At 63.0% G+C, this 57671-nt stretch carries 46 protein-coding genes and 1 tRNA gene (1 of these 47 running past the window's edge); 22 read left to right on the forward strand and 25 right to left on the reverse strand.

Translation table 11 applies throughout. The features are described from left to right. Positions 1 to 111 precede the first annotated feature (111 nt). The 4 genes from alaS to GE027_RS13930 all read right to left on the reverse strand — a co-directional run bounded on the left by alaS (position 112) and on the right by GE027_RS13930 (position 7079). Complete coding sequence (gene alaS / locus GE027_RS13915; RefSeq protein ID WP_153557814.1) at positions 112 to 2940, reverse strand: alanine--tRNA ligase; 2829 nt, start codon at positions 2938 to 2940, stop codon at positions 112 to 114. Between the two features lie 85 nt (positions 2941 to 3025). Continuing rightward, entirely contained in the window at positions 3026 to 4579 is a 1554-nt protein-coding gene (locus GE027_RS13920) for a trypsin-like peptidase domain-containing protein (protein WP_153557815.1), read from the reverse strand. A 36-nt stretch (positions 4580 to 4615) separates the two neighbouring features. Further along, positions 4616 to 5974 (reverse strand): Gfo/Idh/MocA family oxidoreductase, encoded by a 1359-nt coding sequence (locus GE027_RS13925; protein WP_153557816.1) that lies wholly within the window; start codon positions 5972 to 5974, stop codon positions 4616 to 4618. Between the two features lie 157 nt (positions 5975 to 6131). Continuing rightward, positions 6132 to 7079 (reverse strand): fructosamine kinase family protein, encoded by a 948-nt coding sequence (locus GE027_RS13930; RefSeq protein ID WP_162006732.1) that lies wholly within the window; start codon positions 7077 to 7079, stop codon positions 6132 to 6134. 73 nt (positions 7080 to 7152) lie between these two features. Between GE027_RS13930 and hisF the strand changes: the two genes are divergently transcribed. Genes hisF through GE027_RS13945 form a run of 3 tightly spaced genes read left to right on the forward strand, consistent with a single transcriptional unit; the run spans position 7153 to position 10493 of the window. Next, positions 7153 to 7920, forward strand: coding sequence for an imidazole glycerol phosphate synthase subunit HisF (gene hisF / locus GE027_RS13935; RefSeq protein WP_153557818.1), 768 nt, complete (start codon positions 7153 to 7155; stop codon positions 7918 to 7920). Between the two features lie 27 nt (positions 7921 to 7947). Continuing rightward, positions 7948 to 9150 (forward strand): type IV pilus twitching motility protein PilT, encoded by a 1203-nt coding sequence (locus GE027_RS13940; protein ID WP_153557819.1) that lies wholly within the window; start codon positions 7948 to 7950, stop codon positions 9148 to 9150. Beyond that, complete coding sequence (locus tag GE027_RS13945) at positions 9150 to 10493, forward strand: ATPase, T2SS/T4P/T4SS family (RefSeq protein WP_153557820.1); 1344 nt, start codon at positions 9150 to 9152, stop codon at positions 10491 to 10493. Before GE027_RS13940 ends, GE027_RS13945 begins: the two co-directional genes overlap by 1 nt. A gap of 6 nt (positions 10494 to 10499) precedes the next feature. Here the strand turns inward: GE027_RS13945 and GE027_RS13950 are convergent, their stop codons facing one another. From GE027_RS13950 to GE027_RS13960, 3 genes are read right to left on the reverse strand one after another with little or no spacing between them, the layout of a single operon-like run. Continuing rightward, a complete protein-coding gene (locus GE027_RS13950; protein ID WP_153557821.1) occupies positions 10500 to 10793 on the reverse strand; it encodes a hypothetical protein in 294 nt (97 codons plus the stop codon). 24 nt (positions 10794 to 10817) lie between these two features. Then, a complete protein-coding gene (locus GE027_RS13955) occupies positions 10818 to 11207 on the reverse strand; it encodes a type II toxin-antitoxin system death-on-curing family toxin (RefSeq protein WP_153557822.1) in 390 nt (129 codons plus the stop codon). Beyond that, positions 11207 to 11401: a ribbon-helix-helix protein, CopG family gene (locus GE027_RS13960; RefSeq protein WP_153557823.1), complete on the reverse strand. Its 195-nt coding sequence runs from the start codon at positions 11399 to 11401 to the stop codon at positions 11207 to 11209. The genes GE027_RS13955 and GE027_RS13960 overlap by 1 nt, the downstream gene beginning before the upstream one ends. Before the next feature lie 246 nt (positions 11402 to 11647). On the opposite strand from GE027_RS13960, the gene GE027_RS13965 reads away from it, so the two are divergent. Next, entirely contained in the window at positions 11648 to 13270 is a 1623-nt protein-coding gene (locus GE027_RS13965; RefSeq protein ID WP_162006733.1) for a prenyltransferase/squalene oxidase repeat-containing protein, read from the forward strand. Between the two features lie 399 nt (positions 13271 to 13669). Then, entirely contained in the window at positions 13670 to 14626 is a 957-nt protein-coding gene (locus tag GE027_RS13970) for a DUF1559 domain-containing protein (RefSeq protein ID WP_153557825.1), read from the forward strand. A 168-nt stretch (positions 14627 to 14794) separates the two neighbouring features. On the opposite strand, the gene carA is transcribed toward GE027_RS13970, so the two are convergent. The 3 genes from carA to GE027_RS13985 all read right to left on the reverse strand — a co-directional run bounded on the left by carA (position 14795) and on the right by GE027_RS13985 (position 17056). Next, entirely contained in the window at positions 14795 to 15958 is a 1164-nt protein-coding gene (carA, locus tag GE027_RS13975; RefSeq protein WP_153557826.1) for a glutamine-hydrolyzing carbamoyl-phosphate synthase small subunit, read from the reverse strand. 296 nt (positions 15959 to 16254) lie between these two features. After that, positions 16255 to 16548, reverse strand: a complete 294-nt coding sequence (locus GE027_RS13980) for a hypothetical protein (protein WP_153557827.1) — start codon at positions 16546 to 16548, stop codon at positions 16255 to 16257. A gap of 142 nt (positions 16549 to 16690) precedes the next feature. Then, positions 16691 to 17056, reverse strand: coding sequence for a hypothetical protein (locus GE027_RS13985; RefSeq protein WP_153557828.1), 366 nt, complete (start codon positions 17054 to 17056; stop codon positions 16691 to 16693). A gap of 455 nt (positions 17057 to 17511) precedes the next feature. Between GE027_RS13985 and GE027_RS13990 the strand changes: the two genes are divergently transcribed. Continuing rightward, a complete protein-coding gene (locus GE027_RS13990) occupies positions 17512 to 20043 on the forward strand; it encodes a DNA gyrase subunit B (protein WP_202617418.1) in 2532 nt (843 codons plus the stop codon). A gap of 492 nt (positions 20044 to 20535) precedes the next feature. Here the strand turns inward: GE027_RS13990 and GE027_RS13995 are convergent, their stop codons facing one another. From GE027_RS13995 to ychF, 5 genes are all read right to left on the reverse strand, one after another. Further along, complete coding sequence (locus GE027_RS13995) at positions 20536 to 21798, reverse strand: aminotransferase class I/II-fold pyridoxal phosphate-dependent enzyme (RefSeq protein ID WP_237607538.1); 1263 nt, start codon at positions 21796 to 21798, stop codon at positions 20536 to 20538. Positions 21799 to 21807: 9 nt separating this feature from the next. Beyond that, complete coding sequence (locus GE027_RS14000) at positions 21808 to 22437, reverse strand: anthranilate synthase component II (protein ID WP_153557830.1); 630 nt, start codon at positions 22435 to 22437, stop codon at positions 21808 to 21810. Continuing rightward, positions 22434 to 23867: an anthranilate synthase component I family protein gene (locus GE027_RS14005; protein WP_153557831.1), complete on the reverse strand. Its 1434-nt coding sequence runs from the start codon at positions 23865 to 23867 to the stop codon at positions 22434 to 22436. The genes GE027_RS14000 and GE027_RS14005 overlap by 4 nt, the downstream gene beginning before the upstream one ends. Positions 23868 to 24400: 533 nt before the next feature. Continuing rightward, complete coding sequence (gene trpS, locus GE027_RS14010) at positions 24401 to 25417, reverse strand: tryptophan--tRNA ligase (protein ID WP_202617419.1); 1017 nt, start codon at positions 25415 to 25417, stop codon at positions 24401 to 24403. A 73-nt stretch (positions 25418 to 25490) separates the two neighbouring features. Next, positions 25491 to 26582, reverse strand: a complete 1092-nt coding sequence (gene ychF / locus GE027_RS14015) for a redox-regulated ATPase YchF (protein WP_153557833.1) — start codon at positions 26580 to 26582, stop codon at positions 25491 to 25493. A 273-nt stretch (positions 26583 to 26855) separates the two neighbouring features. On the opposite strand from ychF, the gene GE027_RS14020 reads away from it, so the two are divergent. The 3 genes from GE027_RS14020 to gluQRS all read left to right on the forward strand — a co-directional run bounded on the left by GE027_RS14020 (position 26856) and on the right by gluQRS (position 31039). After that, a complete protein-coding gene (locus GE027_RS14020; protein WP_153557834.1) occupies positions 26856 to 28568 on the forward strand; it encodes a divalent metal cation transporter in 1713 nt (570 codons plus the stop codon). A 124-nt stretch (positions 28569 to 28692) separates the two neighbouring features. Then, positions 28693 to 30096: an asparagine--tRNA ligase gene (gene asnS, locus GE027_RS14025; protein ID WP_153557835.1), complete on the forward strand. Its 1404-nt coding sequence runs from the start codon at positions 28693 to 28695 to the stop codon at positions 30094 to 30096. After that, positions 30083 to 31039, forward strand: coding sequence for a tRNA glutamyl-Q(34) synthetase GluQRS (gene gluQRS, locus GE027_RS14030; protein WP_153557836.1), 957 nt, complete (start codon positions 30083 to 30085; stop codon positions 31037 to 31039). Before asnS ends, gluQRS begins: the two co-directional genes overlap by 14 nt. A gap of 100 nt (positions 31040 to 31139) precedes the next feature. Here the strand turns inward: gluQRS and GE027_RS14035 are convergent, their stop codons facing one another. Further along, positions 31140 to 32051, reverse strand: a complete 912-nt coding sequence (locus GE027_RS14035; protein WP_153557837.1) for a dihydrodipicolinate synthase family protein — start codon at positions 32049 to 32051, stop codon at positions 31140 to 31142. 157 nt (positions 32052 to 32208) lie between these two features. On the opposite strand from GE027_RS14035, the gene GE027_RS14040 reads away from it, so the two are divergent. Then, positions 32209 to 33462 (forward strand): NAD(P)/FAD-dependent oxidoreductase, encoded by a 1254-nt coding sequence (locus tag GE027_RS14040; protein WP_153557838.1) that lies wholly within the window; start codon positions 32209 to 32211, stop codon positions 33460 to 33462. 88 nt (positions 33463 to 33550) lie between these two features. Further along, complete coding sequence (locus GE027_RS14045; RefSeq protein WP_153557839.1) at positions 33551 to 35440, forward strand: Xaa-Pro dipeptidyl-peptidase; 1890 nt, start codon at positions 33551 to 33553, stop codon at positions 35438 to 35440. A gap of 1099 nt (positions 35441 to 36539) precedes the next feature. Here the strand turns inward: GE027_RS14045 and GE027_RS14050 are convergent. Further along, a complete protein-coding gene (locus GE027_RS14050) occupies positions 36540 to 37682 on the reverse strand; it encodes a tRNA-queuosine alpha-mannosyltransferase domain-containing protein (RefSeq protein WP_162006734.1) in 1143 nt (380 codons plus the stop codon). Between the two features lie 97 nt (positions 37683 to 37779). Beyond that, entirely contained in the window at positions 37780 to 39087 is a 1308-nt protein-coding gene (locus GE027_RS14055) for a 3-keto-disaccharide hydrolase (protein ID WP_153557841.1), read from the reverse strand. Positions 39088 to 39367: 280 nt separating this feature from the next. Between GE027_RS14055 and GE027_RS14060 the strand changes: the two genes are divergently transcribed. From GE027_RS14060 to GE027_RS14075, 4 genes are all read left to right on the forward strand, one after another. Continuing rightward, positions 39368 to 39441, forward strand: a tRNA-Thr gene (locus tag GE027_RS14060). Positions 39442 to 39503: 62 nt separating this feature from the next. Then, positions 39504 to 40829 carry a DNA-directed RNA polymerase subunit alpha C-terminal domain-containing protein gene (locus tag GE027_RS14065; RefSeq protein WP_153557842.1) on the forward strand — a complete coding sequence of 442 codons (1326 nt, stop codon included), beginning with the start codon at positions 39504 to 39506 and terminating at the stop codon, positions 40827 to 40829. Beyond that, positions 40822 to 42006: a tRNA guanosine(34) transglycosylase Tgt gene (tgt, locus tag GE027_RS14070; RefSeq protein WP_390621599.1), complete on the forward strand. Its 1185-nt coding sequence runs from the start codon at positions 40822 to 40824 to the stop codon at positions 42004 to 42006. Before GE027_RS14065 ends, tgt begins: the two co-directional genes overlap by 8 nt. 125 nt (positions 42007 to 42131) lie before the next feature. After that, a complete protein-coding gene (locus GE027_RS14075; protein ID WP_153557843.1) occupies positions 42132 to 44381 on the forward strand; it encodes an NfeD family protein in 2250 nt (749 codons plus the stop codon). 434 nt (positions 44382 to 44815) lie between these two features. Here the strand turns inward: GE027_RS14075 and GE027_RS14080 are convergent, their stop codons facing one another. After that, a complete protein-coding gene (locus GE027_RS14080; protein WP_237607539.1) occupies positions 44816 to 45769 on the reverse strand; it encodes an aldo/keto reductase in 954 nt (317 codons plus the stop codon). Between the two features lie 225 nt (positions 45770 to 45994). Here GE027_RS14080 and GE027_RS14085 point away from each other — a divergent pair, with 225 nt between their 5' ends. Together GE027_RS14085 and GE027_RS14090 are read left to right on the forward strand one after the other, a co-directional pair. Then, a complete protein-coding gene (locus GE027_RS14085) occupies positions 45995 to 46741 on the forward strand; it encodes a class I SAM-dependent methyltransferase (RefSeq protein WP_153557844.1) in 747 nt (248 codons plus the stop codon). Between the two features lie 132 nt (positions 46742 to 46873). Next, positions 46874 to 47698, forward strand: coding sequence for a heme-dependent oxidative N-demethylase family protein (locus tag GE027_RS14090; protein WP_153557845.1), 825 nt, complete (start codon positions 46874 to 46876; stop codon positions 47696 to 47698). Between the two features lie 63 nt (positions 47699 to 47761). Here the strand turns inward: GE027_RS14090 and GE027_RS14095 are convergent, their stop codons facing one another. The 4 genes from GE027_RS14095 to GE027_RS14110 form a co-directional block, all read right to left on the reverse strand. Beyond that, positions 47762 to 48187 (reverse strand): VanZ family protein, encoded by a 426-nt coding sequence (locus GE027_RS14095; RefSeq protein WP_153557846.1) that lies wholly within the window; start codon positions 48185 to 48187, stop codon positions 47762 to 47764. A gap of 92 nt (positions 48188 to 48279) precedes the next feature. Continuing rightward, entirely contained in the window at positions 48280 to 49095 is an 816-nt protein-coding gene (locus GE027_RS14100) for a sugar phosphate isomerase/epimerase family protein (RefSeq protein WP_153557847.1), read from the reverse strand. A 3-nt stretch (positions 49096 to 49098) separates the two neighbouring features. After that, positions 49099 to 49854: a metallophosphoesterase family protein gene (locus tag GE027_RS14105; protein ID WP_153557848.1), complete on the reverse strand. Its 756-nt coding sequence runs from the start codon at positions 49852 to 49854 to the stop codon at positions 49099 to 49101. 5 nt (positions 49855 to 49859) lie between these two features. Continuing rightward, the gene (locus tag GE027_RS14110) at positions 49860 to 50618 is read right to left on the reverse strand and encodes a metallophosphoesterase family protein (protein ID WP_153557868.1); all 759 of its coding nucleotides are present in this window, start codon (positions 50616 to 50618) and stop codon (positions 49860 to 49862) included. 138 nt (positions 50619 to 50756) lie between these two features. Between GE027_RS14110 and tsaB the strand changes: the two genes are divergently transcribed. Next, the gene (tsaB, locus tag GE027_RS14115; protein ID WP_153557849.1) at positions 50757 to 51434 is read left to right on the forward strand and encodes a tRNA (adenosine(37)-N6)-threonylcarbamoyltransferase complex dimerization subunit type 1 TsaB; all 678 of its coding nucleotides are present in this window, start codon (positions 50757 to 50759) and stop codon (positions 51432 to 51434) included. Between the two features lie 245 nt (positions 51435 to 51679). On the opposite strand, the gene aroC is transcribed toward tsaB, so the two are convergent. Both aroC and GE027_RS14125 read right to left on the reverse strand, forming a co-directional pair. Next, complete coding sequence (gene aroC / locus GE027_RS14120; RefSeq protein ID WP_153557869.1) at positions 51680 to 52933, reverse strand: chorismate synthase; 1254 nt, start codon at positions 52931 to 52933, stop codon at positions 51680 to 51682. A 326-nt stretch (positions 52934 to 53259) separates the two neighbouring features. After that, positions 53260 to 53502: a hypothetical protein gene (locus tag GE027_RS14125; RefSeq protein ID WP_237607540.1), complete on the reverse strand. Its 243-nt coding sequence runs from the start codon at positions 53500 to 53502 to the stop codon at positions 53260 to 53262. A gap of 107 nt (positions 53503 to 53609) precedes the next feature. On the opposite strand from GE027_RS14125, the gene GE027_RS14130 reads away from it, so the two are divergent. From GE027_RS14130 to GE027_RS14145, 4 genes are all read left to right on the forward strand, one after another. Further along, entirely contained in the window at positions 53610 to 54839 is a 1230-nt protein-coding gene (locus tag GE027_RS14130; RefSeq protein WP_237607541.1) for an aminotransferase class V-fold PLP-dependent enzyme, read from the forward strand. Further along, entirely contained in the window at positions 54836 to 55363 is a 528-nt protein-coding gene (gene coaD, locus GE027_RS14135; protein WP_153557851.1) for a pantetheine-phosphate adenylyltransferase, read from the forward strand. The genes GE027_RS14130 and coaD overlap by 4 nt, the downstream gene beginning before the upstream one ends. 213 nt (positions 55364 to 55576) lie before the next feature. Further along, on the forward strand, positions 55577 to 56308 hold the full coding sequence (locus tag GE027_RS14140) for an alpha/beta hydrolase (protein ID WP_153557852.1): 732 nt from the start codon (positions 55577 to 55579) through the stop codon (positions 56306 to 56308). Next, on the forward strand, positions 56305 to 57671 hold the 5' portion of the coding sequence (locus GE027_RS14145) for an ATP-dependent RNA helicase (protein ID WP_202617420.1). The gene runs 1243 nt beyond the window's last position; only the first 1367 of its 2610 coding nucleotides appear in the window; the start codon lies at positions 56305 to 56307; its stop codon lies beyond the right edge, outside the window. Before GE027_RS14140 ends, GE027_RS14145 begins: the two co-directional genes overlap by 4 nt.

The raw sequence follows: 57671 nt of genomic DNA on the forward strand, positions 1-57671 counted from the left end.
GATTCTTCTCATACATAGATTCCGCCGGAGTCAGGAGATTTGAGATTTGCTGACTCCGGCTCGGTGCTGCTACGGTCCGCACTCTGGCGGTCTTCAGCTACGGGCGGCCGTTTACGCCAGGGACTGGCGCATGGCGGCCTGGGCGGCTTCCAGCGCCGCGGGCAGTTTCTCAGGGTCGCGGCCGCCGGCTTGGGCCAGATCGGGGCGGCCTCCGCCGCCTCCGCCGACCACTTTGGCCGCGTCGCCGACCCAGGCTCCGGCTTTCAGCCCGCGTTCGACCAACGCTTTGCTCAGACCACCGACCAACAGCACCTTGTCGCCCTGGACGGCGGCCAAGAGGACGGCGGCCGGTTGCGGGCTGGCCTTGCGGATCTGGTCGATCCAGCCCCGCATCTGATTCGGGTTCGCTCCGGGCGTCTCACGCACCACCAGGATCGCGTCGCCCACCGTTTCGGCTTGCTCGAGCAGATCGCTGGCGGTGATTTTTTCACCCTGGGCCGCCTGCCGAAGCTCTTCGAGCAAACGTTCGCGTTCGGCGACCAGGTTTTCCAGTCGCACGGGGATCTCGGCCGGGGCCACGTTCAGGTGCCGCGCGAGATCGCGGACCGCACCTCGCACCTCGGCATAGTTTGCCTCGCTGAGGTCCGCACCGTTGCCGGCGCTGATCTCCATGGGTTCCCGTTTGCTTTCCCGGCCCGCTTGCAGGTCTTTCTTCAGCGTCCGCACTTCTTCCATCAACTTGACCGTGCGGTCGACGGCTTTGTCGCGCGAGCAGCCGAAGATCTTGGTGACCTGGGCCAGCGTATCGATGGTTTCCTGGCGGTGCTGGGCGGCCCGCTGGCCGGTCAGGGCGACGACGCGGCGGGTGCCGGCCGAGACGCTTTCTTCCGCGACGACGGTAAAGGCTTGAATCTCGTCGGTTTGGGACAGGTGGGTGCCGCCGCACAGTTCGCGGCTGAACTCGCCGATCGAAACCATCCGCACCGGATCCGGATACTTTTCGCCGAACAACATCATCGCGCCGGCTTGGCGAGCTTCGACCAGGGGCAGCGTCTGCCAGCGAATCGGCTCGCTGGCCGAAATCCGCTGATTGACGTCGCGTTCGATCCGAACCAGAGTGTCCTCGCCGAGCGGTTCCTGGTTGGTGAAGTCGAACCGCAACCAATCTGCGTCGACTTTGCTGCCCTGCTGCTGGGCGTGTTGGCCGAGGTTCTGCTGCAGCACGTGGTGCAGGATGTGGGTGGCGGAGTGGGCGCGAGCGACGGCCGTGCGTCGCGTCGCGTCGACTTCGGCCTTGGCGGTCCCGCTTTCGCGCATCTCGCCTCGTTTCAGGCGGCCCAGGTGGACCAACAATCCGGCGTGTTTCTGGGTGTCGACGACTTCGAATTCAAACTGGTCGTTGGAGATCCGGCCCTGGTCACCGACCTGGCCGCCGGATTCGCCGTAGAAGGGCGAGCGATCGAGGACCACGCGCAGCAGCCCTTCGGCGTGGGAGGTAACGTGGCTGAGCAGTTGGCCGTCGTCCTCCTTGCCGCTGCCGTCGCCGGTGATGATGCCCTTGATGGTCACTTCCGTGGCCGTCTGGTCGTAACCGACGAATGGGGTTTCCCGGAGGGCCTCTTTCAGGGTTTCCAGCGGTCCGGTTTGAAACAGGATCTTCTGACCGGTATTGCTGATGTCGGCGTGTTCGTCCATGGCCCGCTGGTACCCGGCCCAGTCGAACGTGTAGTTCTGTTCGGCGGCCAGGGTCTGCAGCAGTTCCGGCGGAACGCCGTAGGTTTGGTACAGATCAGCCGCCTGGCCTCCATCGACCATCCCGCGGTTGTCCGATTCCATGGTTTCGAACATCCGGCCGATGCGATCCAGGCCGGCGTCGATGGTGCCGAAGAACGTTTCTTCTTCGCGGCGGATAACGCCCTGAACCCGCTGGGAAGTCTCCTTCAATTCCGGGTACTGGCGGGCCATCGCATCGGTGACCGCATCGACCAATTGATACAGGAACGGATCGCGGAGGCCCATTTGGTGGCCGTCCAGCACGGCGCGACGGATCAGCCGGCGGATCACGTATTTCGCCCCGTTGGCGCCGGGGTACACGTTTTCGTGAACGGCGAACGTGCTGGCCCGAACGTGATCGGTAATCCGTCGCAGGCGTCGGCCGTTGTCGCCCGCGTATTCGTAGGGCACGCCCACGACTTCGGCCGCCGCGTGAACGATCGGCAACAGGTTGTCGATGTGGAAGTTGGTCGGGACGCCCTGCAGGACGCTGGCCGTTCGCTCCAGCCCCATCCCGGTATCGATGTTCTTGCTGGGCAGCGGGCGGAGATTGTCCGGCGGATCGCCGACGCGGTTGAACTGGGTGAAGACCAGGTTCCAGATTTCGACGCTGCTGCCGTTTTCCAGTTGGTAGTAGATTTCGCTGCAGGGACCGCAGACGCCATCGGGACCCTGGCTCGGGGCGCTGGCGGGCCAGAAGTTCTCGTCTTCTTCCATCCGCGCGATGCGATTGGGCGGCACACCGATCTCGTTGTTCCAGATCCCGTAGGCTTCGTCGTCGTCCTTATAGACCGTCACGCTCAGGCGATCCGGGGCCAGCCCCAGCCATTTTTTGTCGGTCAGGAATTCCCAGGCCCAGTGGATGGCTTCGCGTTTGAAGTAGTCACCGAAGCTGAAATTGCCCAGCATTTCGAAGAACGTATGGTGGAACGCCGTGCGGCCGACGTTGTCGATGTCGCCGGTCCGCAGGCATTTCTGACAGGTCGTGGCCCGCGTGAAATCCAGCTTGACCTTGCCCAGGAAGTGATCCTTGAAGGGATTCATGCCTGCCGGGGTGAACAGGACCGACGGGTCCCAGGTCGGCACCAGCACGTCGCTGTTTTGGCGGGTGCAGCCCTTGGATTCAAAGAACGCAAGGTACTTTTCACGCAGTTCGTCAGTCTTCATCGCTAGCAGTCGAATCGAATGTTCGGAAGTGGGAATTCAGCCCGGATGATACCGCGAAGACGGCGGTTTCGATAAGGTGGCAGGACTACTGGGCTGCTACGATCACGCGGCGGGGGCGTCCGTCGCTGCCGACAATCTGAATCGGTACGTCGCCTTGGGCTTCGCCAGCCAATCGATAAAAGGCGTCCGGACGCGAGACCGGCTGGCCATCAAAACGGCGGACGAACTGGCCGGGACGCAGTCCGGCACGCCAAGCGGCCGTATCCGGATCGACTCGCAGAATCGCTAAATCGGCTTGCATCGGACGCTGGGAAAACATCAACTGGCTGGGCGGCAGGGCCGAGGCCCAGTCGATTCTTGCCCCGCGCCAAGTCGGTTCGGCGACCTGGCTGAAGCCGGGCTTGGCCAAGTGCAGCTGCTTTTTGCCCAGCCGCACGCGGACCGTTTGCGGTTGGCCCCCCTGAATTTGCCGTTGGCCTTCTTGAATTTGCGGCCCCGAGCGGGAAACCAGCAGTTCGACCTGGCTGTCGGCCGGGCGACGACTCAGCTCGCGAAACAGCTCGATCGCCCCGTCCGTGGGCACTCGATCGACGGCCAGGATGACGTCGCCGGCGACCAACCCCGCTTTGTCCGCCGCCAAACCGGGCACGACGCGCGATAGCCGTGCGCCGCGGCCGCCGGGATTGTCTCGCGGTTCGACGCCCAGAAACCCGAACGCGGGCTGGCGGCCTTCGCGCAGCCGCTGGATCGTCTGACGCGTCGGGGCGTCCAGGGCAATCGCGTACCCGGCGGCTTGCTCGTACCCCGCGACCGCGGCCAGGGAGGTGGTCAGCCCGACCATCCGGCCCTGCAGGTCGACGAGGGCTCCGCCGCTGGTTCCCAGGTTCAGTCTGGCGTCGGTTTGGATCAGGGTGCCGAATTCGGCCAACGACTGCCGGGCGGCGGCGCCGCCGCCGGCGGCATCGTCCGGCGAAGAGGGACCCGTCGGCCGAGCGGCTCGCTGCAGATTCGAAACGATCCCCCAGCTGGCGCTCGCGCGGCCATCGCGGGCGATCGCATACGGGTTGCCCAGCGAAATGACCAGACTGCCCTGCCGCAGCGAACTCGCTTCGCCCAAGGGCATCGCGGGCAACCCCTGGGCTTCGATCTTCAGGACCGCCAGATCCGTCCAGGGATCCCCGGCCAGGACCGTTGCCGCAGTGCGAACCACCTCCGCCTCGGCGTGTTGGCCCCGCCACCAAACGTGGTAGTCGTGCTGGCGAGGATCATCCAGGGCGTGGTAGCAGGTCAGGATCAAGCCATCGGCCGAGAGGATGACACCGGAAGCGAAATGGGCCGGGACGTACTGTGGGGCGGTGGGATCGAGGGCCGGTTGCTCGAGCGTGGGGACATTGAAAGAAAAATCGACCGCCGCAGCATCGGAATCCGCTTTGGCCACCCGCGAGATCGCTACGACCGAAGGAGCGGCTCGGCGAATCGCATCGCTGAGCACCGTTTCCATCGAAACGGCCAAAGCGGCTGCGCTGGGTGCGGCGGTGGCCGGTTTTTCGGCCGCGGGCTGCTGGCCTCCGGCCGGGGTGGGACCGAAGCCAGAAAACGCCACCAGGATCGAGAGCGCTAGGAACGATAGACGCGTCACAAGATAAATCCCGCGCGGGAGAAAGGAGTCGCTCGGCTAGCCGTTGATCTCGTAGCCTTCGCGGTAGGGTCGCGAGAGCATCGAGTTGGCTTGTTCGTCGCCGACGATCTGTTCGTTGCCGTCATCCCATTTCAGGGTGCGGCCGCCGAGTCGCGCCGAGATACCGGCCAGGTGGCAGATGTTCAACATCCGCATGTGGCTGTGGACATCGCTGATCGGTTCCTGTTGGGTTTTGTGGCAGTGCAGGAAGTTCGCCCAGTGCGCGGCACGAGCGTTTTCCTCCATCGGCAGGCCCTTGTAAACCTTCGACAGCGCGTCTTCGGGCAGCGGATTATCCTTCAAGGCGTCGACCGGGGCACCGACCAATTTGCCACGGTTGACGAAGATGCGTCCCTTGTCGCCTTCGATCAGGACGCCGTTGTCGGTGTCGTTGCGGATCACCATTTTGGTGTTGCCCGGGAACGCCACGTCGAACTTGAACGCGGTGGCCGTGTTGTAGCGATCGTTCTGTTTGGGGTTGCCGTTCTGGTCGAATTCGACCGGATGATCGGCCGTGCCGCCGATCGACGTCGGACCTTCTTTTTGGCCGTTCAGTTCCAGCGCCCACTTGGCGATGTCGACGTGGTGGGCGCCCCAGTCGGTCAACTTGCCACCGCTGTACTCATACCACCAGCGGAATTCGTAGTGGCAGTTGGTTTTCTTGCCTTCCTTGCGGTAGTCCACTTTGGGTGCCGGCCCCAGCCATCGATCCCAGTCCAGGTTCTCGGGGACTTCGGCCACGGGAATCGCACCGCTGGCCGGGGCGCCACCGATCGCGGCCTGGACGCTGTGGATGCGTCCCAGGCGACCTTCGTTGACAATCGCCATGGCTTTGACGAACAGGTGGAAGGTGCTCCGCTGCTGCGTGCCGACCTGGATGATGCGTCCGGTTTCTTCCTGAACCTTGCGGATCTGTTTGCCTTCGTCGATCGTCAGGGTCAGCGGTTTTTCGCAGTACACGTCCTTGCCGGCTCGCATCGCTTCGATCAGCGGTTTGGTGTGCCAGTGGTCGGGCGTGGCGATGTGCAGGATTTTGATGTCATCGCGGTCCAGGATCTTCTGGTAATCGATGTAAACGTCGGCCTTGCCCTTGCTCAACTGATCGTTGGCCTGACGCAACCGACCTTCGTCGGGATCCGCGATGGCCACCACGTCGACCCATTTGGCGGCCGAACGCATGTTGCCGCGGCCCATGCCGCCGGCGCCGATCAACCCGATCGGAAGGCGATCATTCTTGGACCGGCTCTCGTCGGCCAGCGTTTTCTGTTGAGAGAAGAAATAGGGCACGCTGGCGGCAGCGCCGATGCCGGCGGATGTCTTCAAAAAGTCCCGACGATTGCGATTCGGGCTGGCCATAAGGTTCTCTCCAAAGTTGAGCTGGATTAAGCGGAAGACAATTCAAGGATGCTCATTGTATACCGTCCCGCGGTCGTAATGGTTTGGTGGTTGCCCGTAGCCGAAGTCGCCAGACTTTGGGAGGGATGTCGCGCGGTCCAGATTCTGGCGAATTCAGCTACGGGCGGATCCGCTCGGCCAGCTGCTCGCACTGCTGGGCGTAGCTGCCGCCGAACAGGTTCAAGTGGTTCAGCAGGTGGTACAGCTGGTACAGGTCGGTGCGCTGCTGCCAGCGGCCGGCCAGCGGGAACGCTTCGTCGTACGCTTGATAAAACGATTCGCCGCAGCCGCCGAACAGCCGCAGCATCCCGAATTCGGCTTCCCGGTCCGCTCGATAGATCGCCGGATCGACCAGCACCGGTTCGCCGGCCTCGTCCTGCAAGTAATTACCGCTCCAGAGGTCACCGTGAATCAGCGCGGGCCGGTCCGAGCAGCCCTCCAGCAGGGACGGCACGTCGGCCAGGATCCGCTCCAGCGACGCCTCGAGTCGCGGCGAAGCCAACCGTCGCTCGGCGGCCATCCGCAGCTGCGGCTCGAGTCGCTGGTCGCGAAAGAACGTTGGCCAGTCGCCGCTGGGCGAATTCTTTTGCGGCGTTCCGCCCAGATGGTTGTCCGCCGACCAGCCGAACGTCGGTTCGTCGCACCGGGCCCGGTGCAGGTCTGCCAACCGGCGGCCGAAGCGACGGAAGAAATCGTCACCGCCGCCGGCCGGGCGGACGTCGATGAATTCACAGACCAGGAAGGCTCGCTGGTTTTCCTCGTCCAGGCCCACCGCCAGCAGTTCCGGCACGCGAATCGTCTCGGTAGCCGCCAGGGCGGCCAGCCCCTCGGCTTCGCCGCGCAGCATCGCCAGGCGGTCGCCGCGGTCGGCTTTGACGAACACCCGCCCGCCATTGTCCAGTTGCCAAGCGGCCGTGTCCGAGATACAGCCGCCGCTGACCGGTTGGCTGCACACCAGGCTGCGGCCATCCAGCCCAGCTCCATCGCGGCCGGCCGCGGCCAGGACGGCCCCGGGGTTCAATCCCGTCACGGTGTCGCGTCGCTTGCCTGCGTCGTACTGTGTCACCTCGTCACTCCTGCGGCGGTTCGTTAAGCTCAGGCGGACCACCAGAATTCCTGTTTCCTGCGGACCGAAACCGATGCTTGCCAAGCGTGTCATCCCCTGTTTGGACGTTGCCAAGGGGCGTGTTGTCAAAGGCACGAATTTTGTCAATCTACGCGATGCGGGCGACCCGGTCGAAGTGGCGCGGCGCTACGAGGCCGAAGGGGCCGACGAGCTGGTGTTTCTGGACATCACGGCCAGCCACGAACAGCGGGACATCATGATCGACGTGGTTCGGCGAACGGCCGAACAGGTCTTCATGCCGCTGACCGTCGGCGGCGGGATCCGCACCATCGAAGACGTCCGGGCGCTGTTGTCGGCGGGCTGCGACAAAGTGTCCATCAACTCCACCGCCTGCACCGATCCGGAGTTCGTGCGGCGGGCGGCCGAGCGGTTTGGCAGCCAGTGCATCGTCGTCAACATCGACCCCAAACGCGTGCAGCGTGACGGTCGTGAGGTCTGGGAGGTTCATATCAATGGGGGCCGCAAACCGACCGGCTTGGAGGCCGTGCCGTGGGCTCGGGAGGTGGAAGCTTTGGGGGCTGGTGAGATTGTGCTGACTAGTATGGATGCCGATGGCACCTGCGACGGCTACGACCTGGAAATCACTTCGGCCGTCAGCGATGCGGTGTCGATCCCCGTGGTGGCCAGTGGCGGTGCGGGCAAACCGGAGCATTTGGCGGAGGCGATTCTCGAGGGAAAAGCCGATGCGGCTTTGGCGGCCAGCATCTTTCACTTCGGACACTTTACAATTGATCAGACCAAACGAATCATGCAGTCGGCCGGGGTTCCGGTGCGGCTGTAGCCTTTTCTCGATCGGAGTTGCCCCGTTATGGCCCATGCCGCGAACGCTCCCCAACAGCCCTCGCCCACGACCCAAGGGGGTGCCGCAGCCGTTGTCCGGCGTTTGAAGGAGAGCTTGCTGGATAAGCGCGAGCCGCTGGAGATCGACAAGATCTTTCGAGCGCTCGTCAAACTCGAAGGCTCCGACCTGCACCTCAAGGTCGGTCGTCCGCCGATGGTCCGCGTCCGCGGCGAACTGAAACCGCTGAACCGCCCGCCCATCGACAACCAGGAGATGATCGATCTGTTGGTGCCGATGATGGACGAACGCAACCTGTTGATCTTCGAACAGGAAGGCGGCGCGGACTTTGCCTACGTGTGCGAGGTGGACGGCGAAAACTGGCGGTTTCGCGTCAACCTGCTGAAGCAGCTGGGCAAAATCGGTATGGTGGCCCGCCGGATCAGCAACTTCATCCCCGACTTCAAAGGCCTGTATCTGCCGCCCAGCGTCGAATCGCTGTGCCACTTCGAACAGGGCATGATCCTGCTGGCCGGCGTGACCGGATCGGGCAAAAGTACCACGATCGGGTCGATGCTCAATTACATCAACTCGCTGTACCGCAAGCACATCCTGACGCTGGAGGATCCGATCGAATTTGTCTACACCGAAGACAAATGCTTGATCAACCAGCGGGAGATCGGACAGGACGTGGTCGACTTTGGCGTCGGCATGAAGCATGCGGTGCGTGAAGACCCGGACATTATTCTCGTCGGCGAGCTGCGTGACGAAGAAACCTTTATGACGGCCATCCACGCCGCGGAAACCGGTCACCTGGTGTTCGGCACGATTCACGCAGCCAGCGCCTCGACCACGATCGGCCGTATTTTGGACCTCTTCCCCGAAGAGATGCACGGCGCGATCCGCTCGGCCATCGCCTTCAATATGAAGGGCATCATCGCCCAAAAATTGCTCAAAAGCATCAAACCCGGCGTGCCCCGGGTGCCGACCTGCGAAATCATGACCTTTTCGCCCATGATCCGTAAATTAGTGCTCGAAGGTCACGATAACAAACTGCCCGACGCCATCCGCATCGGGGCTGAGGATGGGATGCAGGATTTCACGATGAGCCTCAAGCAGTTGATCGACGACGAATTGATCGATCGACCCACCGCCTTCGCCGTGGCGCCGAACAAGGACGCGCTGAAAATGGCGCTCAAGGGCATCGACGTTAAAGCACCAGGGATTATTTGATGGCGAAGAAGAACGAACAAGAGGAAGAACAACTGTGGCAGACCGTGCCGCCGGTCGAATTCTCGGTCGTCATCGGCAATCGCGAACAACAACAAGCCCTGGAGATCCTGGCCCGGCAGGCGCCCGGTTACTCGGTCGCCGGCGGTCAGATCGCCCATGCGCTCAGCGTTCGCGCCAACCACATCCTGATGGATTTCACCCAAGCCTTCGTCGCGATGCGCTACCAGATCGATGGCAACTGGGAACAACTGCCCAACCTGCCCCGCGATGCCGGCGATGCGATGCTGTACTCGCTGAAGCAGGTCTGTGGGCTGAACCCTGCCGATCGACGCAGCGCCCAGCAAGGAAAATGCGCGACGAAGGTCAAAAAGGCCAAGTACTTCATCACCGTCCAGTCCCAGGGAACGGCCAATGGCGAACGCGTCCTGGTGCGGCTGGAACCGGAAAAGACGCCCTTCGAAACGCTGACCGATCTGGGCATGCGCGATCGGATGAAGGAGCAGTACAAGCAGGCTTTGGACAGCACCGGCGGGATGGTCCTGGTCAGCGCTCCCAAAGGCACCGGGTTGACCACCAGTTGGCAGGTCACGCTGGAAGCGGCCGACCGGCTGATGCGCGACTTCCAGTCGGTCGAACACGATGCGCGGCGGGAACCCGAGACGATCAACGTCAGCAGTAATTATTACGGAGCGGCCGACGGACCGAGTGCGGCGGAATTAATTCGCAGCATGATCCTGAAAGAGCCCGATGTGTTCGTCCTGCCAGAAATCCCCGATGGCGACTCGTTGGCCACGATCCTCAAACAGGTGACCGCCAACGACAAACATCTGATCACCCGGACGGTCGCCGGCGATGCGGTGGAAGCCATCGTGTCGCTGATCGCTAAATATTCGAACAGCGCCAAGGAAATCGCCAGCAGCGTCACCGCGGTCCTGAACCAACGACTGGCCCGGCGGTTGTGCGAGAATTGCCGCCAACCGTTCCAGCCCACGCCGCAGTTGCTGCAGCAGTTGGGCATCCCGCAAGGCCGCGTCGCCGTGCTGTACCAGCCCTTCGTGCCGCCGCCGATCGAGCAGCAGGTGGACGAGAAAGGCAACCCCGCGCCGATCACGCCCTGTCATGTGTGCGGCGGCCGCAGTTATCTGGGCCGCGTGGGAATTTTTGAACTGCTGCAGCCCGGACCGAAGTTCCGAGCCGCGCTATTGAAGACCCGAGACGTCAACAAGCTGCGACAGGTCGCCCGAGCCGAAGGGCATCGTGGGCTGCAAAGCGAAGCGATCCTCACCGTCGCCCGCGGGATCACCAGCCTGGAAGAGTTAAAACGCGTCTTCGCGTCGAAGTAAACCGCCCTATGCGCCTTCGGATTCCACGACTTGAAACCATTCGGCAACTTGGGCGACATCATCATCCCAAGTATGCCGTGCGCCATCGGGTTGACGAAGCCACAATACTGGGTCTGATATCAATCCGGGCAACACCGTCCATATCTCGCCGGCAGGGTGAATCTCACCGCTTGGCTCACCGGTGTGATCTCGGCAGACTAACTCTCTGCGAAGCATCACACGTTGCCCAGCGACAAGGCCGCATTTGTATTGCGAGAAAAGGTTGTCCTCGTCGGCAGCGTGTAATTTCCAGTCAGACATAGGCAACCGGTGAAGAAGTTTTAATTACGTTCCGACCTGCGTCGTATGCTTAACTACCCATGCGGTAAACCGACGGCGTTCAATTTCGCCTGCCGCAAGCCGTAGAATAATCGACTCGGAATCATCTACATTAGCATTGAGTTCGAATCCGTTTAGCATGAGAAATGTTTCCATCGCTGCGTGACCGATCCGTTTGTTGCCGTCGACAAAGGGATGGTTCATCACCAATGAGAAGCACAAGGCCGATGCTTTTTCGGCGAGTGTCGGATAGAGCTCTTCGCCACCGAAGGACAATTGCGGCTGAGCGAGCGCCGACTCAGCCAATCCCAGGTCACGGATGCCATCGGCGCCACCGGATTGCTCGACAAGCCAACGATGCAGCAAGATCAGTTCCCCGAGCGTTAGGAATCGCATCACGCCAATCGCCTGTATAACTCAGCATTCTTCTTGAGGACACGGGTGGCGGCGTGCTCGAAATCATTTTCCGGCTTTGCGATCAAATCATTGATTGCGGCCTTGGCAAGATCGTGTACCGAGACGTTAAGTCTGCGGGCGATCTCCTGAAGACGCTGCGTCTGTTGTTCATCAAGGTCGAGCTTGAGTGTCATTTGCTATCGAATCTCCATTTAAACGGACGGCCCTGCGCCGTGCTCCGTCGCACGGCATTGTTCTGTCTTATCGGATGTAGCGTTCCACATTCATTGCAGAGCGAAAAACGCCTGAATCAATTTTAGCCGATGGGAACCGTGCACGTCGCTCTTTGCGCCTGGCGGGTTTGGGCGAGCTATATTCGGGAAGGAGTTTCGGAGCGTTTGCTTGGGCTCCGCAAGGCCCGCATATTACTTACCAGCGTGATGACCGTTTCAGACCCTTCCAGCGATACGACTCCGCCTTTCGACGCGCCGCCGGTGCAGGTCGATGCGGACATGCGGCAGGATGACCTGTGTGCGGACTCCGCCGCGGCCCCGCCGGTCCAGCCGGATTCGTCCGTGGCCTTGCGATGGCATTTCAAACGCTTTGCAGCCAATACCTGGGCGGGCTTGCGCGCCGATCATGTTCGCTTGCCGGCTTGGTTGGTCAGTACGATCCTGCACACGATTCTCTTGATCGTGCTGGCTCTGCTTTCGGTGCCGCACGCCCCCGGCGGACGGACGACGTTGTTGGTGCAAACAAGTCCGCCGGCCGATGAGACGGCTGCGGATCTGGAACACTTGCAGCAGCCCGACCCGCTCGAGCCCGACGACAGTTTGGCGGCCGAGCAGCCCAGCGAGATTCCGGTTGCCAGCCCTGCCCCGCCGCAGGTTTCGGTGCGTTCGCCGCTGGAGCCTCAAGTCTCCCAACGGAATGCGGTCGAAGCCGCCGCGGCCGCGATGGCCCAGCAGCAACAACACGTCTCGGCTCAGCCGCTGCCGACCGGTGGCGGTCTTGGCGGACGCACGCCCGAAGGACGTCGCGAGTGGGGGCTGCGCCGCGGTGCCACGCCGGAAAGCGAAGCCGCCGTCGAGCGAGCGCTTGAGTGGTTGATCGCCCATCAACGCAAAGACGGCAGTTGGTCGTTCGATTTGAGCGGTGCCCCGTGCGACGGTCGCTGTGCGAATCCACGCGAGAATCCCGACCGCCTGCCCGCTCCGCCCACGGCCGCCACCGGACTAGCCCTGTTGGCCTTCCTGGGCGCCGGTTACACCCACGAATCGGGACCGTATCGCGAACAGATCGATCGGGCGCTGTACTACCTGCGCGGACAGATGCGGCCGACCGAGTTCGGATCCGACCTGCAGCTGGGCAGTATGTACGGACACGGCATCGCCACGCTGGCGGTGGTCGAAGCCGCTTCGATGACCGGCGACCCGGAGCTGCGACACATGGCCGAGGAACTGGTGGGGTTCATCGTTGCCGCCCGCCATCCCAGCGGCAGCTGGGGATACACGCCCGGAGCGCCGGGCGACATCACCCTGACCGCCTGGCAAGTCAAGGCGCTCAAAGGCGCCGATCGGCTGAACATCTCGATGCCCTCGGACATCTTCGCCCGCAGCAAGGCCTATATCGATTCGCTCTCGCCCGACGCGGGCGTGCATTTTGGGTATCGCGAGCCGTCCGAAGCCAAGACGCCCACCGCGATCGGCTTGGCCATGCAAATCTATCTCGGCCGCTCGCCGCTGGACCGCGCCCAGCAAGACGGGATGGAGCAATTGCTCCGGTGGGGGCCCACGCACAGGAACGTCTATCACGACTACTACGCCAGTCTGGCCCTGCACCACGCCAGCCATCCGCGTTGGAAGGAGTGGCATCCGCAGGTTCGCGATCATCTGGTCCAGACCCAAGCCCGGCAGGGGCACGAAGAGGGCAGCTGGAACTTTCGCGACCACTACGGCGACGTCGGTGGCCGGCTGTACACGACGGCCATGTGCGCGATGATCCTGGAGGTCTACTACCGCTACCTGCCGCTGTACGCCGAGAACAGTGAGTTCCCGTTGTAGATCTGAGATTTGAGATTCGCTGACTCCGGCGGAATCTATGTATGGCGTGCAGAGCTCGGGGGGCAGCAGCCACAGCAGTGGCGACATGCGGTAGCCCCAGGCGCGAGCCTGGGGTGCTGCCCCCACACCCGCGCGCCAGTCCCGGAGGGACGACACGAATTCCGGTGCCAGACATCCTGTCGCCCTTCCAGGGCTTTGGTTCGTGGTGTTTACGTTTCCCCGGGCTCGCGCTTTGGGGCTACCACATGCCATCGCTCCGCGATTCGGGAACGTCCGTTCCCATACATAGAATCCGTCGGAGTCAGGAGATTCCAGATTCGCGATGCGAACCTTGAAAGAAGCGTTATACTGACCGGAGCACCCTCCTCTAGCCGCTTCCTTCTCACCCGGGCAATGGTCATGCGTCGTGCTGTGACTCGCGGATTTACACTGGTGGAATTGCTGGTCGTGATCGCCATCATCGGCGTGCTGATCGGGCTGTTGCTGCCGGCGGTGCAAGCGGTGCGCGAGGCGGCGCGACGGATCCAGTGCCAGAACCATCTCAAACAGATCGGATTGGCTTGCCACAATTACCAGTCCACCTTCGGTCAACTGCCCGGTTACGGCGGCGAGCAGCGGCCGGAACTGGTTTACTTCCAGGACAACAGGGTCAACGATCGCTTGACCGGTGCGAATTGGCTGATTCAAGCGATGCTGTTCATGGAACAGACGCAGCTGGGCGAATCGCTGATCCGCGCTCAACAGGAACCGGACGGAGCGTTGACGGCGGAGCGGTTGCAGGCGATTCAGACGCCGGTCGAAGCGTTTTATTGTCCGTCGCGGCGAGCGGCCCAAGCCTATCCGCTGTTGGACCGGTACCACGCCCAGTACGGGCCCACCGGGGCGCGTACCGATTACGCGATTTGCGGTGGCAGCGGGCATGTGCCCGACGACGGCAGTAGTCTGAGCCAGCGGATCGTGCGGATCGACCAGGCCGGCGTGTGGCAGATGGGGCGGCGTACCCGGCCGGCTTCGCTGACCGACGGGCTCAGCCAAACCTATCTGGCCGGTGAGAAATCCATGGATCCGCTGCAGTACACCTCCGGCGAGTGCCAGGGCGACCAGGTGCCTCTGGCCGGAGATCCTCGCAGCAACGACACGCCCAGCACGTATTTGCGATACGCCGTTCGGCAGGCTCGGCAGGACAGTGCCCGCCGCAATGATTGCCTGGTCTGCCACGATTTCGGCAGCGCCCACCGCGGCGGCTGGAACGTCGTCATGGCCGACGGTTCGGTCCGCTCGCAGAGCTTTACGATGGATCTGAGCCTGCACCAAGCGTTGGCTTCGATCCAGGGTGGCGAGGTGGTCGAGCGATAGTAGCTCGGCTGTCCTCAGCCGAGACCTGCGGCATTCACCGCTCGGACAGCCGTGCCATCGTCGTAGCTGGAGCCATTAAGCACATCGCAATGTGTGTTTTGGCATTACTCTCCCGCTGCGCGGGAGGGTGTTGTCATGGGGGGCACCCAAAGATTCATGCCAGCGTGCTTAGGCTTGGCTGGTCTGACGCATTTGTTTCTGGAACTGCTCGAACAGGTAGTGGCTGTCGTGCGGTCCGGAAGCGGCTTCGGGATGGTACTGGACGCTGAACGCGCCGGTCTCTTTGTGTCGCACGCCGGCAATCGTGTTGTCGTTCAGATTGCGGTGGGTGATCTCCAGGCAATCCGGCAGCGACTCTTCCTCGACGGCAAAGCCGTGGTTCTGGGTGGTGATTTCGACTTTGCTGGTGGCCAGTTCCTGGACCGGTTGGTTGACGCCGCGGTGACCGAATTTCAATTTGAAGGTCTTGGCGCCGCAGGCCAAGGCCAGCAATTGGTGGCCCATGCAGATGCCGAACACGGGCACCTGGGGCAACAGTTCCGCGATCGTCTTGTGAGCGTACTCCAGCGGTTCCGGGTCGCCGGGCCCATTGGAAAGGAACACGCCCGAGGGGTTCTGCTGCATAATTTCCTCGGCCGACGCCGTGCCGGGCAGGATCGTCACGCGGTTGCCTCGGGCGCGGATGTGCCGCGGAATGTTCCACTTCATGCCAAAGTCCAAGCACACCACGTGGGGTGCGTCGTCGCCGGCCGGTGGGTCTTCCAGGTGCACGGCGGTCCATTCGTCCAGCCCCTGCTCCCAGACGCTGTGCTGGGCCGGCATGACTTCGCGGACCAGATCGCGGCCGACCAGTCCGGGACTGTTCTTGGCTTTCTCGATCAGGCTCTCGTCGTCCAGGTCCACGGTCGACAACACGCCGCGCATGGCGCCCTCGGTGCGGATGCGGCGGACCAGCGCCCGGGTATCGATTCCCGCGATGGCCAACACGTTGTGACTGACCAGGTAGTCGCTGAGGCTGCCCTCGCTGCGGTAATTGCTGGCGATCCGACTGCTCTCGCGGACCACAAAGCCGCTGAGGGCTGGCTTCTGGTGTTCGATATCCGCTTCGTTGACCCCGTAATTGCCGATTTCCGGATAGGTCATCGTGACGATCTGCCCGCAGTAGCTGGGGTCGGTCAGGATTTCCTGATACCCGGTCATCGCCGTATTGAAGACCACTTCGCCGGATACTTCACCGCCGGCTCCGACCGATTTGCCGGTATACACGGTGCCATCTTCCAACGCCAACTTCGCTACCGGGGCATCGGCGTGAGGATTGTTCGACTCGGGCATGACGTTCTCTCTGCGGGGCGTGCGCTGTCCACCAATTCATGGTTTGAAAGCAAGCTAACACGCGGGCCCCGGAAACGACAAGGACCGAGGTGGCGAGAATTTATCGGTGGCACAAAGTAGCTCGGCTGCGTGCAGCCGAGGATCCGCTTGTTCACGGCTGAGACAGCCGTGCTGCTTTCACAGGCTGGAAGCCTATGCCACTGCTTTCACAGGCTGGAAGCCTATGCCACTGCTTTCACAGGCTGGAAGCCTATGCCACTGCTTTCACAGGCTGGAAGCCTATGCCACAGGTCACGCTAGGATTCGGGGCGAGGCTCCGCTTCGCCACTGTCGTCGACGATGCCCACAGCGTCGTCGATCGAGGCTGCGTCGGCGGGCAATTCGTTCGGATCACCCTGCTCGGCGGCCACGATGGCTTCCTCTTCATGGACCGCTTCGGCGTCGTCCTCCAGAGCCTCCGCTTCGGCCTCATCAGCCATCAATGCTTCTCGTTGGGCTTTTTTCCGCTGTTGCGATTCGATCAGGGCGGCGATCGGTACGGCGAGGATGCAGCCCAGGATGAACAGGAGCCAGGCGATGGTGTACACCATGGAGATCAGCTTGCAGGAATCGAGTAGGAAGCGGGGCGAATCGGGGCGAATCGGGGCGAATCGGGGCGAATCGGGGCGAATCGGGGGCCGGGGCGAATCGGGGCCTTCCCCCGACTTTAGTTGCCTGTGGGGGCCGTGGCAATCAAAAGTTGTCCGTGGCCGAGTCGGTTCCGGCGGCGGCCTCGCTGCGGCGGCCGCTGTACAGTTCCAGCAATTGGCCGTGCGTCTGGACAGCTCGCAGCAGCGTCCAAATCTGGTCGGCGTCGAAGCGGACCGGACCCTGCTGGCACAGCCGATCCAGTTCCTCGGACATCGCGGCGTACTGGTCGGTGGCGGCGTCGAGGCGAAAGGAGACCGACCGCCAGAGCCGCCGGAGAGTCGCCGAATCGTGCAGCGTGGCCGGGTCGTCCACTTCGTTCAGGATCAGCAAACACAGCCGCGCGACCTCCGCTGGAGCAAGCGTCGGGTCGAGGTGAGCGATGTTAGCAGCCAGTTGCTCGCAGGACATGCTGGATCCTGGTTCCCGTTCGGGGGGCGGAGGGTGGGCTTACCCGTCGGGGCGAATCAATCGCGTCGGGGGGCCTGTCAAGTCGAAGGACCGTCAAGTCGAAGGACCGTCAAGTCGAAGGACCGTCAAGTCGAAGGACCGTCAAGTCGAAGGACCGTCAAGTCGAAGGACCGGGGGCCGATGAACCGCTCAAACGCCCCCGACTAGGGCAAGCTTAGGTTGCGTTCGGGGCGATCGCAAATCGCGTTTTCGGCCGGCCCCCTGGTGGGCGGTCACAGCCATGCGGATTGGCAATCGTAAGTCGAAGCGGATATGCAACTTGCAGCCCGCCTGTGAAGGCCTACTGGGCATCGCATCGGGGGCCGTGAAATGCTATGATGAGGGCCTTCCATAACGATCCCATCAGCGCCGCCACCGCCGGTGTCGCCGCCACAGCAGGTCATCGAAAAACAGCCATGAGCGACGTTCCTTCTTCCGAGTCTGAATCCAACGAATCCACCGTCCCCCACGAGCGGATTGCGGCCAACGCTGAATACACTTCGAAGGACCTGCAGCACCTGTCGGACCTGGAGCACGTCCGCGAACGGCCGGGGATGTACATCGGTGACACGACCGGGCGAGGCTTGCACCACTTGGTGTACGAAGTGGTGGACAACTCGATCGATGAAGCGATGGCGGAATTCGCGAGCGCCGTGTCGGTGACGGTCCACAGCGACGGTTCGGTCACGGTCGAAGACGACGGCCGCGGGATCCCGGTAACGGTGCATGAACAGTTATCCGAGGAGATGGACCGTGAGGTAACCACGCTCGAAGGCGTGATGACGGTGCTGAAGTTCGGCGGCAAATTCCAAAAAGGGGCCTACCAGACGTCGGGCGGGCTGCACGGCGTGGGCGTGACGGTCGTGAATTTCCTGTCGCAGTGGTGTGAGGTCGAAGTCAGTCGAGACGGCTGGACCTGGACGCAGGTCTACGAGCGAGGCATCCCCCAAGGGCCGGTCACCAAGGGCCGCGCCACCAAAAAGAACGGCACCAAGACGACTTTCAAAGCCGACGGCCAGATCTTCAGCACCACCAAGTACTCGTTCGACACGCTGTACAAACGCCTGCAGGAATTGGCCTTCCTGAATTCGGGCGTGCACATCAAATTCCTGGACGAACGCAATGGCGAGGGCGGGGATTTCAAGTACGAACGCGGCATTTTGGAGTTCGTCGAACACCTCAACCGTGCCAGCGACGTGTTGCACAGCGACGTGATCCACTTCACCGGTGCTCGCGACGGTGTCGAGTACGAGATCGCCATGCAGTACAACACCGATTTCACCGAAACGGTGCAGTCCTACGTCAACAATATCCACACCATCGAAGGCGGTACCCACGTTTCCGGTTTTCGTTCCGCCCTGACCCGGACGTTGAACAATTACGGCAAGAAGGAAAACCTGTTCAAAAACACCACGCCCACCGGCGACGATTTCCGCGAAGGCCTGACGGCCGTGATCAGCGTCCGCGTACCGCATCCGCAGTTCGAAGGCCAGACCAAGACCAAGCTCGGTAACGGCGAAGTCGAAGGCATCGTCAGTGGGGGCGTCGGTGAACAGTTGACCAAGTACCTGGAGGAAAACCCCCGGGCGGCCAAAAGCATCGTTCGCAAAGGCCTGTTGGCCGCCGAAGCGCGCGAGGCGGCTCGCAAAGCCAAGGATATGCTCCGCAAACGCAAGGACGCCCTGGGCGGCGGTGGGTTGCCCGGCAAGCTGCGGGACTGCATCAGCAAGAACATGGAGGAGTGCGAGGTCTACCTGGTCGAAGGTGACTCCGCCGGCGGTTCGGCCGAAGGCGGACGCATGCGTGAGTACCAAGCGATCCTGCCGCTCCGCGGTAAGATCATCAACGCCTACAAGAGCCGCGAAGACAAGGTGCTGGCCAACGAGGAAGTCCAGTCGATGATTCAGGCCATCGGTACCGGGATCGGAGCCGATCAGGACCTCTCGCGACGCCGGTACAACAAGATCATCATCATGACCGACGCGGACGTCGACGGCAGTCACATCCGCACGTTGCTGCTGTGTTTCTTCTACCGCCAGATGTACCAGTTGGTCGCCGGCGGGCACGTGTACGTGGCCCAACCGCCGCTGTTCCGGGTCACCCGTGGCAAGGAACGGTACTACATCCAGACCGAAGAAGAAATGAAAGCCCAGTTGCTCGAGCGAGGTTTGTCCGACAGCGCGTTGGAAGCCGACGACGGTCGCCGCATCGAGGGCGACCAGATGCGCAAGCTGTGCACGACGCTGGCGGGAATGGAGGACGCGATCACGGCCATGGAACGCCGCGGAATCAGCCTCAAGGCCCACGCCCTGCGGCTCGATCCCACGACCCACCGCCTGCCGCCGTTCCATCTGTTGGTCGGCACCGAGGAGCACTGGTTTCAGTCGCCGGAAAAGGTGGAAGAGTTTTTGAGCGCCAACAACCTGTCGCTGGACAGTGAAGCCGAAGAAGAGGAAGAAACCGACGGCGAGCAGCCGGCGGCCGAAACGTTGAATGCGGACGAGACGCCCAGCCCCTCGGTCTACCTGTTGGAGCTGCACGAGATCCGCACCGTCAACGCGGGGCTGAAAGATCTGCAGGAAGTCGGTGTGGGGGTCGACGATTTGATCCCCCAGGAACGAACCGGCAGCACCACGCCGCGGTTTGAACTGGTGCGAGGCGAAGACGTCCGGCGACCGCTGGAAGATTTGCGCGAGCTGTTGCCGCAGGTCCGAGCCGCCGGTGAAAAAGGCCTGCAGCTGACCCGCTTTAAGGGGCTGGGCGAAATGAACGCCGAAGAGCTCCGCGAGACGACGCTGGATCCCTCGAATCGCACGCTGGTGCAGGTCAACCTGGCCGACGCCGGGGCCGCCGATGAAATGTTCCGCCTGCTGATGGGCGACAAAGTCGAGCCCCGCCGCGACTTCATCGAAAAGCACGCCCTGGAAGTCCGGAATCTGGACGTGTAAGACGCCGTAGCCGAAGTCGCCAGACTTTGGGGGCGAGATTGCAAATTGCAAATTGAGATTTGCGGACTCCGGCGGAATCTATGTAGGACTCGGAGCATTAGAAGGCAATGATTTCTCCCCTCTCCCCCGCGGCGCCGCGAGCGTCAGCGAGTGAAGCAGTGGTGGGAGAGGGGCCGGGGGTGAGGGGGCTCGGGTGCAACGGAATGGCTGTTTGCGCACGCCTTTCCGATTCCCGCACCGCAGCGAAAGACGGAGGCGGTGCTGCTCTGCTGGTCCCCCTCACCCCCAACCCCTCTCCCCCGAAGCCTGACTCGCTTAGGCTCGCCAGGCTTCGGGGGAGAGGGGAGTAAACGATTCTTCTCATACACAGAATCCGCCGGAGTCAGGAAATTTGCAATTTGCAATTTGCAATCTCCTCCCCCCAAAACAAACCGCAGGCCAACGAGCACGCTCCAAACTCGCCACTCGCCACTTAAACTCTGGCGAGTTCAGCTACAGCTCTTTGATCGCCGCCAGCAAGCGGTCGACTTGCTCGTCGCTGTGCGCTGCCGAGAGGCTGACGCGCAGCCGGGAGGTGCCTTCGGGGACCGTCGGCGGGCGGATTGCCGGAACGTAGAAACCCTGCTGCCATAGCTGCTCCGCCGCCCGAACCGCGGCGCCGGTGCTGCGCAGGCGAATCGGTACGATCGGTACGCCGGCCGCCAAGCCGTCCAGATCGCCCGTGAATTTGCCCATCGACGCCAGCCCGCGGCGCAGCCGCCGAGCCAATTGCTGGACGCGCTGCCGCCGCTCGGGCTGCTCCCGGACGCTGTGCAGTGCCGAGAGCGCCGCAAGGATCGTCGCCGGGGCGGCGGCCGTGCTGTAGATCAACGGCCGGGCGTGGTTGATCAGATAATCGATGACGACCTGCGGACCGACCACAAAACCGCCCTGCGATCCGAGCGCTTTGCTGAGCGTCCCGATGCGAATCGGCACCTGATCCTTGACTCCCAACGCCTCGCTCGCGCCGCTGCCATCGCGGCCCAGCACTCCCGTGCCGTGGGCCTCGTCAACGATCAGCGTGGCATCGTGCTGCCGGGCGATGTGCGCCAAACGATCCAGCGGCGCGATGTCACCGTCCATGCTGAACACGCTGTCGGTGACGATCCATGCCCGGCGGAAGCGGTGGCGGTGGTGATTCAGCAGGGTGTCGACGATGTCCGCATCGCCGTGCGGATAAACAAACCGCTCCGCTTTGCTCAGCCGGCATCCGTCGATCAGGCTGGCGTGGTTCAGCGAATCGCTGAGGATCAGATCTCCGCGGCCGGCAAGCGCCGAGACACATCCGCTGCAGGCCGCATAGCCCGAGGGGAACAACGCCGCGGCCTCGGTTTGTTCCAGTTCCGCCAGTTGTCGGGCCAGCCGATGATGCAGCGCCGTATAGCCGCACACCAAGGCGCTCGCACCGCTGCCCCGCTGGACGAGCGGCGCCGGCCCGTTCGCCTCACCTGGCACCGCGTTCGCCTCACCCGGCACCGCGTCCGCCTCATCCGGCCCGTCCGCCTCATCCGGCAACGCGTTCGGCAAATTCAGCGGTTGACCGGCCAGGCCCAGGTAATCATTGGACCCGAAGTTCACGTGCGGGGCATCGACGCCGCCGGGCCACAGCGGGCCGCTGGCGGGAACCGGACGAAGGCGACGGCGGAGGCCGTGGTCATCCAGGTCGTCCAGTCGTTGCTGCATCCATCGGAAGCGCGGATCGTTTCCAGGCGTCAACGCTCTGGCTCACTGCGTACGAACGATGTCGACGAACCGGCGAGCGAGGTCGATCCCGCACTCGGTGCCGAACGATTCGGGGTGGAACTGCACGCCGTAGACTCGCTGCGAACGATGCTCGACGGCCATGATCTCACGACCGTTCTCGATCAGGACCTTTTCGTCTTCGGCCGTCTCGGCGGTCACGATTAATTCTTCCGGAAACGGTCCTTCGGGATCGATCATGATCGAGTGGTAACGCATCACCGGGGTATCGTCGGGAATCCCTTCCAGGACGCCCGAATCCCGCAGGATGTGCAGTCGCGTGGTTTTGCCGTGCATCGGATACGCGGCGCGTTTCAATTTGGCTCCGTAGGCCAACGCGATGCCTTGGAATCCCAGGCAGACGCCCAGGATGGGAAATCCCTTGGGGCCGAAGCGAAGGATTGCATCGGAGCAGTGGCCGAAGTAGTCGCGGTCGTCCGGCGTGCCGGGACCAGGGCTGATGATCAGCCCGTCGTAGTGGCCGCCGTCCAGGTCCGCGATAAAGGGTTCGTCGTTGCGGCGTACCGTGACCGAGACGTCCGGCAATTGACCGAACAGGTGATGCAGGTTGAACGTGAACGAATCGAAGTTGTCGACCAACAGTAGCCGCGTCATTTGCTCAACTCCTGCAGGGTTTGTTTCATGGCCGCCAGCTTGCGTTCCAGTTCGGTGTACTCTCGCTCGGCCACCGAATCCAGCACCACGCCGCTGCAGGTTTGCGAGAAGCACTGGTCGCCGTTGCAGAACAGGCTGCGGATCGGCAGGCAGAACGCGCTGTCGCCGTTAAAGCTGAAGCGTCCGACCGCTCCGCCGTAGGGACCGCGGGGCTGGTTCTCGTTGCGGTTGATGATCTTCATGGTTTCGATCTTCGGGGCTCCGGAAACCACGCCGCCGGGCAGGATCGCGGCCAGCAGATCGTAAGCCGTTTGTCCTTCGGCCAATTCGCCCACGACATCGCTGACGATGTGCTGGACGTGGCTGAACCGGATCAGGTACATCAAACTGGCGATTCGTACCGTGCCGATCCGACAGACCCGCGAAAGGTCGTTGCGATGCAGGTCGACCAGCATGTTGTGTTCGGCGATTTCCTTGGGATCGGTTAACAAGGCTCGGGCCAGTCGCCGGTCTTCCAGCGGATCACTGCTGCGGCCGGTGGTTCCCGCCGTAGGCGTCGTCAAGACGGCCTTGTCGGTATTGGCGATCAACACTTCCGGGCTGGCCCCCATCAGTTCCACTTTGCCGAACACGACGTAGAACATGTAGGGGCTGGGATTGATCTGCCGCAGTTTGTCGTACACCGCGATCTTGTCGCCGCGGATCTCGTACAGCGATTTAAATCCGACTTCGGCTTGGAACGTGTTGCCCGCTCGGACTTCCTCCAGCGTGTTCTCGATCGCTTCGGTGTGCTGTTGGCGATCCTCGCTGTGCCCCAGGAACTGGACGCTGTCCAGTTGAGTGGGAATCGTCAGGGCGTCCAGGTCAGCCAGCGCGGGCTGGAAACTCTCGCGGCGATCTTCGTGATAGGTGTAGTAGTGGCAGATGCCTGTTTCGTTGTCCAGAATCAGCCCGTCGGTGTACAAGCCGAGGTGGAAGGTGGGGTAATCGGGATGCTCCTCCAGCGAGATGGCCGGTTCGAAGTAGTTCACCGCCTCGTAACAGAAGTAGCCCACCAGTCCGCCCTGATGGGTGCGTCCCAGCCGCTGCATCGGAACCTGTCTCTGCAGGTATTCGTACGGGTTGTCGACCTCCAGCACCACCTGGCCATCGTTGTCCCGGCCGGTGATCCGCCGGACATCGGCGGCCGCACCGCGAATCGTCAACTGATTGCCCCTCGCGATGAACTCCACCACCGGGTCGAAGCCGATCGTGAAGTAGCGATCCTGATGCCGGGGCAATTCCAGGGATTCGAAAAAGTAGCACGCCCGCGACCGCTGTTTGAGCGCATAGAACAGCTTATAGAAGTCGATATCGACACCGACTTCCCACTCAAGCGGCTTGCGTTTGAGCCAGGACAGGTTCAGCGGAGCGTCGGCGGAGGAATTCACGGTTGGTTTTTGGTTGTCGGTTTTAGGTTTTTAATTGTTGGTTTTCCGTAGCTGAACTCGCCAGAGTTTGGAAAGGGCAAGTGGCAAGTGGCGAGTTTGGGGCGTGCTCGTTGTCCTGCGGTTTGTTTTGGGGGAGGAGATTGCAAATTGCAAATTTCCTGACTCTAACGGATTCTATGTAGGGCTCGGAGCGGTGGAAGGCAATGTTTTCTCCCCTCTCCCCCGCTGCGCCGCGAGCGTCAGCGAGTGAAGCAGTGGTGGGAGAGGGGCCGGGGGTGAGGGGGCTCGGGTGCAACGGAATGACTGTTTGCGTACGGTTTTTAATCTGCGCCCCGCCTCAAGACACGGCAATAGTGGTGCTGCTCTGCTGGTCCCCCTCACCCCCAACCCCTCTCCCCCGAAGCCTGACTCGCTTAGGCTCGCCAGGCTCCGGGGGAGAGGGGCGAAAACGATTCTTCCCCTACATAGATTCCGCCGGAATCAGCGAATCTCGAATCTCAAATCTCAAATTTCCTTCGCATCCTAGTTGCTCCTCACATGGCCGGAAAGCCAGCGAATTTGCGGACGCCTCGCAGGGTATCGGCGGCGATGTCGCGGGCTCGGGCGGACATTTCTCGCACTTGGGCTTCCACGCCATCGGCGTCGGCCACCAGCTCCTCGCGACGGCTGCGGAAGCGGCCGGTCAATTCGACCAGGCTGTCGGCTACGGCGCCTTTGAGTTCCGAATACTTGAGTTGTCCGCCGCGGTAGTCCGCTTCCAGTTGCTCGGCGACCGTGTCCGCTTGGCAGGCTCGCAGGATCGTAAACAGGTTCGCCACGCCGGGGCTCATGTACTGGTCTTCGGCCAGCTCGCCGGTGTCGGTGACGGCCGTCTTGACCTTTTTGCGGATGCTGGCTTCCTCTTCGAACAACCCGATGTAGTGCTTGGCTCCCGCACTCTTGCTCATTTTCGAATCGGGTTGAGCCAGGGACATGATCCGCGGCGTCTGGGTGTATAGGGCTTTGGGTTCGGGAAAGAAATCCGTGTCGAAGCGTTGATTGAAGCGGCGGCCGATGCTGCGCGACAGCTCCAGGTGTTGTTCCTGGTCCTTGCCCACCGGCACGGCGGCCGCTCGGTAGGCCAGGATGTCGGCGGCCTGCAGGACCGGATACAGGAACAGTCCGGCAGAAATAAATTCGTCGGCCGTTTCACGCTGCAGTTTGGCGGATTTGTCTTTGAACTGTGTCATTCGCGACAGTTCGCCGTAGGCGCACTGCGAGCTGAGGATCCAGCACAATTCACAGTGTTCGGGGACCAGCGACTGGACGAACAGGGTGCTTTTCTCGGGATCGACCCCGCAGGCCAACAGGTCGATGACCATGTTGCGCGTGTTCGCCCGCAGTTCGTCCGGGTCGTAGGGCATCGTGATCGCGTGCATGTCGACCACGCCGTAGACGCAGGAATGTTTCTCCTGCAGCTGGACCCAGTTCGCCACCGCGCCGAAATAGTTTCCGATGTGCAGGGCGGCCGTCGGTTGGATACAAGACAGTACGTCCGGCAGAGCAGTCACAGAGGGTTCTCCGGTTGGGGGGCGGTAACGAGGCCGCGGTTGAAGGGGACGATGGAACGAAACGGGGGTGGGGCTAGACGCTGAAGCGGAAGTGGCAGATGTCGCCATCTTGGATGACGTAGGCTTTTCCTTCCACGCGCAGCTTGCCCGCGTCGCGGATCTCCTTCTCGCTCTGGTGCTCTACCAGGTCGGCCACGGTGTAGACTTCCGCGCGGATAAAGCCGCGCTGCATGTCAGTATGGATCACGCCGGCGGCTTCCGGTGCGGTGGCCCCGACCGGAGTGGTCCAGGCTCGCACTTCTTGAACGCCGGCGGTGAAGTAGCTTTGCAGGCCCAAGGTCTCGTAGGCGGCCCGGGCCACCTGATGCAGGGCCGGTTCGCTCAAGCCGACCGAGTCGAGCATTTCCTGGCGATCTTCTTCGTCCAGTTCGGCGATTTCCGCTTCCAGTTTCGCGCTCACCGGGACGACGCGAGTGCCGCGCTGCTGGGCGTACTCGCGCACCTTTTGCACCAGTTCGCCCTGCCCTTCGAGGTCGTCCTCGTCGACGTTGGCGATATAGAGGATGGGTTTGGCGGTCATCAGCCCGTAACTGCTGATCGCTTTGCGCTCGGGTTCGCCCAGCTGGAGCGTCCGCAGGGGCTTGTCTTCGGCCAGGTGTTTCAGGCAGTCGTCGATGGCGGCGACGCGCAGTTTGGCTTCTTTGTCTCCGCCGCGGGCACTGCGCTGGGCTTTGGGCAGGGCGTTTTCCAGCGTATCGATGTCCGAGAGCATCAATTCGGTTTCGATCGTCTCCATGTCGGCCACCGGATCGACGTGGCCTTCGACGTGGATCACATCGGGATCTTCAAAGCAGCGGACGACCTGGATGATGGCGTCGACTTCGCGGATATGGCTGAGGAATTTATTGCCCAGCCCCTGCCCTTCACTGGCCCCTTTGACGATCCCCGCGATGTCGACCAGCTTCAGGATGGCCGGTACCACTTTCTTGGGCTGGATGAACTGGGCGATTTGTTGCAAACGGTCATCCGGCACACTGACGATCCCCTCGTTGGGTTCGATGGTGCAGAATGGATAGTTTGCGCTCTGTGCCCCTTGGCTGGAGGTCAGGGCGTTGAACAGGGTGCTCTTGCCCACATTGGGCAAGCCGACGATACCGGCTTCCATGACGCCGTTTAACCTTCTTGGGTGGGGACGATCGCAGGGGGAGAACGATGAGTGGTGAATGCAAAAAAATCAGACGCCGAAATCCTACCCGATCCGCGGTGATTTGAAACGGCGGGGTAAACCTGGCTCGCGTGCCGACCGGACCGGCCGGATGAATGAACAGCGGCAAAAAAGCCTCCCCAAGAGCCCGCCGAGCGTCTGCCACTTTGCCGCGAATGGGTTAAGCTATCGGCTCTTGACCCACCCGCCACCGTTCAACCCGCCGCACGCCGCATGTCCACGACCGATCCATTCCTGGCAGAAACTGAAAAAATCCAAGCCGCCCAGCGTCGTGGCGGACTGGCCAAGTGGGGGCTGTACACACGCTTGTCCGGCCCGGGCTGGTTGCAAGGAGCGATCACCCTGGGCGGAGGTTCGCTGGCCGGATCGCTGTACCTGGGGGTGGTCATGGGTTACCACCTGATGTGGCTGCAGCCCCTGGCGATGATCCTGGGCGTGATCATGCTCAGCGCGATCAGCTATGTCACGGTGTCGACGGGCCAGCGACCCTTTGACGCGATCAAACGGCATGTCAGCCCGGCCCTGGCCTGGGGTTGGTTGGTCGCCACGATGATGGCGAACATCGTCTGGTGTCTGCCGCAGTTTGCGCTGGGTACCGCGGCGCTGAAACAGAACTTGGTGCCGGCGATGAACACGCCCACCGGGACTTACCTCGCCGCGTTCGGGCTGTTGATCGTGGCGACGACGGTCGTCTGGTTTTACAACTCAGGCAACTGGGGCATCAAGTTGTTCGAGATGATCCTCAAGGCCCTGGTGGGGATGGTCGTGCTGTGTTTCTTTGGCGTCGTGATTGCGATGACCTACAGCGGGTCGCTGCAGTGGGGCGAGATCCTGGCCGGTTTCATTCCCAATCCGTCGTACCTGTTCAAGCCGGTGCCGTCGATGGAAGTGCACGTGGCCGCCACGGGCGACAGCGCCGCGTACTGGCGCGGTTTCATTTCCAACATGCAGAAGGACAAGATCATCACCGCCTTTGCCACGGCGGTGGGGATCAACATGACGTTCCTGTTGCCCTACTCGATGCTCCGCAAGGGCTGGGGCAAGGTGCATCGCGAACTGGCCATCTTTGACCTCTCGATCGGTCTGATCGTGCCCTTCGTGCTGGCCACCGGATGCGTCGTGATCGCCTCGGCCAGCCAGTTCCATGGCAACCCCGACGACGTGCTGGCCCTGGTGGCCGCCACCGACGAGTCGGCCGCCGGACAGCCCAAGGAGGTCAAGAAGTACTACGACCTGGTCGATGGCCGGTTAAAGGAGGAAATGGGGGATTCGTTCCAAGCGGTGGCGGACGACCCGGCCGGATTGGCCGCGGCTCGCGCGGCGCTGCCCGAGCGGGATCGCTATATGGCGGCGATGTTGGCCGAGCGAGACAATATGTCCTTGGCCAAGACGCTGGACCCCCTGTTCTCGTCGGACTACGCCCAGAAACTGTTCGGCGTGGGCGTGCTGGGGATGGCGATTTCGACCATCATTATTTTGATGTTGATCAACGGCTTTGCCTTTTGCGAAATGATCGGCGTGCCGCCCGAAGGCAACATGCACCGCTTGGGGTCGATGATTCCCGCGGTCGGGGTTCTGGGGCCGTTTGTGTGGTCGCAGGCCGCCGCGGCCTTGGCGACGCCGACATCGGTGATCGGCGGAGCGATGTTGCCGATCGCCTACGTCACCTTTTTACTGCTGATGAATTCGCAACGATTGCTGGGCGACGCCATGCCTCGCGGGGCGGCTCGCTGGCGCTGGAACATTTTGATGGTCCTGGCCACCTCGGTCGCCACCTTCGGTTCGATCTGGGGTTTGCGGGGTAAGACCATGTACGGCTGGCCCATCGGCACCGCCGCCTTGGCGTTGCTGGCGGTCCTGTTGATCGTGGGCATCGTGTCGTTCCTCAGCAAGAACCGTGCGGCCGCGGACGCCGGTCGGGATTGACCCGGCATCAAGATGAACCCAGCGGCGGATCAACCCGGCGTTGGGGCTCGTGTCGCGTTCTCGGGCAATCCCGGACGCCGCTGACTCTTCTCTCTCTCGCAATCAAGTTCAGGACGGACACTCGATGACGCATAACGATCGCTGGGTTTCGATTCGCGAAGCTCGCCAGGAGACCTCCGTTGGCAAAACCGTCGAGGTCCGTGGCTGGGTGCGCACGCGGCGTGATTCCAAAGCCGGATTCAGTTTTGTAGAGCTCAACGACGGCAGCTGCTTTGGCAACCTGCAGGTCGTCGCGCCGGGAGAGCTGGACAATTACGCCGAGGAGGTCCAGAAGTTGACCGCCGGCTGCAGCGTCGTGGTGGTGGGCAAGATCGAAGCCTCGCCGGCCAAGGGGCAGGCTACCGAGCTGCACGCCCAGTCGGTCCGCGTGCTGGGCTGGTGCGATGGGGAAACCTATCCGCTGCAAAAGAAACGGCACTCCTTCGAAAAGCTCCGCGAGTGGGCGCATCTGCGGGCCCGGACCAACACGTTCGGCGCCGTGACGCGGGTCCGCAACCAGATCTGCGACTCGATCCACAACTTCTTCCAAGAGAACGAGTTCTACTACATCCAGACGCCGATCATCACGGCCAGCGACTGTGAGGGCGCGGGCGAAATGTTTCGCGTTACGTCGCTGGACCTGGACGGATTGGCGAAGTCGGGCCGGCCGGTCAATTACGAATGGGACTTTTTTAACAAGCCCACGTACCTGACCGTCAGCGGCCAATTGGAAGCCGAAACCTATGCCACGGCCCTGGGACGCGTGTATACGTTTGGTCCCACGTTCCGCGCCGAAAACAGCAACACCAGCCGGCACCTGGCGGAGTTCTGGATGGTCGAACCCGAGGTGGCGTTTTTCGAATTGGCCGACAACATGCGGCTGGCCGAAGCCTTCCTCAAACGCATCCTCACCGATTGCCTGCAGCAGTGCGACGAGGACATGACGTTCTTTGAACAACGCATCGCCCCGGGCGTGATCGAGCAATTGACCCGCGTGGTCGAGCAGCCGTTTGAGCACATGACGTACACGGCGGCCATCGAAGTGCTGGAGGGCTCGAACGAATCGTTCGAGTACCCGATCCGTTGGGGAGCCGACCTGCAAGCCGAACACGAACGTTACTTGACCGAAAAGCATGTCGGCGGGCCGGTGATCCTGACCGATTATCCCAGCACCATCAAACCTTTCTACATGCGCGTCAGCGACGACGGCAAAACCGTCGCCGCGATGGACGTGTTGGTTCCCGGCGTCGGCGAAATCATCGGCGGCAGCCAACGCGAGGAACGCCTCGACGTGCTGCGGCGGCGGATGCAGGAAGCCGAACTGGATATGGACGAGTACGCCTGGTACGTCGACCTGCGCCGCTTCGGGACCGTGCCGCACGCGGGCTTTGGACTGGGGCTGGAGCGGGCCGTGCAGTATGTCACCGGGATGGCCAACATCCGCGACGTCATCCCCTTCCCTCGCACGCCCGGCAATGCCGATTTCTAACGCCGTCGTGGGCCGGCTGGCCCCGTCGCCCACCGGCGCTCAGCACCTGGGCAACGCACGTACCTACCTGGTGGCCTGGTTGGCCGCTCGCAGCCGCGGCGGGCGATTGATTCTGCGGATCGAGGACATCGATTCGCCGCGCGTCAAACCCTGGGCACGGCAGCAGGCCCTGGACGACCTCCGCTGGTTGGGCCTGGACTGGGACGAAGGTCCCGACGTCGGCGGACCGCACGGTCCGTATGTTCAGACCCAGCGAGTGCCGCATTACGAGCAAGCCCTGCAGCGGCTGGTCGAACTCGACCTCGCCTATCCCTGCGACTGCACGCGCAAAGACATCGAAGCCGCCGCCAGCGCTCCGCATCAAGGTCACGAGGGACCGGTCTATCCGGGCACTTGTGCGGCTTGGCGACCGGGCGATGCACTGCCGCAGGCGGGGACGTTTTGTTGGCGGTATCGCACGAGCGATCGCGAGCTGGCCTTCGACGACCCGGTGGCCGGAACGCAGCGAGCCAATCCGGCGCGGGACCTGGGCGATTTTCCGCTGACTCGCAAAAGCGGCGAAGCGGCCTATCAGCTGGCCGTGGTCGTCGATGACGCGGCGATGGGAGTGACCGAGGCGGTGCGGGGCGACGACCTGATCCCCAGCACCTTCCGTCAACTGGAATTGTTTGCCGCCCTAGAGTTAACTCCGCCGCGCTTCATTCACGTGCCCCTGGTGTGCGGCCCCGACGGACGCCGACTGGCCAAGCGGCATGGCGATAGCCGTCTGGACCACTACCGCCAAGCCGGCGTCCAGCCCGAACGAATCATCGGCTGGGCCGCCGCCTCGCTGGGGTTGGCCGAGCGGCCGGAGCCGATCGCCGCGAGTGAACTGGTCGAGACCTTTGCGCTGGACAGGATCCGCACCGAGCGGGTGATCGTCCAGCCGAACTTGTTTGGCTGAGACCGTTCTGAAAGGTCATTTTCTCCCCTCTCCCCCGAAGCCTGGCGAGCCTAAGCGAGTCAGGCTTTGGGGGAGAGGGGTCGGGGGTGAGGGGGATTGCCTAACCGATCGCTTTCAAATCCCGGGCGATCGGGCCCAGCGTTTGGGTTTGCTCCGCGGTCAGCTCGCCCAGCAGCGGCAGCATCGGACCGGTCTCGGCGATTTCCGCCAGCTCCACGGCCCGGTGCAGTACCCGGATGGGATGGATGCCGTTGCGTTGGTCTTCCAGCGGTTCGAACTTTCGACGAATCGATTCCGCCGTGTCGTAATCCTTGTCCTGGATCGCCCGCAGCATCCGCATACTCAGTTTCGGAGCCACGCACACACAGCCGCTGGTAAAGCTGACGACGCCGAAGTCTCGCATGTGGACGATGGCCGGTTGTTCGCCGATTCCGCTGACGATGCGGTCGGCCGGCGCGACCTGCAGGATCTCGCGCAGGTAATCGTCCTGCTCGGGCCGGTCTCGGACGACGGCGTACTTGATCCACGAAATCAGCCCGTCATCGACCAGTTTGCCGACCGTTTCCGCCGGCAGCCAGCGATCGAATTTCAGGTACAGCACGACGGGTTTCTGCAAGGCTTCGGCCACCCGTCGCACGCCGCACGCGATGCCTTCGGCGTCGGCGATGTCACGAGCCGGCAAGACCATGGCGGTGGGGAAATCGAAATCCTTCAAGACTTCCGCCTGGTCCATCATCGTTCCGTAAGCCGGACCGATCGAGGGCACAATTCCCGTGGTGGGCTGGGCCGCTTCGGCCAGCATCTGGCAGATGTCCGCGTATTCCCTTTGGCGGATGTGGTAGAACACCGCGTTGCCGCCGTACAGCACCAGGTTCACGCCGCCGGCTTCCAGGTACTGAATCATCCGGCGATTCTGCTGGGGACAGGCTTGGAGGTTCTTGTCACGAGCCAGGGGAGGTACGGCAAAGACGCTTTGGGCAAGACGCTGAGGGGTTTGAGGCTGGGTGTCCATCGAAGCGGTCCGAGCTGGAGGGAAAGGCGGTGGGAGGGATATAAAAAAACGCCGTGCAGGCTATGACTATAGCCGCGGAGCAGGATCAAGTAAGCTGGGGCGGCGGTATACCAAACACGGGTATACCAAACGCGGATGTGAGGGAAACAACAAAGCGATGAAGGAAGAACGTAACGCGATCGTCATCGGCGGTGGATTGATCGGCCTGTGGAGTGCCTGGTACCTGATCGAGCAGGGCTGGCAGGTGACGCTTCTCGAACGCGACCGCATCGGCAGCGGGGCCTCACACGGCAATTGCGGATACGTCAGCCCCAGCCATGTGATGCCGCTGTCGACGCCCGGCGTGGTCGCCAAGTCGCTGCCGATGGTCCTCAAAGGCAACGGCGCCCTATCCATTCCACCCCGCTTCGATCCGGGCCTCTGGAAATGGTTGTACCGGTTTTGGCGCGAGTGTACCGAAACCAAGGTCCAGCGGACGGCGATCGCGCGGCACGCTCTGCTGGCTTCGGCGATGCAGCTGTACCGCGAATTCCTGGCGGAGCATCCGGTGGACTGTGAGTGGCAGGACGAGGGCCTGCTGTTCGTCTGGAAATCCAAACGCGACTTCGCGGATTACGCGGCCACAGCCGAGCGACTGCAGCAGGATTTCGGACTGAATCTGAAAGCCTACGAAGGCGAAGCGGTGCGGGATCTGGAACCGGCCCTGCGAACCGGCATGGCCGGCGGATGGCACTTCCCCGACGACGCCCACATCCGTCCCGATAAATTATTGACCCAGCTCCGCGGCCAACTGGAACAGCGCGGCTGTGTGATCCACGAACACACGCCGGTCGAACGCCTGCGGATCGAAGCCGGACGGCTGCAGGGGTTGGAGACGGGCGGCGGAGCGATGACGGCCGACCTGGTCGTGCTGGCCACCGGCGCCGAAGCCCCCCGGTTTGCCAGGCCGCTGGGGGCCCGCATTCCGATCCAGCCCGGCAAGGGTTATTCGTTCACGATGACGCCGCCGGCGGGGGCCCCGCGAATCCCGATGATCTTCGAAGAGAAACACGTGGCCGTGACGCCCATGAAGACGGCCTTCCGCGTCGGCTCGACCATGCAGTTCGTGGGCTACGACAAAACCCTCGACCAGCGCCGCCTGAACATGCTGCGGCAGTCGACGGTCGAACATCTCCAGACGCCGCTGCCCGAGCAGGTCGACGAACAGTGGTGCGGCTGGCGGCCGATGGTCTACGACGGTTTGCCCTGCATCGATCGGGCTCCGGCGGCCAGTAACGTGATCGTCGCCGCCGGCAACGGCATGGTGGGATTGGCCAGCGGCACCGCGACCGGCAAATTGGTCGCGGAACTGGCCAGCGAGGTCACGCCCCACATCGACCCGGCTCCCTACTCATTGTCGCGATTCCGCTAGGATCCCGATTAAACTGTTTGGCTTCGGCGTGCGAATCGGGCTTCGCACGGTCTCCTCCTTCTGCTCCGCTCCCACGGTACCCTCTGGCATGCCTCGCTGTGATCATCCGTTTCGTCATCGTCTCGCACTTCTCCTGCTGTGCCTGCCGGCGCCGGCGGCCCTGCCGGCGGCCCTGCCGGCGGCCCTGCCGGCGGCCGAACGGGCTGCCGAACGGGCGCGACCGCAGTTCGAAGACGGTCAGGCCCAGGTCGTCAAAGCCTTCGAGGATCCCGATTACTGGATCCGGCACGATCTGTGGGTGCAGACCGAGTTCGATTCCGACGACGACGGACGTCCCGACCGCGTGCACGTGGCGGTCACTCGGCCGCGGCAAACCGAGACCGAAGGCCTGAAGCTGCCGGTGGTGTATGTGACCAGCCCCTACTTTGCCGGCGTCGGTTCGGGCGACAAAGCGTACTTCTGGGATCCCCAGCACGAACTGGGCGAGACGCCGCCGGAACACAAGAAAGATCCGCCGATCGAACGCAAGGGCTCGCGTCCGATCATCTCCAAAGGCCACACCGAGCAGTGGGTGCCGCGGGGCTACATCGTCGTGCACTCCTCGTCGCCCGGAACCGGACTCTCGCAGGGCTGCCCGACGGTCGGTGGCAGCAACGAATCGCTGGCCCCCAAGGCCGTGATCGACTGGCTGTGCGGCCGCGCTGCCGGATACACCACGCCCGACGGCGACGAAACCGTGGCCGCGACCTGGAGCACCGGCAAGGTCGGGATGACGGGCACATCCTACAACGGCACCCTGCCTCTGGCGGCCGCCACCACCGGCGTCGAGGGACTGGAAGCGATCATTCCCATCGCCCCCAATACGTCGTATTACCATTACTACCGGTCCCATGGCCTGGTGCGTCATCCCGGCGGTTACCTGGGCGAAGATATCGACGTCCTGTACGACTTCATCCACAGCGGTAACCAGCAACGCAACGCCTTCTGCGACTGCACCGTGCGGGACACCGAAATGGCCCAAGGCATGGACCGCATCACCGGCGACTACAACGATTTCTGGGCCGGCCGCGATTACCTGAATCAATTGGACAAAGTGTCGGCCGCGGTGCTGATGTCGCACGGCTTTAATGACTGGAACGTGATGCCCGAGCACAGCAACCGGATCTCGCAGGCCCTCAAGGCGCGGGGCGTGCCGGTGCAGATCTATTACCACCAAGGCGGTCACGGTGGCCCGCCGCCGATGCGGATGATGAATCGCTGGTTCACTCGCTACCTGCACGGCGTGGAGAACGGTGTCGAACAAGATGCTCGCGCGTGGATCGTGCGCGAAGGCGACAAGAACGACGAACCGACGGCCTATCCGGATTACCCACACCCAGAAGCCGAAGCGGTCACGATGTACCTGGAGGGCGACGCCCCGCGGCGCGGCGCTCTGGTGCTCCAGCAGCCCGATGCGCAAGAGCCCGAAACGCTGGTCGACAACGTGTCGTTCGACGGAGCGGCGTTGGCTCGAGCCGAATGGACGCAACATCGTTTGATGTTTGTCACGCCGACGCTGGCCCAGCCGCTGCATCTGTCGGGAACCGCGCGGCTGCGAATCCGCTTGGCCAGCAGCAAGCCGGCCGCCAACCTGTCGGTCTGGTTGGTCTCCTTACCCTGGAACGACAAGCAGGACGCCAAGATCACCGAGAACATCATCACCCGCGGCTGGGCCGATCCCCAGAACCACCGCTCGATCCGCGAGAGCGAGCCGCTGGAGCCGGGAGAGTTTGTCGAGCTGGCCTTTGACCTCCAGCCCGACGACCAGGTTTTGCCGGCCGGTCAGCAGATCGGATTGATGATCTTCGCCAGCGACCGCGACTTTACGCTGTGGCCCGAGCCGGGCACGGAGCTGACCGTGGACCTGGACGCGACTCGGTTGCAGTTGCCCGTCGTCGGCGGCGGATCCGCCTACAAAGCCGCTCTGGGGGATGGTTGATGGTTGATGGTTGATGGTTGTGTCGTACTCGATTTGAGCTTCGAGATTTGCTGACTCCGGCGGAATTCATGTAGGGCTCGGCGCGGTCAAATGCAACATTTTCTCCCCTCTCCCCCGCGGCGCCGCGAGCGTCAGCGAGTGAAGCGGTGGTGGGAGAGGGGCCGGGGGTGAGGGGGCTCGGGTGCAACAGGATGACCGTTTGCGTACGCCTTTCCGATTCCCCCATCACAGCGAAAGTCGGAGGTGGTGCTGCTCTGCTGGTCCCCCTCACCCCCAACCCCTCTCCCCCGAATCCTGACTCGCTTAGGCTCGCCAGGCTTCGGGGGAGAGGGGAGTAAACGTCTTTTTTATAGAAGACAACATTTTCTCCCCTCTCCCCCGCGGCGCCGCGAGCGTCAGCGAGTGAAGCAGTGGTGGGAGAGGGGCCGGGGGTGAGGGGGCTCGGGTGCAACAGAATGCCTGTTTGCGTACGCCTTTCCGGTTTCCGCACCGCATCGAGGTACGGCCAGGGTGCTGCTGCTCTGCTGGTCCCCCTCACCCCCAACCCCTCTCCCCCGAATCCTGACTCGCTTAGGCTCGCCAGGCTTCGGGGGAGAGGGGAGTAAACGTCTTTTTATGCATAGATTCCGCTAGAGTCAGGGGATTGGAGATTTGCTGACTCGAGCGGAATCGATGGTTGGCTCGGCGCGATAGAAGGCAATGTTTTCTCCCCTCTCCCCCGCGGCGCCGCGAGCGTCAGCGAGTGAAGCAGTGGTGGGAGAGGGGCCGGGGGTGAGGGGGCTCGGGTGCAACGGAATGACCGTTTGCGTACGCCTTTCCGATTCCCGCACCGCATCGAAACACCGAAGTGGTGCTGCTCTGCTGGTCCCCCTCACCCCCAACCCCTCTCCCCCGAAGCCTGACTCGCTTAGGCTCGCCAGGCTTCGGGGGAGAGGGGAGTAAACGTTTTTTATGCATCGATTCCGTTAGAGTCAAAAAAAACAACAACCAACAACCAACAACCAACAACCAACAACCAACAACTAACAACTAACAACTAACAACTAACAACTAACAACTAACAACTAACAACTAACAACTAACAACTAACAACTAACAACTAACAACTAACAACCAACTCCGCCGCGTCGTCGAACTCGGCGGCTTGGTGCGACCAGTCGAGCCGAGCGGCGCGGCGGGCGGCGGCTTGCCGCAGCTGACGCAGCGCCTCGTCATCGGCCGCCAGACGCCGGATCGTCGCTTCCAGCTGGCCGGCACTGCCATCGTAAAACGCGGCCGCCCCGTGACCGTCCCCGTACAGCTCCGGATACGCCAAGTCCTCGGGCAGGATCGGCGCCGCGCCGGCTGCGGCGGCTTCCGCGATCGCGATGCCGAAGAATTCGTGAGCCGCCGTGGACACGACCACGTCCATCTCGCCGAGCCAGCTCTGGTACGCTTGGCGCGAAGCGGCGAACCCGCTGTGCAGGATGTGTGGGTGGCAGATTTCGTGCAGCTGATGGTAGCAATCTGGCATCTGACGAAAGGTTTCTCCCAGCAGGATCAAGCGAAAATCCTGGTCGGGCGGTCGCCGGCGCAGTCGCTCGATCGCTTCGACGAAGACTTCGGGACGCTTGTCGTGTTCCCATCGCGAGACCCAGCCGATGTTCAGCGGGGCTTTTGCTGTTAGAGCACGAGCCGCCACCGGCGGTTTCTGCCGGATCGTGATTCCGGGGTAGAGGCACCGGCTGCGAGCCGCGATTTGGTCCAGATCATCCAGATGGTCGTGGTCGGGCATCCGGCGAAGAATGCGTGAGGCAGCCGATAGAAAACTTTGGCGGTGGTACTGCGAATTGAACCACACCGCCTCGGCGGCAACGGCCGAGAGGAAGTTCGTGTAGCCGTAATGCAGGTCCGGCGTCTGGCCCGGCGACAGCGGATACGTCCACTGGTTTTCGTGAAAGTAGAGCACGGCGGGAAGATTGGCCCAGGGCGGGCCGACCAAGCCTTTCCAGGCGGCCAGGTCCAGCATATCCGAAGCAAAGATCAGGTCCGGCACCGGCATCGCTTCGGCTCGGCGGTGCGTTTGCTGGGCCAGCGTCAGGGCGGCGTGCCGCATCCGCCATTTCCAGTGCCGCCCCGGCAAACCGAGGACCGTGATCTGGTGTCGCGAGTTGTCCCGCCAGGCGCGGAGCATCGCCGCGTGGCTGCCCCCGTGAAAAGGTTCGATCGCCAGGATGTTTAAATGGGGCACAGGCAGGTTCACGGCCGGGGCAGCCGATGCCGCTGGATCAGAAAAACGGCCGCGACGACCGTTTGGTCGCCGCGGCCGCGGAAGGCTCAGTCACGGTTGGACGCGAGGCTTACTTGTCCAGTGTTTTGATCGACACGTTGCGAAACTGCACCGGGTCGCTGTGGCCGGCGAAGCCGAAGTGGCCTTCGGCCAGGTCTTTGCCGGGGTGGGCGCTATCGGCCATGTATTCGGTGATTTCCGACAGGTCGGTGTCGAGGATCACCGAACCGTTCAGTTCGACGCGGATCTTCGAACCGTCCACGGTGACCTCCTGGAAATTCCATTCGCCGACCGGACGCAGGTAACCGCGAGCGGCGGCGGCCATGCCGTAGGCCGAGCCGTGGAATTGACGCGGATCCAGTTTGGCGTATTTGTCGGCCGTGTTATCCAGGACCTGCAATTCGGTCATGCCCTGGTAGGCCGGGTTGCCACTGCCGGGATAGCGGATGGCCAGGCCGTTGTTGCCGCCCGGAGGCAGCAGGAATTCCAGGCGCACTTTGAAGTCGCCGTAGGTTTCCTCGGTGTACAGGGTGCCGCCGTGGCCTTTGCGGCACTGGATCGCCCCGTCTTTGACTTCGTAATCGGCCACGGCACCGGCCCAACCGTCCAGCGACTTGCCATCAAAGATGGGCTGAAAACCGTCGTCGCTGTGGCTGGCCAGGATCTCGTTGGCCTCTTCGCTGCCGATGCGGCGGACCTTGACGTCCTTCCACTGGATTTCGCCGCCGTGGGTTTGTAATTGGATCGGGCCGGAGGCCAGCAGCGGCTGGGAGCGATCCCAGTAGTTGTGCATCAGGGCGTGGTCGACGACCAATTGATCGTTCAGCCAGACGCTGGTACGCGCCCCGACCTGCACGATCCGCACGTCATTCCACTGGCCAAACGGTTTGTCCGCTTTGACCAGTGGGTCCTTGCCGGGCGCGCCGGGGGCGTTGTTCCAGAGGCCGCCGGAGCCTTTGTCGGCGCCGATCTTCCATTTGCCTTCGTCGGTCGTGTCCCAGATCTGCACCTGGGGCGTTCCTCGCAGGTAGATCCCGCTGTCGGCTCGGGGCACGGTTTTGTATTTCAGACGCAGTTCGACGTCGCCGTAGTCTTCGTTGGTGGTCAGGTACGCACCGTGACCATCATTGATGATGACGCCGTCTTCGATCTTCCAGTGCTTTTTGATTTCCTCGTTCCACTTGGCCTTCTGCTCCTCGCTCTGGTCGTCGTACTTGCGAGGGTCCAGGTTCGGCATGCCATGCCACTGGGACAGCAGGTCGTCGCCGCTGGAGAGCAGTTTGAAATCGGCGTCTTGGGGCTGGTCGGCGAAAGCCAGCGGAGCGGCCAACAGGGGCAGCAAAGCCAAGCCCAGCAGGCGATAAAGTTCGATGCGCATCGTGAGGTGGGGTCCTACAAACAGGAAAGGAGGAAGGGAATCGAATCCGCACGGGCGACCGCGGCTCGGGACGGGCGACCGCCGGAGGGACGCCGCGTTGCGGTGCGGCCCTATTATGCCTCAGGGAGGCCGCATTGGCATCCTGGCCGGGGATTTTTTCGGTCTCGGTTCCAGCCCCCGCGGGGGGCTGTGGAGACCGCTGTGCCATTTCCAGGGGCCCGGCTATTGACGAAACCACCTCGGCCTTCGTATTCTCTTGGACTCCCAGATGAGCGAATTCGCCAGCGTAGCTTCAATTGGCAGAGCATCGCATTCGTAATGCGAGGGTTGTGGGTTCAAATCCCACCGCTGGCTCTCTTGTTTCTCCAGGCTGCAACGCTCTGCAGCCCCTACCGTCCCGCGGAGACACTCCCGTTATGGCCGAAGCCGAAGTTGTCGATTTGAAGGAAGTGGTGCTGGCAAACACCTCTTTTGGTCCTCAGGAAATTTCGAACATTCGTTCGGCGATTGCTTCGGATTTCACGCATTTTGGCGAGCTGCGCGATGCCGTTGGCCAGATGGAGCAGGACGAAAATCGCAGTCCCGCCACGCAGACCAAACTGGGCGTCTGCCAGTTGTTGCTGGGCAAATTCAAGCAGGCTCGTGAGACCCTCAATAGCTCCGATGGCGGGGCCCTGGCCCAGTTCTATCTGGGACGCTGTGCCTTCGAGCTGGGGGAGTACACCGAGGCGATCTCGCAGTACGAAGCGGCTCAGAAAGCCGGCTACAGCGAAGACGATTGCAAGCTGGCGATCGCCGAAGCCAAGCGGTACATGCGGGATTTGGACGGTTCCATGGCGATCCTGGACGATATGTTCGGGCCCATCGAGCAGACCGCCGAATATCAGTACCAGCGAGCGGCCACCGTGGCGGCGATCGGCGACAAGATGCCCGAAGCCATCAACCACTACGAACGTGCCCTGCAGATCGACGAGTCGCATGCCGGTGCCCTGTTCGGGTTGGCGTTGGAAAACGATCGTCATGGCAACGACGACGAAGCGGTCGCCTTGTACGAACGAGCCGCGGCCGCGTTCCCCACCGGCGTTGGCGTGTTGATCAACCTCGGCACCATCTACGAGGATCGCAACCAATTCGACCGCGCCCAGGTGTGCTACCGGCGGATCCTGGAATGTTACCCGGACCACCCCCGTGCCACGTTGTACATGAAGGACGCCTCGGCCCTGGGCAACGTCCTGTACGACGAGGAAACCCAGCGCCGAAACGATCGCCTGGCTCAGGTCCTGAACCTGCCGGTGGCGAACTTCGAGCTGTCGGTGCGAAGCCGCAACTGCCTGCAGAAAATGGGGATCGAGACCCTGGGCGACCTGACTCGCACGTCCGAAGGCGAGCTGTTGTCCAGCAAGAACTTTGGCGAGACCAGCCTGTACGAGATCCGCGAGATGCTCTCCAGCAAGGGCTTGTCGCTGGGGCAATTCGCACACGAGAAGAAATCGCCCGATCCGCCGATCGATACCTCGCACATGTCGCCCGACGAACAGGCTCTGTTGGATCGACCGATCTCGGACCTGAACCTCTCGGTGCGGGCTCGCAAGTGCATGGTCCGGTTGGGCCTGAACACGATCGGGGAACTGGTTCGCAAGACCGGCGACGAGATGCTCGAGTGCAAGAACTTTGGCGTTACCAGTCTGACCGAAGTCCGCGAAAAGCTGGACGAACTGGGCCTGAAGCTTCGCGGTGACTGATCCGGCTCCGGAGCCCGCCGCTGCTGGATCGGGACGCTTTCCCTTTCGGTTGCTCGCGAGCGATTCGCAAACCCAAGCTCGGCGGGGTGTCTTTACCACGCCGCATGGCGACGTGCAGACGCCCACCTTTATGCCGGTCGGTACCCAGGCCACGGTCAAAGGTGTCACCGGCGATTCTCTGCGGGAAACCGTGTCGACCCTGCCCGACGTGACCGCCCAAATGATTCTGGGCAACACGTACCACTTGGCCCTGCGCCCCGGTCACGAGCTGGTCCGCAAGCTGGGCGGCCTGCACCGGTTCATGAACTGGGACGGCCCGATCCTGACCGACAGCGGTGGGTTTCAGATCTTCTCGCTTTCGGCCCTGACCAAGATCGACGAACGCGGCGCCGTGTTCCGCAGTCACATCGACGGCCGCAAGATCGACCTGACGCCCGAACATTCGATCGAGATCCAGGAATCGCTGGGCAGCGACGTGGCCATGGTCTTGGATCATGTGATCGCCCTGCCCGCTTCGGACGAAGCGGTGATCGACGCCACCGAGCGATCGGTGCGCTGGGCACGGCGGTGCTTGGATGCGGCCACCCGCGACGATCAGGCGCGGTTTGCCATCGTGCAGGGCGGACTGGATGAAACGATCCGCGGCCAGTGCGCCCGCGATCTGGCCCCGCACGGTTTCGAAGGCTTTGCTATCGGCGGCTTGAGCGTGGGCGAACCGCCGCCGGACATGTACCGCGTGATCGCCGCCACCTGCCCTCACCTGCCCGCGGGCAAGCCGCGTTATCTGATGGGCGTCGGCCGCCCGATCGACATGCTCGAAGCGATCGCGCGCGGCGTCGATCTGTTTGATTGTGTGATGCCCACCCGCAACGGTCGCAACGCCTTTGCGTTCACCGACCAGGGGCCGCTGAAGCTGCGTAACGCCGTTCATCAGGACGATCCGCGGCCGCTGGAGGCCAACTGTCCCTGTCCGGCGTGCCGGCACAGCCGGGCCTATCTGCGGCACCTGTTCGTCGCCGGCGAGATGCTCGGCCCCATCCTGTTGACCCTGCACAATCTGACCTACTACCAGCGGATCATGCACCAGGCCCGGCAGGCGATCCTGGACGGCACGTTCGCCGAATTGCTGGCTCGCCACCGGGAACTGGACCGTGCCGGGGCTGCCAAGGCGGTATAATACGGCTACCACCACCCAGGCGGATGGGAACGCTCGGGTTCCCCCGCCGCGGTCAGGTTTGCTGCCGTCGTGTCGTCCATCCTCTGACGGCGGTTCTTCGTTGCCTTCTTGTGATAGTTCGAGCCATGTTGCGATTGCTTTGCGGCTGGATGCTGGTCACTGTGGGGCTGGTCATCGTGGGGCCGGTCACGGTGGACCTGGTCACGGTGGACCTGGTCAAGGCGGATCTGGGGCTCCGCGTCTCTGGCAAGGCGTTCGCTCAGGACGCCGCGGCGGAGGAACCGGCAGCGAGCGAAGCCAAACGCGGCTACCTGATCGAGGTCCCGCTGCCGATCACGGCCGACAGCAGCCAGGCGATCGTGGCGACGCTGAAGTCGTTGGCGGAGAAAACCTCCGGTGCCGGGCGACGGCAAGCGGTGATCCTGCAGTTTGGCGACCCCGACCGACCGGGCGATGGCCAGGGAACCGAACTGGAAAACTCCCAGCGGCTGGCTCGCGCGATCGGTAGTCCCGAACTGCGATCGCTGCGCATGGTGGCTTTTCTGCGTGGGCCGGTTCGCGGGCACGCCGTATTGACGGTGCTGGCCTGCGATCAGGTGATCGTCACCTCTGACGCCCAGCTGGGCGATGCCGGGTTGGATGAACCCGCCTTCGACGAGACGGTCGCGGTGATGTACGAATCGATCGCCGGCCGCCGCGGTATTTTTCCCAAGCCGCTGGTGCGGGCGATGCTGGATCCGGACATGGAACTGGCTCGCGTCACCCAGGTCGACGGCTCGGAAGTCTTTGTGGGAGGGCAGCAATTAGCCGAGATCCGCGACCAAGGCCAGAACCTGCAGGAAGAACAGATTTCTACCGTCGGGCAGACGGTGTTGTTGGGCAGCGATCAACTGCGGGCGGCTCGTTTGGCCAGCCACCGCGTGGCGTCGGCGCGGCAGGCCGCCGATGTGCTGGACATCGCCGAATTGGCCGAACCCGAAGCGGTCAAGCAGGTCAGCGTGGAATCCGGCACCCTGATCGAATTAAACGGCAACATGACCGGGGCCAAAATCCGCCGTCTAGAAGCGAACCTGGCCGCTCCGCAGAGCCAGGAGGCCGGCGGGGCCTGGGTCGTAGCGATCGACAGCCCCGGCGGCAGTCTGAACGACAGCATGCGTTTGGCCAGCACGTTATCGATCGTTCCCAACGAAGGCCGTGTGGCCGCCGGCTGGGTCGGCAACGAGGCGTTGGGTGATGCGGTCTTGGTCGCGGCCGCCTGCCGTCCGCTGTTGGTCAGCGCCGAGGCGCGTCTCGGCGGACCGGGCGCTCAGAACCTTTCCTCCGACCAGGTGCGACAGTTGCGCGAAGCGATCCAGCAAGTCGCCGGCGATGCCGGTCGCCCGGCCGCGCTGCTGGAAGGATTGTTGGATTCTCAACTGGTCGTATACCGCTACACCGATACCAAGACGGGCCGCGTGCGGTACGCCACCGAGCGGCAAATCGAATGGGAGGTCCAGCAGGAACAGGCGCCGAGCGAGCGGTGGTCGCAGGGAGCTCGGATGGATCTGGCCGACGGCCTCAGCGGGGCCGAAGCCGTGGAGCTGGGGTTGGCCGATGGGTTGGCCGACAGTCTGGAAGATGTCAAGGCGGCGATCGGCTTGCAGCAGCCGCTGAAACGCGTCTCCGACCGCCCCGTGATCCGCGCCGTGGAATGGCTGGGCAATCGCCCTTTTCTACCGATGCTGTTGCTGTTGATCGCGTTTATGACGTTTTCGATGGAGATCAGTGCGCCGGGGTTGGGCGTGCCCGGATTCATCTCGATGCTGTGTTTCGGGTTGTTCTTCTGGATGAGCTTTCTGGCCGGGACGGCGGAATGGCTGGAGGTGTTGGCGTTTACGCTGGGCGTGATTTTTATTCTGATCGAGATCTTCGTCGTGCCCGGGGCGGGCGTGTTCGGGCTGGGCGGCCTGCTGTTGTTGGTCGGCGGAGTCGTGTTGACCAGTCAAACCTTTGTGATCCCGCAGAACCCCTATCAGTACGCCAAGACCACCGAGACACTGTGGACCGTGATCGTGGCCTGTGGTGGCCTGCTGGGCGGCTTTCTGTTGCTCCGCCTGCTGCTGCCCAACACCAAACTGTTCGGCTACCTCCACCTGGCCACGCCGGATGCCGAAATCGTCGAGCAACGTGAGCAGTTGGTCGACTACCACCACCTGTTGGGCGCCGTGGGTACGGCGATCACGCCCCTGCGGCCGGCGGGCAAGGCGCGAATCGGCGACGAAGTGTTCGCAGTGGTCAGCGACGGGACGGCCATCGGCGACGGCGAAGCGATCCGCGTGTTCGAAGTCCACGGCAACCGCATCGTCGTCGAGTCCGCCGCCGAGAGCGAAGGTTGATTTGAGATTTGCCGGCTCCGCCGGAATCTATGGTTGGCTCGGAGCGGTAGAAGGCAATCTTTTCTCCCCTCTCCCCCGCGGCGCCGCGAGCGTCAGCGAGTGAAGCAGTGGTGGGAGAGGGGCCGGGGGTGAGGGGGCTCAGGTGCAACGGAATGCCTGTTTGCGTACGTCTTTCCGGTTTCCGCACCGCATCGAGGTGCGGCCAGGGTGCTGCTGCTCTGCTGGCCCCCCCTCACCCCCAACCCCTCTCCCCCGAAGCCTGACTCGCTTAGGCTCGCCAGGCTTCGGGGGAGAGGGGAGTAAACGGTTTTTCCCGTACACAGATTCCGCCGGATTCTATGGTTGGCATGCGAAGCTCCGGGCGCTGCAGCCGCGCCCGGGGCTACCACAATCAATCGCTCCGCAACATCGAGGATGTTCGAGAACGAACGTCCTTAACTCGCCTCCTGCGCCTCCCTCTCCCGCAGCGCTTGATCGACCTTGGCTCTTGTCTCCTCGTCCAGCTGCCACTGCATGGCGGCGGCGGTTTCTTCGATCTGATGCGCTCGCTTGGCACCGCACAGGGCGGCGGTGATGCCTTCGCGACGAATCGTCCAGGCCACGACCAACTGGGCGACCGTTCGCTGGTGAGCGGCGGCGATCTCGCGCAGGCGGTCGACGAAGTCCTGGTTCCGCTGCCACTGTTCGCCTTGGAACATCGGATACTTTGCGCGGCTATCGCCGGCGGCGAAGCGGTGGTCGCGGCGGAGTTTTCCGGCCAGCAATCCTTTCATCAGCGGCCAGTAGACAACGGCCGCGACGTCGTGTCGGCGGCACCAGGGCAGGATGTCCTGTTCGATCTCGCGCTGCAGCATGTTGTACGGTGGCTGGACCGCGGCGAGCGGACACTCGGCAGCGAACCGGTCCAGTTGTTCGGTGTCCAGATTCGACGCGCCCACTGCCCGCGTTTTGCCTTCGTCCAGCAGCGCCTTGAGCGCTCCGGCCGATTCGGCCACCGGCACGTCGGGGTCGGGGGCGTGCAAGTACAGCAGATCGACGTGGGTGGTGTTTAAACGCTGCAGCGACCGTTCGCATTCTCGTCGCAGCGTTTCCGGCCGGGCGCACAGCACGCGTTGGCCTTGCTCATCCCAGTGCATGCCGCCCTTGGTCGCCAACACGATGCGGTCTCGATCGTTCGACAGCGCCTGGGCGATCAGTCGTTCGCTCTCGCCGTTGCGGCCGTAGCCGTACGCCGTGTCAAAGAAATTAATTCCGGCGTCCAGGGCCGCCCGCAACGTCCGCCGGCTGTCCTCGTCGTTCACGTTCACGCTGGTCATTCCGGCGATGGGCCAGCATCCCATCGCGACCGGCGAAACATCCAGGTCGGTATTGCCCAAGCGTCGCAGCACGGTTTGCGTCCTTTGTCTCGTTGCGGTCCGGCCAGAGATAGCAGGGGCGGTGAAGGGGCGCACCCGCTGATGCAGACCAATTGTAGCCGCGGCGGGTGGGTTTCGCAGCGGTTACAATAAACCCGCGGATCAACAGGCTGCCGAGCAGTGATCCTTGACCACGAGCCGGCGCCGGCTCGTGAGATTCCTCCACCCCGATATCTCTTTGCTGGTTGGTTCCCTTCCATGGATGTGCCCCCATCGGCTGCGTCGCAAGACGCGAGTCCCGACGACGATCCGTTCTACGATGTGTATGACCGCGAACAGCCCGCTTATGGGATGACGCCTTCGGCCGAATTGGCCGCCTACCTGCGGCAGTGTCATCCCGCCGGCAGGGCCCTGGATCTCGGTGCGGGCGGAGGGCGTGATACGCTGGAACTGGCTCGAGCGGGATTGCAGGTGGTGGCCATCGATCGCTCGCAGCGCGGGCTGGATCTGGTCATGCGCCGTGCCGAAGCGTCCGGCTTGGCCGCCCGCGTCACCACGCAAGCCATGGATGTGCAGGACTGCCAACTGGAACCGAATGCCTACCGTGTGATCGTCGCCACCACGGTCCTGGACCATATCCCGATGCCGGCCAGCCGGCGGCTGTGGCAGCAGATGGTCGCCGCCCTCCAGGAGCGAGGTGCGATGTACGTAGAGGTGCACACCAGCGATGATCCGGGCTCGAGTTACGGTGCCGGGGCCCAGCGGCAGGGACCGGTCAGCGAGACCGCCAGCCACGTGATCAATCACTTTCCGCCCAACCGGCTGCTGCAAATGGCGATCGAGACGCCGGGCCTGCGGGTCCTGCGCTATGAGGAACGCGCCGAGTGGGATTACACTCACGGGCCGGAGCATCTGCACGCCAAGGCCGTCCTGTTGGCGACCAAGGCGACGCTCTCGCCTGATTGGTACGGTTACCCGGCCGCCTTTACCCGCCGCGGCAAGTAGCTGAATGCCCGTAGCTGAACTCGCCAGAGTTTGGAAGGCAGACGCGGTTGGGGCGCTGGAGTCTAGCCTTTAGGCGATTTTCGTGGCGCTTCGGGTCGGCTAAAGCCTAGACTCCAGCATTTACAGCGACTCATGCAATACTTTCCGCTGGCCAGCGACCGGTTTCGACACGACTTTGGCGTCCGCGCCCTGCCGGCCGAGCAGTCGATCATTGACGTCACCGGCGAACATGCCGCCGAGCTCGCTCTGCGCGCTTCGCTGCTGGACCAGAATCGCGACGCCCACTTTCGCGCTGCCGCCGATTCGCTGGACGCCCAACGCGACGCCTTCGACTGGATCGATCGCCAGACCGGCGGTGTGCTGACGAAACCTCCGTCCGGCGAGCCACCCTTGTTGACGGCCGGACGGCAGGTTCAAGAGGACCTGGTGCTGCTGCGCGACGATTTCTCAGCCGGCTATCCCATCTGTGCCGGCGTCGTCTGCTTTCCCAGCGGATGGTCGATCGAGGAGAAGCTGGAGCAGAACGTATGGCAGGTGCATGACGTGGTCCCCGAGTTCGCAGCCCTGGCCGCCGACAAGACCGTACGCTTGCTGCGCGGATTAAAACCTCTGCGACCGGTATGGCGGCTGAACTGGGGCGTGCGCAGCAGTGCGGAATTGAACCAGACGCCCGCCCGGCTGGCGGAGTTGGCTTGCCGGGCCGAACCGATCACCGCCCGCAACGCGGGCCGACGCTGCTGGTTTCGGGTCGAACGCCAGACCATGACGCGGCTGGCCGGCGGAGCCATCCTGTTTACGATCCACACCTATCAGGTGGCCGTCGAATCGCTGGACGCTCCACAACGCGGGCGGTTGCTCGGGACGCTGCAAACCTGTCCCGAAGCCACACTTCGCTACAAAGGCATCTGGCCGTTTCGTTGCGAGTTGATGGAGTACCTTCGTTCGGCGGCAGGGTAAAACGTGGCACAGGCTTTTCGACCATTGAAGGAGCCCAATCCACAGGCTGGAAGCCTATGCCACTTAGCCTTGGGATCGTTGCCACAGGTCCCACAGCGTCAGCACCGGCCGGTAACTGGTGTACGCCAACAAGACGAACGCGAGCGTTATCGCCACGCGGCGCGGCATCGCCTGCGGTTGTCGCCACGCTTCGTACAGCATCCAACCCGAGACGACGCCCGCGGCATTGGCCACCATATCGTGCGTCGTCGGCGAGCGCCCCGACAACTGCTGCAGGGCTTCCATCGCCATGGCGAACGCCAGGACCGCTATCGCTACGCCCGCCCGGCGGCCGGCCGAGCGCCAGCCCAGGCGGCGAGCCATGGCCAGGACCGCGATGCTGAACACCGCAAAGCACGGGAAGTGCAACAGATCAAAACTGGTGGTCGCCGCTCGGCCGTCGAACGGCGAAGGCACCAGCAGGGCCGCGACCGCTACGGCGAACAGCATCCCGATCGCCGCGAATTGCCATCGAGACGGCCGCGGGCCGGACGAGCGCGACGGCCGCGGGCCGGGCCATCGAGACGGCCGCTGGCCGGCGTTCACGAGCTGAGGACGTCCTGCATGTAGCGGATGCTGTCGCCGACCAAGCTCTCCACGCCGGGTTCGTAGTCGAACACTTCGACGCTGACCCAGCCGTCGTACTGGATATCGCGGAGGGCTTCGAAGATGGGTTCGTAGGCCACGTCGCCCATTCCGGGACCGCGGCGATTGGGGTCGTTGGCGTGGAAGTGCAGCAGTTTGTCGGCCGTTTCGCGGATGACCTGCGGGATCGGGATCGCTTCGCTGCTCATCGCCTTGACGTCCAGGTGGATGCCGACGGAATCGAATCCGAACCGATCGGCCAACTCACGAGCTTCGGCCGCGGTATTCAGAAAATTGCCTTCGGCCGGTCCCAGCGGTTCCAGAGCGATGCGGGTGTCGGTGTCGCACAGGGTCGGCACGACGCTTTTGAGCACCTCGGTGGCGTTGTCCAGGGCCTCTTCTTGGCTCATGCCCTCGGGGACATTCCGCTGTTGGGGCGAACCGAGGACCAAGACCTTGCCGCCCAGGTCCCGGCACAGCTTGGCCAATTCACACAGGTAGGCGGCCGTGCGTTGGCGCGTTTGCACGTCGCCGCTGGTCAGGTGCAGGCCCTGCGTCTTGGCCAGCAACCAGTGCAGGCCCACCACGTGCAGGCCGGCGTCCTCGACCACCGAGCGGTACTCGACGCGTTGCTGTTGGGAATAATTCGGCAGGTCGTCGGTCAACATAAACGGAGCGACTTCCCAGCCGGTGTAGCCCGCGCCGGCCGCATACCGCACGGCCTTCTCCAGCGGCCAATCTCCGAACGTCTCGTTACAAATGGCAAACTTCATGATTCAATGACCGTCCCGCAAGCGATATCCAAGAAAATTATCCAGCTGTGGTTCGTCCTCGATGGCTTTCACCGTTCGCTCGATATCGTATTCGATTCGGCGAAACTGAACACTCTGGCCGTCGAAGATCACATAGCAACTGCGCGGATCCTGGTCGCGCGGTTGGCCGACACTGCCGACGTTGACCATGGCCTTCTGAGTGCTGCTGAACGTAAAGCGGTCCTCGACGTCTTCGCTGCGCGTGAAACGCATGTCGGACGTAAAGATACCGGGCACGTGGGTGTGGCCTTGAAAGCACAGCCAGGGTACCAGCGAGAACAGCTTTTCCATCTTGCGCGGGTGGTTCGCGTCCTCGGGAAACACGTACTCGGTGGTCGGTCCCCGCGGCGAACCGTGCACGAACAGCACGTTGTCTTCGCGAATGACGCGCGGCAGTTCCAGCAGAAACTCCATCCGCCGGCGGCTGGCCTCCGGGCCGTCGGGACCGCATTCCAGCTGGGACCGGGTCCAGAAGATGGCTTGTTCGGCCGCCGTGTTGAAGCCTTCGGGATCGAACAGCGCGCTGTTGTCGTGGTTGCCGAGGATGGAGAAATCAAACTGCATCGCCGCGTCGATACAGGCACAGGGTTCGGGACCGTATCCGACCGTGTCGCCCAGGCAGACGATGCTGTGAATGTCCTGCGAGCGGATGTCCTCCAGGACCGCTTCCAGAGCGGCCAGATTGCCATGGATATCGCTGATGATGGCCCGTCGCGTCACGGCAGCTAACGTCCTTGTTTCAAGCGATCGCCCAGCATGTTGGCCAGGTCGGGCTGCTGGTAGATCTTCTCGGCAGTCTTGTCAAAATCGTAGGCAATGCGGCGGAACTGCAGTTTGCGGTCCTCGGTGTTGAGGATCACGTAACAGCTCTGGTTGTTGTCGTCCCGCGGTTGTCCGACGCTGCCCACGTTGACCATCAATTTTTCGTCGCCGAGGGTGAACTGGTGGTCGCATTCCTCGGGCGAGAAGAACTCGCAGTGCGTCGTGAACACGCCCGGCAGGTGGGTGTGCCCCATAAAGCAGTACTGGTCCACCTTGCCGAACAGGATCTCCAGCTTGCGTTGGTCGTAGACGTATTCGGGGAAGACATATTCATTGGTCGGGTCGCGGGGCGAGCCGTGGACAAACATAAAGTCGCCATCGTTATGAAAGCGCGGCAGTTCGCCCAAAAAATCCCATCGACCGTTGACCGTGCTGCTGCTGCCCGGGCCGCGATCGAGTTGGTCCCGCGTCCAGTACACCGCTTGCAGGGCCACGGGGTTGAACCCGTCGGGATCGAACAGGGCCGCTTGGTCGTGGTTGCCCAGGATCGTCACCCGGCAGTGTTTCATCACCAGGTCCAGGCACTCGCACGGATTCGGTCCATAGCCGATGATATCGCCCAGGCAATAGATTTCATCGACATCATTGTCCCGGATATCCGCCAGGACCGCCTGGAGGGCTTCGAGATTCCCGTGGATGTCGCTGATTAAGGCCCGCTTCACTTCGGTGGTCCCATCGGATTCCGACAAACGCGTCCAATCCGCCCTCGCTTTGAGGGCTCAAAAAGCCAGACGCTGGCACCGCAGATTGTAGGGGCAAGCAAATTTTCACAGCAATCCCTCTGAAAGCAGGAATTCTTCATGACACCTTGGCATCTGGCGATCGAAACCAGCGGTCGCCACGGATCGCTGGCCCTTTTGCGAGGCGACCGGCTCGAGCAGGAGATCGAATTGACGGCCGAGCAGCGGACGGCGGCCAGTTTGTTTCCGGCCATGGAACGGTTGCTCCAGCCGGTGCGGACCGGCGGTTCGACGCTGGGGTTGGTCAGCGTTTCGATCGGTCCGGGCTCCTTCACCGGCCTGCGAATCGGAGCCACAGTCGCGAAAACCCTTGCGTATGCAACGAAATGCTCGCTCGTCGCCGTCGATACGCTGGAGTTGATCGCTCGGCAGGCCTGGGACGCCGCCCCGGCAATCCAGCAGGTGTTGGTCGGGATGAAAGCCTATCGCGGCCAGGTCTTCGCCCGCCACTGCGACCGCCGCCGGCCCGAGGAGGCTCGGTCGGTGGTGTGGCCGGCCGACCAGTGGCAGCAGCAGGTGGCCCGGTTGCCGGCCGGTTGCGGCTTGGCCGGCGACGCCGCGGGACTGCCAGATTTGGAAATTTCTTCGGAAATAATTCTGGTCGACGCGCAAGCCTGGCGTCCCACCGCCGCCACGCTGGGCCGGTTAGCCGCCGCGCGAACGCCGGTCGATCCCCTGAAACTGGTCCCCAACTACCTCCGCCCCAGTGCGGCCGAAGAGAAACGATTGGCGACGTAGCCCATCCCGTGGCATCGGCTTCTAAGCACGTCGCAAGATGTTTTTAGGTATTACTCTCCCTCTGGGAGAGTCGGGCTCTCAGGCCCGGAGAGGGCCCACACGAAGACCCTCCCCGGGCCTAAGAGCCCGACCCTCCCGCTGCGCAGGAGGGTGTTGTCGTAGGGTTATACCGAAATAATCAAGCCGACGTGCTTAGCCTGTGAGGAGCCTATGCCACACATCACAAGCTGGAAGCCTGAGGCCACTTAAAACAACTGAAAGGCGGCGGGCGAGATGTGCTGGGCCTGATGCACCAGCACCGCATTGGCCAGCTCGATCGCCAGCCGGGATTCCAGCGTTACCCCGGCCCGCACGCCCACGCAGGGGTCGTGCCGGCCTTTGTCCAGCTGGAAGTCGATCTCCTGGTAATCTTTGCGGATCGATTTTTGGGGTTTGTGGATCGTGGACGTGGGTTTGAATCCGACACGGCAAACCAGAGGCATTCCGGTGGTGATCCCGCCCAACAACCCGCCGTGGCTGTTGGACTGGTAGCCCTGGCTGCGGATCGGGTCGTTGTTCTCGCTGCCGCGCCGGCTGACGACCGCCTTTCCCGCTCCGATCTCGCACGACTGCACGGCGTTCAAGCCGCCCAGGGCTCCCATCAGGCGAACCTTCAGGCTCTGGTACAGGGGCTCGCCAACCAGCGGCGGGACGTTGACGGCCACCACCTCCACGGCCGCTCCCAAGGAATCCCCGTCCTGACGGGTGCGCATGATCAATTCGGCGGCATCGCGAGCAAACGCTTGGTCGATGGTGTGAATTTCGTTGCTCTCCAGCCCCTGAGCGATCATCCGCAGGGTGTCCGCATCGACGCGATTGGACTGGCCGGCGGCAAGGATCTTTTCCACGTGGGCGGCCAGCGTCAGTTTGGCATTCCGCGGTCCGACGCTCGAGATCGACGACAGGATCACGGTCCCGAAGTGTTCGAACAGAAACTTGCGGGCGATCGCCCCGCCGATCACGTCGCTGATCGTCGAGCGGTAGCTGGAGCGGCCGCCGCCGCGGACGTCGACGAACTGCTGCGACTGGTAGAATTTCACCAGATCCGTGTGCCCGGGACGCACTTCGCCCTCGGTGCCCACCAACTGGGTATAGTCGCGCGACTTCTTGGACGTGCTGAGCACGACCGCCGCGATCGGTTCGCCGGTCGTCAGCCCCGACTCGTAAGACTGTGTGGCGAAAGTGTTCTGCTCGACGGCGACGGAGATTTCCGGCCCGGCCAGCAAACGCTCGTGATCGCGAGCGTCGTACAAACCGCTCAGAAATACGACTTTGTCTTTTTCGTTGCGCGGGGTGCCGTGTTTGTTTCCACCGGGACGCCGGCGATCGAGATAGGCCTGTACCTCCTCTCGCTCGATCCGCAGTCCGGGGGGACAGCCGTTGATGATCGTGGTGATCGCCGGGCCGTGCGATTCACCGGCGCCGGCCACGCTGAACAGAGGGCCGCCAAGAATCTCCAAGTCGCTGATCCCGGTTTGCAGGGTAAAAAGAAGGCTTGCCGTCGCGAGCGGACGCAAAAACTGCCAGCCACGAGTTTAGTGTGGCCTGCGGGTCCGGGAAAGTTGCAAGAGTCGCCTTTCGCTCCGCGAAAGTAGAGAGAGTCGCCTTTCGCTCCGCGAAAGTAGAGAGAGTTACCACAACAACTTTCGCGGAGCGAAAGGCGACACTGTTTGGCGGCGACAACTTTCGCGGAGCGAAAGGCGACACTGTTTGACTGGGGCTACTTTCGCGGAGCGAAAGGCGACACTGTTTGACACTGGCTACTTTCGCGGAGCGAAAGGCGACTCTAGCCCTGTTCGCGATAGGTCGTCCAGCTCATCACGGCGATCGCGATACCGATCACGACAAAGGCCACGTCCATCAACATGCTGGCGCCGCGCAGGGGAGAACTGGCGGTCATTCCCGCAAATCCCATGATCAGGTCCGTCAGGAACAGCAGCACGATAACGACGGCTACCGCAAGGCTGGTCAGGCAAAGCGCCTTGGGCATCAAGAATCCTCGGCTTATGATCACGGTGCGAACAGTCATGGTGAGTTCAAACGGCAGTATAATTCGAATGCCTGCATTTTCCCAAGACCGCCCGATTTCGTCAAAATTTTCTCGATTTGCGATCGTCCGATTGTAACGGCCCTGCGATGTCTGATGTTTCCTCCGAAGATGAACCCACCGGTCCCGGCGATGCCGACTTGTTGGCTCGCTCGCCCTGGCGATGGTGGCGACAGCAGATGCCGGTGGTCCAACGCTGGGCCTATTTCGATCACGCCGCGGTGGCTCCCCTGCCCGGCCCGACCGCCGATCGGCTAGCCGCTTTCGCGGCCCAAGCGGCCGCGCAGGGCGACGTCGACTGGCTCGAGTGGTCGGGGGAAGTCGAACAGATGCGGGCCTCGGCCGCTCGCTGGCTGGGCGCCGATGCCGACGAAATCGCCATGATTCCTAATACCTCCTACGGCATCAATATCGTCGCCGAGGGACTGGACTGGCAGAGCGGCGATAATGTGGTCCTGCCGGCCGGCGAATTTCCCTCGAATCTGTTCCCGTGGTTGCAGCAGCAGGATCGCGGCGTCGAGGTGCGGGTGGTGGGCGAACCGGATCGGGGAGCCGACCTGGACAAAATCACCGAGGCCATTGACGATTCGACCCGCTTGGTCGCGGCCAGTTGGGTGGGGTACGCGACCGGTTACCGCTTGGATGTCGATGCGTTGGTCGAGCGGGCGCACCGCCGCGGTGCCCTGGTGTTTTTGGACGCGATCCAGGGCCTGGGCGTGTTCCCGCTAGATCTGTCCCGCACCCGAGTCGACTTTCTGGCCGCCGACGGACACAAATGGTTGCTGGGCCCCGAAGGCGCCGGATTGGCGTTCGTCCGTCGCCAGCACATCGATCGGCTGCGCTGCCGCACCGTCGGATGGAACAGCGTCAAGAACGCTCATCTGTTCGGCGGCGCAAAATTCGAACTTCGCGATTCCGCGGCTCGCTTCGAAGCCGGTTCGGCGAACATGGCCGGTCTGCTGGCCATGCACCGCAGCCTGCAGATCTTCTGGCAAGTGATCGAACAACACGGCCCGGACGCCATCGCGCGTCGCGTGTTGGAGCTGGTCGCCGAGCTGAGCGAAGCATTGGCCGCGGCCGGTTGCGAACTGTCGGTGCCCGCCAAAAAAGACAACCGCAGCGGCATCGTGACCTTCCGGATCCCGGGCGTCGAACCGGCTGAGTTCCGCAAACGGGCGCTGGAAGCCGGCGTCGTGGTCAGCTGTCGGGGCGGTGGCGTTCGGGCCAGTGTCCACGCCTACAACGATGCCGCCGATATCGAAAAATTGATCCTCCAAGTGCGTGCGGCGCAGCAAACCGTGCAGGAGCCGACGAAATGAAAGACCGAATTGCCGTCTACACCGGTTCGTTCGATCCGGTCACCCTGGGACACCTGCACATCATCCACCGAGCCAGCGAATTGTTCGACCAGCTGGTGATCGGAATCGGTATCAACAAGGACAAACATCCGCTGTTCACCCCCGAAGAGCGCGTCGATCTGGTCGAACAGGTCACGCGTGATCTTCCCCGCGTGCGGGTGGAAACGTTCGACGACCTGGCCGTCGACTTTGTGCGTCGCTGTGGCGCCGAAGTGATGGTGCGAGGGATTCGGCCGCTGACCGATATCGCGGGCGAATTCACGATGCTGATGGCCAACCGCCAATTGGACCGCTCGATCGAGACCGTGTTTCTGATGGCCGACGATCGCTTCGCCCACATCAGCAGTTCCCTGCTGAAACAGATCGCGCAGATGTCCAGCGACGACGAACGCTTGGCGCGCTTCCTGCCCCGCGAGATCATTCCCGCCGTTCGCAAGCGACAAGCCGAACGGGCCGCCCTGGCCGCGTCCTCGGCGAACGCGTAACCGCGCCGCCCGAGCAAGGCCCAGGCTTCCAGCCTGTAATGTGGCATAGGCTTCCAGCCTGTAATGTGGCATAGGCTTCCAGCCTGTGAAGTGAAGTGGCATAGGCTTCCAGCCTGTGAAGTGAAGTGGCATAGGCTTCCAGCCTGTGAAGTGAAGTGTCCCAGGCTTCCAGCCTGTACCCAACGAAACACCATTCCCCTAGATAAGCGACCGATGAAGGCTTACGAAAAGACGATTGGCGATTTGACCTGCGTGGTGATCGATGGTGGAGAGGAACCGACCAACGCCGTCGTGGTGTGTCACGGTTATGGCGCCCCGGGGGACGATCTGGTCCCCTTCGGCGCCCAGTGGGCCGAGAACCTGGGCCAGGACGCCCAGAAGTTTCGGTTCGTGTTTCCCTCTGCCCCGCTGACCTTGGCCGAAATGGGCATGCCCAGCGCCCGGGCCTGGTGGCCGCTGAACATGCAGCGGTTGATGTTGGCCGTCGAGGCGCGGCAGTTCGCCGAACTGCACCAGCACGAGCCGCCGGGATTGGACAACGCGCGCAGCAAACTGGCCGCCACGGTCCAGCAGGTGCTCGATTCGCTGGCGACCGATTCGCCCCAGTGGGTGTTGGGCGGGTTCTCGCAAGGCGCCATGCTGACGATGGACACCGCCCTGCGCTCCGACCTCCAGCCGCCCCGGCTGTTGTTTCAGATGTCGGGAACGCTGATCTGCCAGCCGCAGTGGCAGGCGCAACTGCCGCGGTTGAGTGAGACCAAGGTGATCCAAAGCCACGGCACGTCCGATCCGATCCTGCCTTTCGAAAGCGCTCAAGCCCTGCGTGATCTGCTCCGCGAGGGCCAGGTCGAATTGGACTTCCTGGCCTTTGATGGGCCGCACACGGTGGGACCGGAAATGGTGTCCGCCACCAGCACCGCGCTTCAGGATCTGGCCGCCTCGTGAATCGCATTCCCGACGATCTGCCCATCCGCGAAGCGTTGCCCGAGGTGCTGCGGGGGCTCCAGGCCAGCGGCGCCGTGGTCCTCAAAGCACCGCCCGGGGCGGGCAAGACGACGGGCGTGCCGCTGGCCCTCGACACGGACCAGCGGCAAGGGCGGATTTTGCTGGCCCAGCCGCGCCGCCTGGCCGCGCGCGCCGCTGCCGCACGACTGGCTCACCTGGCGAAGACTTCGGTGGGCGGGCGCGTCGGCTACCAGGTGCGTTTCGATCGGCGGTGGTCCGAACAGACGCGCATCGTGGCCGTGACGACCGGGATCCTGCTGCGACGCTTGCAGTCGGACAGCTTTCTGGAAGGTTTTGATGCGGTCCTGTTGGACGAGTTTCACGAGCGGTCGCTGGAGGCGGATCTGGCCCTGGGGATGCTGTTGCAGTTGAAGCAGACGGTGCGTCCGGAGCTGCGATTGGTCGTGATGAGCGCGACGCTGGACCCGGAGCCCATCGCCGACTTCCTCCAGCAGGGCGGATGTCCGGCCGCGGTCGTGCACAGCGAGGGCAAGTCGTATCCGGTGGACGTCCGTTATGCCAAGCAGCTACAGCGCTCGCCGATCGAACAGCAGGTTGCCGATGTCATGCCCGCCGTGCTGCGGTCCAGCCCCGGTGACGTCTTGGTCTTCCTGCCGGGCGTGGGCGAGATCCGCAAGACGCAGCGGTTGCTGAAGTCGATGCCGGACGCGCGGGATGCGGAAATCCTGCTCCTGTACGGAGACCTGCCGCCGGCCAAGCAGGACCACGTGCTGCAGCCATCGAGCCGCCGTAAGATCGTGCTGGCGACCAACATCGCCGAGACCTCGGTGACGATCCCCGGTGTGACGGCCGTGGTGGACAGCGGTTTGGCGCGCGTCCTGCGTTACGACTCCGACGTGGGCCTGCCGCGGCTGCAGGTCGAACCGATTTCGACCGCCGCCGCCGATCAACGGGCCGGCCGCGCCGGACGGACCCAGCCCGGCGTGGCTTGGCGACTGTGGCCCGCGGCCGCCGGTCGCGGCCGACCGGCCTACGATACGCCGGAAGTGCTCCGCAGCGATCTGGCCGGGGCGGTGTTGCAGTTGGCCGGTTTCGGCGAACTGGACGTCGCGGCCTTTCCGTGGCTGGACCCACCGGCAGAGGAAGCCGTCGCCCTGGCCCAAACGCTGCTCCGCCGCCTGGGCGCCCTGGACGACGGCGGCATCACGTCGCTGGGCCGGCGGATGTTGGCGATGCCGGTCCATCCGCGCCTGGCCAGGTTATTAATTGCCGGCGAGCAACTGGGCGTGCCGGCGCGGGCCGCGATCACCGCCGCGATGCTGGGTGAACGCGATCCCTTTCG

Origin of the sequence: Roseimaritima sediminicola (assembly GCF_009618275.1) — a bacterium.
Classification (GTDB): domain Bacteria; phylum Planctomycetota; class Planctomycetia; order Pirellulales; family Pirellulaceae; genus Roseimaritima; species Roseimaritima sediminicola.

Bases quoted from the DNA above. Each gene is read 5' to 3' on its own strand.
- GE027_RS13940 (WP_153557819.1), top strand. From the start codon at position 7,948: ATGGCCCATGCCGCGAACGCTCCCCAACAGCCCTCGCCCACGACCCAA.
- gluQRS (WP_153557836.1), top strand. From the start codon at position 30,083: ATGCCGATTTCTAACGCCGTCGTGGGCCGGCTGGCCCCGTCGCCCACC.
- GE027_RS14020 (WP_153557834.1), top strand. From the start codon at position 26,856: ATGTCCACGACCGATCCATTCCTGGCAGAAACTGAAAAAATCCAAGCC.
- GE027_RS13980 (WP_153557827.1), bottom strand. From the start codon at position 16,548: ATGGTGTACACCATCGCCTGGCTCCTGTTCATCCTGGGCTGCATCCTC.
- GE027_RS14000 (WP_153557830.1), bottom strand. From the start codon at position 22,437: ATGACGCGGCTACTGTTGGTCGACAACTTCGATTCGTTCACGTTCAAC.
- GE027_RS14055 (WP_153557841.1), bottom strand. From the start codon at position 39,087: ATGCGCATCGAACTTTATCGCCTGCTGGGCTTGGCTTTGCTGCCCCTG.
- GE027_RS14075 (WP_153557843.1), top strand. From the start codon at position 42,132: ATGTTGCGATTGCTTTGCGGCTGGATGCTGGTCACTGTGGGGCTGGTC.
- GE027_RS14125 (WP_237607540.1), bottom strand. From the start codon at position 53,502: ATGACTGTTCGCACCGTGATCATAAGCCGAGGATTCTTGATGCCCAAG.
- asnS (WP_153557835.1), top strand. From the start codon at position 28,693: ATGACGCATAACGATCGCTGGGTTTCGATTCGCGAAGCTCGCCAGGAG.
- GE027_RS14040 (WP_153557838.1), top strand. From the start codon at position 32,209: ATGAAGGAAGAACGTAACGCGATCGTCATCGGCGGTGGATTGATCGGC.
- GE027_RS14045 (WP_153557839.1), top strand. From the start codon at position 33,551: ATGCCTCGCTGTGATCATCCGTTTCGTCATCGTCTCGCACTTCTCCTG.
- tsaB (WP_153557849.1), top strand. From the start codon at position 50,757: ATGACACCTTGGCATCTGGCGATCGAAACCAGCGGTCGCCACGGATCG.
- GE027_RS13970 (WP_153557825.1), top strand. From the start codon at position 13,670: ATGCGTCGTGCTGTGACTCGCGGATTTACACTGGTGGAATTGCTGGTC.
- GE027_RS13945 (WP_153557820.1), top strand. From the start codon at position 9,150: ATGGCGAAGAAGAACGAACAAGAGGAAGAACAACTGTGGCAGACCGTG.
- GE027_RS13950 (WP_153557821.1), bottom strand. From the start codon at position 10,793: ATGTCTGACTGGAAATTACACGCTGCCGACGAGGACAACCTTTTCTCG.
- GE027_RS14095 (WP_153557846.1), bottom strand. From the start codon at position 48,187: ATGCTGTTCGCCGTAGCGGTCGCGGCCCTGCTGGTGCCTTCGCCGTTC.
- GE027_RS14065 (WP_153557842.1), top strand. From the start codon at position 39,504: ATGGCCGAAGCCGAAGTTGTCGATTTGAAGGAAGTGGTGCTGGCAAAC.
- GE027_RS14130 (WP_237607541.1), top strand. From the start codon at position 53,610: ATGTCTGATGTTTCCTCCGAAGATGAACCCACCGGTCCCGGCGATGCC.
- GE027_RS13960 (WP_153557823.1), bottom strand. From the start codon at position 11,401: ATGACACTCAAGCTCGACCTTGATGAACAACAGACGCAGCGTCTTCAG.
- hisF (WP_153557818.1), top strand. From the start codon at position 7,153: ATGCTTGCCAAGCGTGTCATCCCCTGTTTGGACGTTGCCAAGGGGCGT.
- GE027_RS14100 (WP_153557847.1), bottom strand. From the start codon at position 49,095: ATGAAGTTTGCCATTTGTAACGAGACGTTCGGAGATTGGCCGCTGGAG.
- coaD (WP_153557851.1), top strand. From the start codon at position 54,836: ATGAAAGACCGAATTGCCGTCTACACCGGTTCGTTCGATCCGGTCACC.
- GE027_RS13955 (WP_153557822.1), bottom strand. From the start codon at position 11,207: ATGCGATTCCTAACGCTCGGGGAACTGATCTTGCTGCATCGTTGGCTT.
- GE027_RS14085 (WP_153557844.1), top strand. From the start codon at position 45,995: ATGGATGTGCCCCCATCGGCTGCGTCGCAAGACGCGAGTCCCGACGAC.
- GE027_RS13985 (WP_153557828.1), bottom strand. From the start codon at position 17,056: ATGTCCTGCGAGCAACTGGCTGCTAACATCGCTCACCTCGACCCGACG.
- GE027_RS13925 (WP_153557816.1), bottom strand. From the start codon at position 5,974: ATGGCCAGCCCGAATCGCAATCGTCGGGACTTTTTGAAGACATCCGCC.
- carA (WP_153557826.1), bottom strand. From the start codon at position 15,958: ATGCCCGAGTCGAACAATCCTCACGCCGATGCCCCGGTAGCGAAGTTG.
- alaS (WP_153557814.1), bottom strand. From the start codon at position 2,940: ATGAAGACTGACGAACTGCGTGAAAAGTACCTTGCGTTCTTTGAATCC.
- ychF (WP_153557833.1), bottom strand. From the start codon at position 26,582: ATGGAAGCCGGTATCGTCGGCTTGCCCAATGTGGGCAAGAGCACCCTG.
- GE027_RS13990 (WP_202617418.1), top strand. From the start codon at position 17,512: ATGAGCGACGTTCCTTCTTCCGAGTCTGAATCCAACGAATCCACCGTC.
- GE027_RS13965 (WP_162006733.1), top strand. From the start codon at position 11,648: ATGACCGTTTCAGACCCTTCCAGCGATACGACTCCGCCTTTCGACGCG.
- GE027_RS14140 (WP_153557852.1), top strand. From the start codon at position 55,577: ATGAAGGCTTACGAAAAGACGATTGGCGATTTGACCTGCGTGGTGATC.
- GE027_RS14035 (WP_153557837.1), bottom strand. From the start codon at position 32,051: ATGGACACCCAGCCTCAAACCCCTCAGCGTCTTGCCCAAAGCGTCTTT.
- GE027_RS14090 (WP_153557845.1), top strand. From the start codon at position 46,874: ATGCAATACTTTCCGCTGGCCAGCGACCGGTTTCGACACGACTTTGGC.